The organism is Bartonella sp. AA16NXGY (assembly GCF_042197325.1).
Lineage (GTDB): Bacteria > Pseudomonadota > Alphaproteobacteria > Rhizobiales > Rhizobiaceae > Bartonella.
This window is the reverse complement of the sequence record NZ_JBHIRR010000002.1, coordinates 173014-230684: the sequence shown is the minus strand read 5'-3', so window position 1 is coordinate 230684 and position 57671 is coordinate 173014. Positions and strand designations below refer to the sequence as shown.

Genomic DNA, 57671 nt, shown 5'->3' with positions numbered 1-57671 from the left:
TCTTCAAGACTACGCCCCTTCATCAAGGCTTTTGATTGTGCTAAACCGTTTGCTAGCAACATCTCATACATAGAATGTAATTTTTTCTCATGCCCTTTTATAAATAAAATAAATTCTACAGGAATAATATCTGTTCCTTGATGCAGAAGCTGAAAAAAAGCATGTTGACTATTTGTTCCTGAATCCCCCCAAACAATTGAACCACTTGAAAAACTTAATGGTTTTCCATCCAGCGAGACTTGTTTACCATTTGATTCCATATCAAGCTGTTGTAAATAAGCTGGAAAATGTATTAAACGCTGTGCATAAGGAATGATCGAACGTGATGAATAACCACAAATAACACGATGCCAGAATCCTAAAAGAGCAAAACGAATAGGAATATTTTTATGCAAAGGCATAGTTTTAAAATGTTGATCCATTTGCAAAGCACCATTGAGAAATTGGCGAAAATTTCCACCACCTATTGCAAACATAACAACAAGTCCAATGGCTGACCAAATTGAATAACGTCCTCCAACCCAATTCCAAAATTTAAAAACTCTTGTGGAATCTATGCCAAATTCTGCCACTTTATCAAGCGCACTTGAAACAGCAACAAAATGCGTACAAACGGCTTCTTCTCCTAAATGTGAACAAATCCACTGACGTGCAACTTGAGCATTGACCATTGTTTCAGCCGTTGTAAAAGTTTTAGAAGCAATGACAAACAGCGTTGTTGCTGGATTCAAAATAGAGAGAGTATCAGAAATATGGGCACTGTCAGCATTCGAAACAAAATGACACTGTGGACCATCATGATAAGGTTTTAAAGCATATGTGACCATTGCAGGACCAAGATCAGAACCACCAATACCAATATTGACAATATCACTTATTCTCTCGCCACTGCTTCCCTTATAGCTTCCATCACGCACCTTTTCAGAAAATCTTTCCATATCTTCAAGGACGTCTTGAATATCGCGAATAAGATTATGACCATCCAACATGAAAATTTCATCAGCAGGTAAACGTAATGCAATATGAAGAACTGAGCGTTTTTCAGTTGTATTAATCGCCTTACCAGAAAACATTGCATCACGCCGGCCTAACACATCTGCTGCGACCGCTAAATCATCTAGAAGTTGCAATGTTTTAAATGTCACACCACATTTTGAAAAATCGAAAAGAAGATCATCAAGTCTGAGGGAAAAATGGGAAAAACGCTGTTCATCTTCTACAAAATGCCGACGAATATCATAGACCCCATCCTTTGCGGCATGGTTTCTTAAAGCTTTTAATGTGGCTTCAAAAGCCATTTCATTTCGAATCGAAAAGCTATCTCCCATAAGCTTATCCTATACGGTTATTGATAATGAAATCTATGCCCAAACAATAACAAAGCAGAAAACACCTCCTTTATTGCTCGCTATTTTCACTGCTCACATAAAAATGAAGGAATATACAAAATAAAAGGATAAGATCCGAAAATGATATTTTTACAAGAATAAACTTTCAAATCTTTTCTATCATATACATCATTTAACTTGATTGAGTTCTTTTGTTAAACGTAAATCTTCTTCTGCTTTTGGTCTTATAAAACGCCCTAAAAAAAGATAAACAACCGGTGTGACATAAAGCGTAAAAATAGTTGCTAAACCTAAGCCACCAACGATAACCCAACCTAAGGCTATACGAGCTTCTGCGCCAGCACCTTTGGCCAAAACCAAAGGAATACCTCCTAAAATGGCACAAATCATTGTCATACAAACTGGACGAAGGCGAATGTTTGCTGCTTCTTCTACGGCTTCACGCACGCTTCTTCCCTGATCGCGTAATTGATCTGCAAATTCAACAATGAGAATACCATTTTTTGCCATAACACCAATTAACAAAATTAATCCAATTTGGCTGTAAATATTAAGACTTACACCACTTAATAGCATAGCAATTACAGCACAACCAATCCCTAATGGGACAGTGGCCATAATAATGAATCCTGAAATAAAGCTTTCAAACTGAGCAGCCAAAATCAATAAAATAATCAAAAAGGCAATGCCAAAAACAATCATAAAATTGGAAGATGTTTCATTAAGCGTTTCGGCTTCCCCTAAGGGAACCAAATAGGTTCCTTTTGATAACAAAGGAGAAGCAATTTTCTGTACAGTTTGGTAAGCTTCCCCTAAAGCGATATCTGGAGTAAGATTTGCGCTTAAAATAACAGCACTCATGCGTTTTTCCCGTTTTAATTGAGGAGCAATAGCTTTTTCATGTAAACGCGCAATAACCGATAAAGGAACATATCGATTGTCTTTGGTTTTTAAAAAAATATTTTCTAAATCGCTAGGACTCTTCATAGAATTTGTACGCGATATCAATTTAACATCGTAAGAATGATCATCCACGTTAATGGAACCAATCTTTTTACCATCCAACATTGTTTGTAATGTATCGCCCAAATTGGTGATATCAATCCCTAAATCGGAGGCTTTTTTTCGATTGATTTCAATAAAAAATTGCGGTTGTGTTGCATCAACAGTAAGGCGTGGGCGAATAAAACGCGGATCATCTTGTAAAGCACTTACCAGCTTATCAGCAATGGGTTGTAATATTGCATAATCATTGCCAAGAATTGCAAATTGCAACCCTTGCCCAGTTCCGCTCACACCTAGAGAATTTCCCTGCGCAGCAAACACAAAAACTGCGGGAAACTGTTTAACCTTTGCATTAATATCTTTCACGATTTCTTGCTGACTCCGTAAACGTTTATCCCAAGATGAAAGCAATAAAATCAAAAAAGCAGTATTGGGTGAACCGCCAGCACCCGCAATAGAGTAACTGTTAGCAATCTCCCCTGCATCACGTAATGGCTGTAGACTTGCTTCAATTTGCTCTATTTGCTCGTTCAAATATTGTGTTGAAATACCTTGTGGTCCATTAATAACCAAAAAGATCACAGCTCTGTCTTCTGCTGGCGTTAATTCCTGTTGTAGCTTCGTATAGCCTCCAACACAAAGACCCGCAAAAATAAGTGAAGCAAAAACAACAGCCCAAGGCTTTTCTAAACACTTATGCAAACTGTAAGTATATGCCTTATGAAAAAAATTACCTAATTTATATAAAAAAGCAAAATGATGGGACTTTTCCTCTTTTTCCTCAATATGTTCTTTGAGAAAACGCGAAGCCAACATTGGACAAAGCGTTAAGGCAACAACTGAAGAAAGCAAAATAGAAATTGCCAAAACAAAACCAAATTCTCTAAAAAGACCTCCAACTTGCCCAGGAAGAAAGGAAATAGGAACAAACACAGCCACTAATGTCAATGTTGTTGCTAAAACAGCAAAAAACACTTCACGTGTTCCTATCACCGCTGCTGCTCTGGAACCTAATCCCATATTGCGCCACCGAACAATATTCTCAAGAACAACAATGGCATCATCCACAACAAGCCCTGTTGCTAAAACAAGTCCTAAAAATGTGAGAATATTCAATGAAAACCCTACAAGATAAATAGCCGCAATGGTACCAATCAAAGCGACAGGAAGAGATAAAGCAGGTATCAGCGTTACACGAATGTCTCTGAGAAAAAGAAAAATGACCAAGATAACGCTCAAAATAGCAATGACCAACGCAACTTCAACCTCATGAAGAGCGCTTTTAATAAAAATTGCATCGTCATTAATAACGTCTATATTTACAGAAGAAGGAACAATACTTTTGAGATTATCAACAACGGCTCTCACACCTTCAGAAATATTAAGAGTGTTGGATTGTGCTTTACGCACGATACCTAATCCAATACCTGTCTTTCCATTGATACGAAGAATAACTGTTTCTATATCCGGCGATAAAGTAACATGCGCAACATCACCAAGATGCACATGAGGCTTTAAAACAACTTGTTCAAAAGATTCTGGTGTTGTTAAACGTGCAGTAGCACGTACAACTAAAGTTTGCTTAGAATTGCGTAATGACCCTACTGGCACATCTGTTGTCATATCAGCAAGAACACGTGAAATATCTGCTACAGTTAATCCATAACTTGCAAGTTTTGCTTGATCTATATCAATCTGAAAAATCTTTGTGCGAGCACTATCGACCTGTACATCACCAACACCATCAACAGCAGAAATAGCATCAACAATCTGATCGTTTACAATCGTGGTTAAATCATCAACACTCATTGTTGGTGACGTCACAACCAAATACATCATGGCAGCAGCATTCGAATCTGCTTTAATAATCAAAGGCGAATCCGCATCTTTCGGTAAAGAATAGGTAACACGAGAGAGAGCATCACGAATATCAGATGCTGCAACATTCAAATCAACACCGACATTAAAGTTAATCTTCACACGGGAGCGTCCAAAAGAAGACGTTGAAGAAATCGTCTTAACACCTGAAACACGAGAAACAGCATCTTCTATAACTTTTGTAACTTCACGATCAATTGTTTCTGCCGATGCACCAGAAAACATCGTCACAATCGTTGTTACAGGAGTATCAACATCGGGTAATTCTCTTACATCAACATTTAACCATGCTGCAAATCCTGCAATGATGATCATAGCATTCAAAACAAGAGTAAAAACCGGTCTGCGAATAAATAAGGTAATGAGACCACCTTGCTCCACCTTTGACATAGGCTGTTTTGTGCTCAATTCTTGGCTCATTGTATATCCGTTCCATAACCTACTGATAATTGCTGTTGATGAGACTTTGGATCATCAATAGTTACCTTACTTCCTGGATAAAGCATTTGCACCCCTTGAATGACAACTTGATCACCATTTTCTAGGGGAGCTTTCACGAAAACATGATCGGCTTTATGCTGAATAATTGATACGGGTATAGCCTCTACTTTTCCTTCTCTCACACGCCAAACGAATGACCCTTTACTATTCCATTGAACTGCAAGAGGATTAACGACAGGAAAAGAACCACCATGAAACTGCAAGGAAACAGAAAAGGACATACCAGACATGAGCGTATCTTTTTCATTATTGATTTCAACCTGAACATGAAGTGTGCGACTTTCTGGATCAACGATATTATCAATCGCATAAATATGACCAACAAAAGATCTATCTGGCTGCGCGATTAACGTTGCCGTTACCTCATCTCCTTTATGGATGCGCGACACATATCGTTCAGGGGCCCATATATCGACCAAAATACGTTCTCTATTCTCAATACGGCCTATTACAGTATTAAGGGTCACGTTATTCCCCGCATCAACGGGCAAAATACCAACAACTCCAGGAATCGGTGCTCGAATTGTTCGCCGATCGAGATCTAATTCAGCATTACGCAAAACTAAATTTGCGTTATCCAACTCTAAGCGTGCCATAATTTCTTGAACTTCCGTTGCCGTATTGCTGGCGCGTAATTTAAGAATACGCGAAAGCGTCAACGCATTGTTATCACGTTGCACTTTTGCTTTTGCAGCCGCTATTTCTTCTTTTTTAGAATCAAGCTTTGCAATCACATCATCAGCTTGTACTTTTGTACCCGCTGATACAAAAAGCTTATCAATAACACCTGAGGATAAAGGGGTAAGCTCGACTTCTGCAAGAGCTTTTCCACTCCCAAGAACGTTAAGTTGTTCATAAAGATCTTGAACTTTTACAAGATCAACGACAACATTTACCGGTGGCCTTCCCATTTTTTCATTTGAAGCTTTATCCGATACTCTTGTTTTATCCACCATAGAAATGGGTTGGTCTGCACTCTTTTTTCCAGCCCAATAAGTAACCGTTAAAACAACGATTAAAAACACTAATGGAAAGCTCTTTTTTAATAACGCCATACATCCGCCCTTGCTGTGTCATGTTCATCTGAAATAGTTTTCAACAGTAATATCGGCGTTTTACACAAAAACCCAACAGCGGGTGTATATATCTTACCCCCACCGCAAAAAACACATCTCATCTCTGCTTGACTATCTTTCATAGATTAAAACGTCAAGTTAACTATCGTTCATATTGCTTTGTATAGTCATGACAAAAAAATGTTCATATCAAAACCAACTGAAGCCATAATATATTATATCCTTTTTTAAAATATATCATAAAAAAAGAGAGATTTTTTTTATGACGACTCAAGTTTCACTTGCATTTCTTTAATGAAACGATTAGGAACCCTTTTGTCTTAGACAATGTAAAAAATTGAAATGTATGCACCCGTAGCTCAGCTGGATAGAGCACCAGACTACGAATCTGGGGGTCAGGAGTTCGAATCTCTTCGGGTGCGCCATCTATCAATATCTTACTTATAAAGTCAGACTTTTTAAATTCTTTATTTTGTGATTTATTTTTACCTATCTTTGTATTTTGTTATTTCATTCTGTTGTGAGTCGTTTCTTTAGCCATTTTGCTAGAATAAGATGTTACGAGTCCTTCAATTCAGCTCTAAGTTGCTTTTATTAGCTTATAATCGTAGCGATTGCATGAGTAGCGTATGTTGTTGTTTTCTTTTTTCAATCTATGCGCTTGTTTTTGGTCTCTTCCGGATTATACTCTCTACTCAGTTAGGTAATTTTTTACGTGCTTATTTCTAATTGTTCCATAACTGGATGTTTCTGGATATTTTATTCCTAGCAGTCCCATCTTAAGAGGGACTTCAGATGTGTCGCCATAAATTCCGGTTTACCACCATGTGAAACTTTTTCAGTGTGTTGTTAGAAAGAATAAATAAACTACTTCTCAAACGTACTACTATGAAACACTTATGGTATCCATTAATGTCATCAGCATTTGTTGCAAACCAAAGCTTCTTTTCGCAATATTTTTAATTGAATTAAACGTATTTTTACTGCTTAAAAGCAAAAAGATTCTTTTTCCTAAAAAACAATAAAACTCTTCTTGTGCTTCTTTAGCATTATCTCTTGCATGGCATATCATCGATTTCTATGATATCTTAATATTTTTCTGTTCTCTATGAATTTTTCTAATTAATCCATGGAGTACAGATCTCAAACATTAATAAAAGCTGAATTTAAAGAATTTTTCCATGCCTAAAACTGATATTGAAATTGCTCGCACTGCTAAAAAGCAACATATTATTGAAATTGCACAAAAAATTGGTATTTCACATGAAAATCTCATTCCCTATGGTCATGATAAAGCTAAAATTTCTTCTGAATACATAAAATCGCTTAATAAAAATCCAGATGGTAAACTTATCCTTGTCACAGCTATCAATCCCACACCTGCCGGAGAAGGCAAAACAACAACAACAGTTGGACTAAGTGATGCTCTTAATCTTATTGGTAAAAAAACAATAGCTACCTTGAGAGAACCATCTTTAGGTCCCTGTTTTGGTGTAAAAGGTGGTGCTGCTGGTGGTGGTTATGCGCAAGTCATTCCAATGGATGACCTTAATTTACATTTTACCGGTGATTTTCATGCTATTACATCTGCTCATAATCTTCTTGCCGCAATGATAGATAATCATCTTTATTGGGGAAATACTCTAAACATTGATCCACGTCGCATTGTTTGGAAGCGCGTTCTTGATATGAATGACCGTGTATTGCGCGATATTGTCATTTCATTGGGGGGCATAACAAATGGTTTTCCACGTCAAACAGGTTTTGATATTACTGTTGCATCAGAAATTATGGCGCTTCTTTGTCTCTCTGAAAATTTAGAAAACCTTACACAAAGACTCAAAAAAATTATTGTTGCTTATCGTTATGATAAAACGCCCATCACCGTTGCTGATCTCAATGCGGAAGGTGCAATGGCAGTTCTTCTCAAAGATGCTATACAACCCAATCTCGTACAGACAATTGAAAATAATCCTGTTCTCGTTCATGGAGGACCTTTTGCCAACATTGCTCATGGTTGCAATTCAGTTATAGCAACAAAAACTGCTTTAAAACTTGCTGATTATGTTGTCACAGAAGCAGGGTTTGGAGCAGATCTTGGAGCAGAAAAGTTCTTCAATATCAAATGTAGGCAAGCAGGTATTGTACCAAATGCTACAGTGATCGTCGCAACTATTCGTGCATTAAAAATGAATGGTGGTCTGGATAAAAATAACCTGACAGAAGAAAATATCACCGCTTTAGAAAAAGGAGCTGCCAATCTTTTACGACACATAAAAAATATGAAGCACTACGGTATTCCTTGTGTTGTGGCTATCAATCATTTTGACAGCGATAGCGATGCTGAAATAAAAACATTACAAAAAATAGTTGCAACAACTGGACACAAAGCTATTATCTGTAAGCATTGGGAACAAGGTGGAAAAGGCGCTATAGAACTTGCACAAGAACTCGTTACCTTGATTGAAAAGCACGATTCTGATTTTAAAGTTCTCTATCAAGATGATATTCCACTCGTTCAAAAAATTAATTGTATTATAACAAAGCTATACGGTGGACGTGGCGCCATCATCTCAGCCCCTATTCTCAAACAACTTGAAACTTGGGAAAAAGAAGGTTTTGGCGTCTACCCTATTTGTATGGCAAAAACACCTTATTCTTTTTCTTCTGATCCCACGCAATACGGAGCTCCTGTTGATTTTGAAATTCCCATACGAGAAGTTCGTCTCTGTGCGGGAGCCGGCTTTATTGTTGTCATTTGTGGAGATGTTATGACCATGCCGGGACTACCCCATTATCCCACGGCTGAAAAAATTCATCTTGACGAAAATGATCAAATACAAGGACTTTCATAAATTTATAACCGTAAATTCTATCATTCATTATAAAAAGCGTTTTTATTGTAAAAAAAATAGAATTTTAAAAAGCGATATAGACAAATGTCTCATTTATATGATATAAGTGCTTGTCCTTTTGGATATGCCTTTAAAAGGACGTAGGTTTTTTCCTATCATTTATGACACTGAAAAAAGCAGGATAGATAGTGCAAGTACTCGTTCGTGATAATAATGTTGACCAAGCGCTCCGTGCGTTGAAAAAAAAGATGCAGCGTGAAGGTATCTTCCGTGAAATGAAAATGCGTAGTTATTATGAGAAGCCATCTGAGAAGCGTGCTCGTGAAAAAGCTGAAGCTATTCGTCGTACACGCAAGCTTGCTCGTAAGCGTGCACAAAGAGAAGGTTTTGTTAGTAACGGACGAACTGTTGCGGTAAAGTAATATACTTTATGATATTATATAATTGCATAAGCAATAGATAGTAAGCTACTAGAAAATTTTATCTTCATAGGCAATTGCGATGAATTGCTTGGGTAGGTTTTTATGTACAATGTTATCTAATATGTTAGTTATTTGAAAATAATAAGGTTTCTATCATAGAGGTGGTTTTTATTTCACTCTTATATTTTAAAAATAGATAACAAACTACACTTGAGATATTTAAGCGACTTTTTCCTATGTAAATTGAGTGCGGGGTGTTTTATTATCACTTTTCGCTATAATTTTCTCCTTCTGGATATCTCTTACATCACTGCTTCTTATGTACAAATTTCATGATGAACTTCTTTTTTGTCATTAAATATTCTACATCTTTCGATCATCCTAGGTCTGATTACAAAACAAAAATAACTATCGCAATATGCGATTGTGTGTAAAATATAATATCAAATTCATAATCCTCTTTCCCTTCAGTTATGTAACGAAACGATATAATTCCATAACTTTTTATATCTCTTGATTCTATCTCTCTAAAGGATGACGAATTTCAACCACTGCACTATAGATTCTTTTTTCTTGATAAATTTCTTCTATTCATCACTTATGTAATTACCCTCATCAGTGTATCGAATAAGCCTTTCTATTTCATTCAACTTTCTTCTATACTGAGTTAGAGAAAAAGAAAATTGACAATAAACAGAGAAAACACTGTATTTTAATATGGATGAATGTGCCTTTTATTACCATTTTTGATGGAAATGTTTTTAAAATTTAAATAACGAGTTAAAGTTTTTAACGCGGAGATTTATTATTATAAGTAATCGTTTTTCATATTAAGTAATAATTCTGAATAACGTAAAGTTTCTCAACACTTTCTCATATTGAATCAATCAAGATTATTTTCTTGTACATCATAAGCGGGATTCGTATGCAAATAGAATAAAAGCTATTTAAGAAAAAACAAAAATGCTTCTTATAAACACTATAAATAATAGGAACTGCATAACATTGAAAGCTGGTAAATAGAACGATGGAGCCAGCTTATCTACCATACGGATAAGCATTATCATGGCATAAGATTAGAGTGTAGAAAATTTTATAAATGAATTATCACGAAAAAGTGTCCTGTTAAAATTAGCCCTTCATATATCAATCTACTCTATAATGTTGCTCATATTTTTACGCTTAAATGTTTTATTTATCGTATTATTTTGTTCATTCAAAACTTCTTTTCAAGCCACACAATAATCCCTTTCTGAACAGCTCTTTGTTCATAGTATGCATACATGCACTTTTACTTTGAGAAACAAACTCAAAAAAGAGATGCAATACTTTAGCCCTAATTTCCTGTACAAAAACTGCCTATGGCTCCAATATACTTTACTGTTTTATCACGCTTACAGCTACATAAAAATCTAATGTTTATTTATATCTACCCCCTCATAAACAAGATAAGCACTAAGAAATACAAACCTTTTGTTTTCCTTATTTTGATATTTTTGTAGCAATTTTTTCATCGTTTAGATCTCTTTAACGAGCAATGTGTCATACTTTTTATCAGTTTCCAGTCTTATCTTTCAGATTTTAAATTTCCAATATATGACGAAATAAAGGAGTTCGGTGTGCAAAATTCTCGTTGGTTTCGCGTTTCAATACTCATATCATGTATCTTAATAGCAATAGTCATTGTATTGGGTTCATCTCATTTGTTGCATGCACAAACATTTAATCAAAATTTAGGGCCCAGTGGTTTACCACTTCCGCGATTTGCTTCGATTAAACCCACCAGCGTTAATGTACGCGTCGGACCAGGAAGCAACTATTCAATCATTTTCACCTACAAAAAGAAGGGCTTACCTATTGAAATCATTCAAGAATATGATCAATGGCGCAAAATTCGTGATGCAGAAGGCGATGAGGGATGGGTGTATCAATCGCTTTTATCGGGAAAGCGAACTGCTATAACTATTCCATGGCAAAAAGATAAAACAAAAAGGCTGATGCTACGAAAAAACCCCACCGACAACGCAGAACTTGTGGCGGAAGTAGAACCTAACGTCATTGGTAACATCCGCCAATGTGATGGACAATGGTGCGAACTAAACATTAATAATACGCGCGGATGGCTTCAGCAACCCCAGTTATGGGGAATCTATCCTGATGAAAAAGTAAAAGGTTGGTGAATACTCAAACTCAACAAGTTTAATTTTTATTCCTCATTGAATATCCTCACTGCCTATCACAAGATTGATTTTTTGGTTTCAATCGCACGATTAAATCAACATGTGAAATTTCCATACCTTCTGGTGGCTTAGGCAAATTTCTAATAATGGGAGCTTCTTCCAAATTATAAGGAATATCAAGAATACGATTTTCGCCTTCTATATAAAAATGGTAGTGATCAGAGGTATTGGTATCAAACCAAGTTTTTGAGCCTTCTACGGCAATAATCCGTAATAATCCCGCTTCCGTAAATTGATGAAGCGTATTATAAACCGTTGCTAAAGATACAGGTACACCTGCCCTCACCGCTTCCTCATAGAGCTCTTCAGCAGTAATATGACGATTTCCTTGAGAAAAAATCATATGTGCAAGTTCCAACCGCTGACGTGTTGGACGCAGACCATTTTGACGCAAATGTTTTTCTAACATAGAAATGGAATAATATTGCACAATTTTTCCACACTCTTTTGTGAACTGCTGCTCTTCATTCATATCTAAATTGTCTGCACTCACTGACATAATTACAAACCCAAATATATTCCTGCTAAATAAGATCAAAATACAAAAAAATGGGAATAGTATGGTGTAATCTTGTATTCCATTTTTAAATAATTACCTATGTAGAATACATAAAAAAAGGCTTTTGTCATTAAAAATGATATAAAATCATTTCCCTCTCTTTAAAATTTGCTCTAAAAGTAGGTTGGGAAAAGCGCAGAAATAAAGATATATGCAAATAAATGGAGTAACAATGGCTGAACAAAAGTCTCGCTACACATATGAAGAGCTTCTAAGCTGCGCTCGCGGCGAAATGTTTGGTAGAGGTAATGCGCAATTGCCAGCACCGCCAATGTTAATGATTCATCGAATCACTCAAATTAGTGAAACTGATGGTAAATACGATAAAGGAATGGTTCGCGCCGAATTTGACATTACACCAGACATGTGGTTCTTTAATTGTCACTTTATAGGCGATCCCGTCATGCCAGGATGTCTCGGACTGGATGGTATGTGGCAATTAACAGGTTTTTTTCTTGGTTGGCTAGGCGAACCAGGCAAAGGAAGAGCAATATCAACAGGTGAAGTAAAGTTATCAGGGATGGTAACTCCACAAACCAAAATTCTTGAATATGAAATAGATTTTAAGCGTATTCGACGTGGAAATTTAGTCTTAGGAATAGCTGATGGGTGGCTAAAAGCAGATGGAGAGACTATTTATAAGGCGAACGATTTACGCGTTGCTTTATTCAAAGAAGATTGAACGTTATTTCCGTCAGAAAGAACTTTTCACTATTCTGTATGGAACGAGGAGGTATGAATGCGTCGAGTTGTTGTAACCGGAATGGGAATTGTCTCCGCAATTGGAAATAATCCTAGAGCTGTTTTAACCAGTTTACGTGAAGCAAAATCCGGAATTTCTTACGCACCTCAATATGCTGAATTAGGCTTTCGTAGCAGAGTTTATGGCAAGCCCGATATTAATATAGAAGAACTCGTAGATCGACGTGCTCTACGTTTTCATGGGCGTGGAACAGCATGGAATCACATCGCCATGGATCAAGCAATTGCTGATGCGGGTCTAGAACCGCATGAAGTATCGAACGAACACACGGGTATTATTATGGGTTCTGGAGGTGCTTCAACACATTCAATCGTAGAAGCTGCTGACATTACACGCCAAAAAGGTCCAAAACGTGTTGGACCTTTTGTTGTCCCTAAAGCGATGAGTTCCACAGCATCTGCAACATTAGCAACTTTCTTTAAAATAAAGGGGATCAATTATTCAATCTCTTCAGCTTGTGCTACCTCCAATCATTGTATTGGTAATGCTTACGAAATGATACAATATGGTAAACAGAAGCGCATCTTTGCCGGTGGCTGCGAAGATTTGGATTGGACACTATCTGTTTTATTCGATGCCATGGGCGCTATGTCCAGCAGATATAATGACATTCCTCACAAAGCTTCACGTGCTTATGATGTTAATCGTGATGGTTTTGTCATTGCTGGAGGTGCTGGCGTTTTAGTCCTTGAAGATTTAGAACTTGCTAAAGCACGTGGTGCAAAAATCTACGGAGAAATCGTTGGATACGGTGCGACATCCGATGGACATGATATGGTTGCCCCATCAGGAGAGGGAGCAGAACGATGCATGCGCATGGCCCTTGCAACAGTCGATAATAAAATTGATTATATCAATCCCCATGCGACAGCAACTCCTGTTGGTGATCCTCCTGAGATAGAAGCTATCCGTCGTGTCTTTGGAGCAGGTGATCAATGCCCCCCCATTTCCGCTACCAAGTCTCTAACAGGACATTCCTTGGGAGCAGCAGGTGTTCACGAAGCAATCTATACATTGTTAATGATGAATCATAATTTTATTTGTGAAAGTGCCCATATTGAAGAACTTGATCCAGCTTTTGCTGATATGCCAATCGTTCGTGAACGACGTGATCATCAACAACTGAATACCGTATTGTCGAATACTTTTGGCTTTGGCGGTACCAATGCAACGCTTGTTTTCCAACGTTATGTATAAACAAAAGCTCTTAGTAATTGAAAAAAGTACGGTCTTACGGAGAATAATATGAAAGGTTTGATGGAGGGCAAACGCGGCCTTATTATGGGAATTGCGAATGACCATTCAATTGCTTGGGGCATTGCCTGTCAGCTCGCACAAGCAGGAGCGGAATTAGCGTTGACTTATCAAGGAAATGCTTTTGGAAAACGTGTTCATCCCCTAGCAGATAAACTTGGCTGCAAATTAGTGCTAGAGTGTGACGTTGAAAAAAGTGAAAATATTGATTACGTCTTTGAGCAACTTGAAAAAGAATGGAAAACAATTGATTTTATTGTCCATGCCATTGGTTTTTCAGATAAAACTCAGCTAAAAGGGCGTTACGTTGATGTTACAACACGTGAAAACTTTCAACGCACGATGGTTATTTCAGCTTATTCCTTTACTGAAATTGCCCAGCGCGCGGGTAAGCTTATGCCCAATGGAGGAACACTTTTAACTCTTACCTACGGTGCTTCACAGCAAGTTGTGCCTAATTATAACATCATGGGTGTTGCTAAAGCAGCTTTAGAAGCTATGGTACGTTATTTAGCAGCGGACTTTGGTCCTCAAAATATTCGTGTCAATGCGATTTCCGCTGGTCCTGTTAGAACTTTAGCAGGTAATGGTATTGCAGCTGCACGGGCAATATTTTCACATCAACGCCGTAATGCCCCATTACGGCGTACCGTAGATATTCATGAAATTGGAAAATCTGCTCTTTATCTACTCTCTGACTTATCATCAGGTGTTACAGGTGAAATCCATTATGTTGATTCAGGCTATAACATCATGTCTATGCCAATACTTGAAGAACTGAAAAAAAGTGACGATTCCCAAGAAGAATAAAATTTATTTCATTGCACTAAAAAAGAAAATCAATCATGTACATAGTGCTTTAATCGGGTATTGAGTACTTTCTCAGCTATATAATAGTGTATTGACTTATAATAATATGACGTAAGGAATATGTGCAAATGTTTGTAAGAATAAGTCAATACAAAACCAGATGTACGATGCCTTGTTTCGCAAAATATTTTATAAAAGCCGGAATATTTCTTCAATCCATGGTTGATAAAGTGTGTATTTTATGACGTTATTTACCTTACTAAAGCATACGCTTTTGCCATTGCTTATAAATCAATATCCAACCCTCATGCCACCGCAGTTTGAAACAGAGATTAGAGAATTATTAAAACCCTTAGTTTCAGCTTTTGTGTAGCAAATTGAAAAAAATATTCCTACCGTTTGATTTATTCTTGAAACGCAAATACAATCTAATTTAGGATGAATATGAAGGCGTAAAGAAATCAATCATTAATCTTACTATTGTTCTTTAATGAAAGCATTGCTCTGATGTGTCAGGTAAAATAGAACACCCAAAAACACTATAGCTGTTTCTCCTTCATGCATTTTTTAAAGATATCTCTCAATGCACGCCATTCCATTTCACAATGGTACCTGTAGAACATATAAAAAATCCTTGTGAAGTACATAAAATCCTTTTTTTACCACCATTTTAATGTTTATACAGATGACAAACCGACACCGTCATTTTACTTGCCATGTTCTAATATTGAAACAACCCTTGACACTTGAGATGATTCATTAGAAGTATCTTTAATAATTTTTATCCACATACTAACCCGCTTGTGACAAGCAAACATATATTTTTAATTAACTCAATACAAAAATAAAATGAATTATTTATATAAATCAATTTTTTATCTTTATAATCACATTATTTTTCAGTTTAAATGACAGCCACAAACAAGTACAATAACATTTTTTCAATCTTAGACTTTCAAAGTTATAATTCCAAAAATCATTTCTTGCATATAAAAAACAGAATTGACATGTGAGAAAATAAAAGGCTTAAATATCTCTACTGAACAGCTTCAAGTGCCAAGAGCTGTCTCACAACATTTGGGGGTGTAATGATGCTCGTCTTCCTCCTTCATAAACATAAAGATGGGGATGTGCACAATAGCTTTATCGGTTACACTATTCACAGTCACCGTCGCAAATTGGACTTAGGATTTTTAAGAGAGGTCTCTTTAAAACAAGCACGTGAATATATAACAGCAATCGTGTTTTTTTGGACGTTCTATTTTACCTGACACATCAGAAAAATGCTTTCATTAGAAAATGAGAAAAATAAAGGTGTGAGATAATCTCCATTATTTAAAAGATATTGCTTTAGATAGCGTAAAACTGAATTTAAAAATGATTGTAGAAATGGGAACAGATTTTCAGCTTTAAAATTTCATCTTCTTCCCAAATTAGATTGTCTTCTTGTTTTAAAGAATTACAAAAACAGAGATTCACAATATCCCTGCCCCGATATTCTTAGCTTATACGTTACATAAATAAGATGCTTCTACCTAATGAGTCTTGTATTATTCTGTTTGCAAATATCATTGTGAGATGAATTTAAGAGACAATAAAAATATCTTGTTCATTACATTACATAAACACGTATAAGTGGAAACGACAATTTATCTTCAAAGAGATAGCTCTTAGACAAAAGCCAAAACTTTTATATTTCAGCCATGTTTCATAAAGAATCGAATGATATGAATCTATAATTTTCTGGAATATGACTGCCTTATACAACCATCAATAAAATCTATTTTATATGTCTATCATAGCATGTTTCTATTTTTTACGATTAGAATTATTAAAAAACAGGATATCATTGAATTTCGTCCTTGAGAGCGCGGCTTAGTAATGTGTTTGCCGCTTCAGTTATATTTTTACCACAATAGAGAATTTGATAAATTTGTTCTACAATGGGCATTTCTACCCCAATACGCTGCGCCAACGTATATACTTCCTTGGTATTTAAGTATCCTTCCACAACCTGACCAATTTGTTTTTCTGCTTCTTTTATATCTATTCCTTTACCAAGAAGTATTCCAAAACGGCGATTACGCGACTGATTATCAGTACATGTCAAAACCAGATCACCTAAGCCTGTCATTCCCATAAATGTGGAAAGCTCAGCACCCATAGCCTCCCCTAAACGACTGATTTCAGCTAGTCCTCGTGTGATAAGAGCTATTCGTGCATTTGCCCCAAAACCTATGCCATCTGATATTCCTGCACCAATAGCAATAACATTTTTGACTGCCCCCCCTAATTGAACACCAATCATATCTGAACTTTTATAAACTCTAAAACTTTTGTCACAATGAAAAAGTTGCTGCAATTCTTTACCAAACTCAACATCAGAAGCTGCTATCGTCATTGCAGTAGGCCAACCAATAGCTAGTTCTTGAGCAAAAGTTGGTCCAGAAAAAACAGCTAAAGGAATTTTTTCACCTAAAATCTCACGAGCAACCTCTTGTAAGAAACGTCCAGTACCATGTTCTAAACCTTTTGTAGCCCAAATAACGCGTGAATGCTGATCTAAATAAGGCTGAATATTATACAAAACTTGATGAAATACATGGCTTGGAACAGCGATTAATATATTGTGACTTGCCGTTATTGCAGTTTCAAGGGAAGCTTCAAGTAATAAATTTTCAGGAAATCGAACATCGGGTAAATATACTTGATTACAACGTTGTTCCTGTAATTCTTTGATATGTTGAGGACTATATCCCCAAAGTAAAACATTATGACCATTACGGGCAAGAGCTATCGCTAATGCAGTACCAAAAGAACCAGCACCTATAACTGTCATTGCAACGGTTTTCATTAAATTTTCTGATTATTCTCTAAATTTTTGATTTCAATTGCATATTATTATTACAAATAATTTTAATGCTATCTTTAATATAAATTCTTTAAATCTAAAAATATTACTGCTTCGTAGCTTTTTTATCTCACACAATATAAAAATTTGTTTCGCACATTCTCTTTCTTTGTAGTAAATTTTACAAACATCACTTTTTGTATATTCTACAAATAGCTATTTGTCTCAAAAATTAAAGATTGGCTAAATACCCCACGGACTTTCTCTTTTAAATTAAAAGTATATTCAAAATAATGATACTCATTCCACTGATATCTTGTACTTATCTCCTGCTTTATATCCTACAAATTTCTTCTACGAAGCTGATACATGCCGCATTAGCTCCGTAGATATTTCTAACAACTACTCCACAGGAAACTGCGTATTTGGACCTTGCTCCATGGGCATTTCTGAACCAGGTGCTTGATCTACAGGAGTTTGCGTACTTAGACCCTGCCCCATAGGCATTTCTGAACCAGGTGCTTGATCTACAGGAGTTTGTGTACCTAGACCCTGCCCCATAGGCATTTCTGAAACAGGTGCTTGATCTACAGGAGTTTGCGTACCTAGACCCTGCCCCATAGGCATTTCTGAACCAGGTGCTTGATCTACAGGAGTTTGCGTACCTAGACCCTGCCCCATGGGCATTTCTGAACCAGGTGCTTGATCTACAGGAGTTTGCGTACTTAGACCCTGCCCCATAGGCATTTCTGAACCAGGTGCTTGATCTACAGGAGTTTGCGTACTTAGACCCTGCCCCATAGGCATTTCTGAACTAGGTGCTTGATCTACAGGAGTTTGCGTACTTAGACCCTGCCCCATAGGCATTTCTGAACCAGGTGCTTGATCTACAGGAGTTTGCGTACTTAGACCCTGCCCCATAGGCATTTCTGAACCAAGTGCTTGATCTACAGGAGTTTGCGTACTTGCACCTTGCTCCATCGAAACCTCTGAGCCCTGTATCTTTTCTGGCTGTTTTCTTACGGATATATCTTTGTTTGATAACTGCTCAGACACTGAAGAATCATCTCTACTTGATATTTCCGGTTCAATAACACGTCCTGAACCACCCATCATATTATAATTCAAATGAGAAATAGCCCACCAAGTTCCCCCAATAATAACAAAAACGCAAATAGCAGCAAACCACAACGCGCTTAAATTCCACTTGGCGTCTGGACCAGAATTCAAGTGCAAAAAGAAAACAATTTGTACTATAATCTGAATAATCGCCATCCCAATAAGATACGCAACCTTTGTACTAACTGCCCAACTTTCCATCATTCCATACATCACAGGAATAAAAGAACCCAAAGTGAAAAATACAGCCAGAATAAAACCAACCAAATAGGAACCAGTACTGGGACCATGTGTTTCATTTTGCACGCTCATCACAACGCTCCTAATAGATAAACCATGGTGAAAACACCAATCCATACAATATCAAGTAAATGCCAAAAAATGGAAAGACATGCTAAACGTGTTTTATTGTTCTGATCCAAGCCATTACGACGAAGATGAAAAAACATCACAACCATCCAAAGAAGGCCAACACTTACGTGAAGTCCATGGGTGCCAACCAAAGCAAAAAATGCTGACCAATAAGCAGAGAGAATTTCCCGTCCAAAAAGCTGTAAACCTGTTGCAGGATCAATACCCGCATAAGCATTTGGATCAAAATAAAAAACCTCACTCAAAAGTTCATGAAATTCGTAAAGTTCCATACCAATGAAGCAACACCCCAATCCAAAGGTAATAGCCATCCATAAACGCACACCACTGATGTTATTTTTATGTGCTTGTACCATTGCAAAGCCATAAGTGACGGACGAAAACAACAAGAAAGCAGTCTCAACCAAAACAAACTTTAAATCTATAAACTCACTGCCCGCTTTACCACCACCATAAGAAGCAGAAAATACAGCAAAACTTGAAAACAGTGTCGAAAACAGGATTAAGTCTGAAAGAATATAGACCCAAAAACCAAACGTCATTACCGAGCTACTATCGTGGTGAAGTTCATCTATAGTACTCGCGTTATTCATTGTTACAGCACTCATACTGTCACTCCTTGCTCTTTAAGAACAGCCGTAAAGGCATCTTCAGTTTTTTGCACTTCTTCAGCTGGAATATAGTAACCATGATGATCACCTGTTAATGAATGACACACAAGCGTTGCAATAAAACCAACCAGTCCAACCGCAACAAGCCACCAAATATGCCAAACAAGCGCAAAACCAACAACTAATGAGAAGAAGCCAGCAATAATTCCAGCCGATGTATTCGATGGCATATGAATTTTTGTAAATCCACTTGTCGGCCGTTGATAACCACTTTTCTTCATATTCCAATAAGCATCATCAGACTGTATCTTTGGAAGGAGGGCAAAATTATAAGAAGGAGGCGGTGAAGAGGTAAACCATTCAAGTGTACGTGCATCACCCCAAGAATCATTTAATGTTACCGGTAAGTGCCCTTTATGCTTAATACCGTACCAAATCGCCAAAACAACCTGTAGCACAAAACAAAGGATACCAAGTAAGATAATACAAGCACCCAATGCAGCAATAATAAACATCGGCTGCCAACTAGGTTCCATGTAATGCTGAAGACGACGCGTCGCCCCCATTAAACCAAGCGCATAAACGGGGAAAAAGGCAAGGTAAAAACCAATAAACCAACACCAAAAAGATGTAATACCTAGTATGCGATTTGGTTTATAACCAAAAACTTTTGGAAACCAAAATGCAATCCCCGCTAAGTACGCAAAAACCACACCTCCAATAATTGTATGATGGAAATGTGCTATCAAAAAGAGCGAATTATGAAACTGCCAATCAGCAGGAACAATAGATAATAAAACACCTGTTAATCCACCACCAACAAATGTAAAGATCATACCCATGCACCAAAGCATAGGAGGCTCAAAGCGAATCCGACCTCTATACATCGTAAGCAGCCAATTAAAAACTTTTACACCGGTTGGAACTGCAATAATCATCGTAGCAATACTAAAGAAGGTATTTACAGCTTCACCCCCACCCATTGTGAAGAAATGATGGCCCCAAACAAGAAGCGAAAGAATCAAAATAACCAACATGGCCCATATCATTGAAGTATAACCAAAGAGGCGTTTTGAAGAAAAAGTTGATACAACTTCAGAAACAATTCCAAAAGCAGGAACAACCAAAACATAAACCTCAGGATGACCAAAAACCCAAACATAGTTAATCCATACCATCGGATTTCCGCCACCAACATTGGTAAAGAAATTCATGTTCAAATAACGATCACATGCCAAGAGTGCAAATGCTACAGCCAAAACAGGATAAATGACTACAATAAGAACATTGCTGACAAAAGCACTCCAACAAAAAATAGGCATTCTCATCATTGTCATTCCAGGAGCACGCATTTTAATCATCGTTGCAATAAAATTCACTGATCCCATTGTTGTTGCAATACCAGAAAGCTGAAGTGACCATAAATAATAATCTACCCCTGTATCTGGACTCGTTTGCAATTCTGTAAAAGGTGGATACATCAACCAACCACCACGACCAAAATTCCCAACACCTAGGGATATGTTAATCAATATCGCCCCTGCAGCCGTAATCCAAAAACCTAGATTATTTGCAAAGGGAAAAGCAACATCACGCGCACCAATTTGAAGTGGTATAAGATAATTAAAAAGACCAAATAAAATAGGCGTGGCCATGAAAAAAATCATGATCGTACCATGCGCCGAAAAAATTTGATCAAAATGCTCAGGGGGCAAATAACCTGCTGTTTCACTCCCAAGAGCTAAAGCTTGATGCGTTCGCATCATAAGTGCGTCCGCAAAACCGCGAACAAGCATAATAATTCCAAGAACGATGTACATAATACCTATGCGTTTATGGTCAACCGTTGTAATCCAATTTCGCCATAGAATCCCCCACCACCCAAGTACTGTTAGAGCAATAACAGCAATTAAACCAACCAAAACAATCGCAATACATGTATACAAAACGATCGGTTCATGTGCAAGCGCATGAAAAGCACCTGCCGTAGGATCTGTAAGTCTTCCAAACATTTCTCAACCCATTTCAAATGAAATTCAAGTTTAAAAGAAACCTTTGTTAAAAGGGCTCTTTACTTTATTGACTCTGTTAAATAACATCAGGATCAAATACTGAACATAGTGCACCCCATAGCGTCTGAGCAGCAGCACGTTTCATTAAATCTTCATTACATACCGTCTTTTCATCGACACATCGATTCACAACACGATAGTAAAGCCGCTTCTCAACAGGTGCAAAATAACGAACTTCAGCATCTTTTTCCTTCGCAGCAATATCACCCATACGAGGCGCAATAGAAAGTTGACGATAAGATGAACGATCAAGTACTCGACCATTAGCCCGAGCTTTTACAATCCAATCCTCAAAATCCTGCAAAGACACAGAATGCCACTTAAACCGCATACCCGAAAAACCATCACCACTATAATTTGCTGAGGCTCCTTTGAATACTCCTTGCTCTTCAGCGACCAAATGCAACTTAGCATTCATCTGCGGCATAGCGTAAAGAACTGTACCCAATTTGGGAACCCAAAAAGCATTGACAGAATTCTCTGACGTCAATTGCAATAAAACTTGACGTCCTTCAGGCGCATAAATCTCATTAATCGATGCAACACCGTATTCAGGATAAATAAAAAGCCATTTCCAATCAAGAGCAACAGCATCAATCTGTAATGGCTTTCCTTCACCTACAACTTCCACTGGAAGAGGATTTGTAGGTTCAAGCTTATAGGTATAATAAGCTGTTAATGAACCTAAAACCATTACAATTACAACTGGAATACCCCACATCAATGCTTCAATTTTATTTGAATGTGCCCAATCAGGAGAATAGTCCGCTTTCATATTCGATGCACGATATTTTATAGCTAAAAATACCACACTCACCATAACTGGGATAACAATACAAAGCATCACCACCACACAAACAACGATCAAAATGAGCTGTTGACGTGCAACATAACCTGATGGCTGCATAACATCAATTTTACAACCAGACAAAAGCAGTGCTCCCCCTAAAATCACAAGCATTTCTAATTGTCTAACAAAGCTTTTCATCTCTATTTACCCCCGTCATACGCACTAAAAACTGTCATAAATATATACCTCACATTGTACAGATTTGAAAATAATTATCAAGAGAATTAAATGCCTATATTACTCTTATTAAACGCTTACTCTTTACCTATCACAATTTAATTGTTTTGCTTAATTGTTTTGCAATATACTCAAGTGCAAACCGATATCCATCACCTCCACACCCAGTTATGATAGCGTCTACACCTGCAGATGTATAAGAATGGTGACGAAAAGCTTCACGCTGATAAATATGAGATAAATGAACTTCTACTTTCGGCCCTGAAAACATTTTTAGAGCATCAAGAAGTGCAACAGATGTATGACTGTAAGCCGCTGGGTTAATGATCAATCCAGAACTTGCCTCTATTGCTTCTTGTATCCATGCCACTAATTGCCCTTCATAGTTACTTTGATAAAAATTTATTATAATATCATTTTTTTTTGCCCATTCTCTGCATCTTTTTTCAATATCTTCTAGAGTTTCAGTTCCATAAATTTCTGGCTCACGTTGACCTAGAAAATTTAAATTAGGACCATTTAAAATCGTTATTATCTCTGACATAGCAAGCCTTTTCTTTCAGACCTATCACTTATTAAAAAAATATTTAGCATGTTTTTACGGCAATAAAGCTCCATCCTTAATCTCAAAGAATTCTGCGCGTCCTTTTAAGTCATCAAATAAAAGACGATCTGTTCCTGTCATAAATGTTTGTACAGCTAAATCATCAAGAATATCAAATAGAGCAGCACGTCGATGCGAATCAAGATGGGCAGCCATTTCATCAAGAAGAAGAATAGGAGATCTTTCCGACATCATACCTGTTAGACGTGCATGACACAAAACTAAACCTGTTAGCAGCGCTTTTTGTTCACCTGTTGAACAAGATGTTGCTGCTCTATTTTTATCAGCATAAAAAACCTGCAAATCTGCACGATGTGGTCCTTCTAACGTCCGACCAGCAGCACGATCCATTGCGCGATTATGCCGCAATCGATCACAAAATTGTTCTTCAACTTCAGTTGCTGATATTTCACTAAGAGCTGTTTCTAAAAAACCATCAATTTGCAAAAAAGCTCGTGGAAAAGGTATCTGTGAGGGCATTTGTGTAAACATGTCATTTAAAAGACGAATAACATCAACACGCGCCGCAGAAATAGCTGTCGCCAATTCTGCCATTTGCTTTTCTAAAGCATCAAACCAAGCACAATCTTCATTTCCATCTAAAAACAAACGATTACGTGCGCGCATAGCTCTATCATAATCGGCTATGCGGCGCCTATGCAAGGGATCAATCGCCAAAACCATACGGTCCAAAAAACTACGGCGCTCAAGTGAAGGACCTGTAAAAAGACCATCCATAGACGGTGTTAGGACACTAATATGACAATAATCTGTTAGGCAATCACTCGACTCATTCACACCATTAATATGGACCTTTCGACTGTTATCGCTAACCTCAAAAGCTGTACCAATCTTTACTTCACCATAAAGAGCGCATTCAAGACGCGCAAATACAACAAATCCTCCACCACCACCATCTACAAAACTAACGTCAGAATAAACAGCACGCCGCAAACCACGACCAGGAGAAAGAAAAGATAACGCCTCTAAAAGATTCGTCTTACCAGCACCATTATGGCCAGTAAAAACCACATGCTGACCAGAAAAATGAATATTGAAAAAAGAATAATTGCGATAACGTAAAAGCTTCAGCTGCCTCACTGCCACTTTGTGCACATGACTGGCCATGCATTGCAAAACAACTGCCCCTAAACGCGAATAGGCATCAGTACATAGAGCACATCCGCATCATCATTATCACGAATCAGAGCTGGTGCTCCAGCCTCAGCCAACATAAAAACCATCTCATCACTTGAAAGCTGCCCAGCAATATCCAAAAGATAACGTGAATTAAATCCTATCTCAAGCGGTTCAGATGCATAAGTTACTGATAATTGATCTTCTGCACTGCCCGAATCTGGGCTATTAACAACAAGCCTTAACTGTCCATGCTCAATCGTTAATTTAACTGCACGCCCCCGATCACTTGAAATCGTTGAAACACGATCAACTGCAGAAGAAAAGTCCTGCCTATTAACAATTAATTCTTTATCATTTCCAAGAGGGATAACACGTTGATAATCTGGAAATGTTCCATCAATTAATTTTGATGTAAAAATCACAGAGCCTATAGAAAAACGAATTTTTGTCTCCGAAAGCTCTATACATACATCGCTATCATTTTCTTCTGAAAGAAGTTTTTGCAATTCTCCTACAGCTTTACGGGGAACAATAACACTAGGCATTCCCTCAACTCCCGAAGGAGCTTCCATCTCAACTTGTGCCAAACGATGACCATCAGTTGCAACCAAACGCAATTTCAAAACACCATCATTAATAATATGGAAATAAATACCATTAAGATAATAACGGGTTTCTTCAGTAGAAATGGCAAATTGTGTACAATCAAGTAAATGTTTTAAGCCTGATGCCGATAAAGAAAAACGATAACCAAATTGCCCAGGAAGCGACTCTGGAAAGTCTGCCTTCGGAAGACATTGAAGCTGAAAATGTGCACAACCCGAAACAACGGACATTGTACCTGCTTGATTCTCATCGAGGGATAATACAACTTCATTGCTATCAGGAAGTTTTCGAATGATATCATAGAGCAAATGTGCCGGAACAGTTGTTGCTCCAGCTTGTTTAACATTAACTGCAAAAGATTCCATAACCTCTAAATCAAGGTCTGTTGCTTTTAACTGTACACGGCCATTTTCTGCATCAATCAACACATTCGATAAAATAGGAACAGTATTACGGCGCTCTACCACACGGTGAACCCGACCAAGAGACTTGAGAAATTGACTGCGATCAACTGTAATCCGCATAAAAGCCCCGTATGATTTACTAAAAACTATAAGAATTCTTTAGACTTAAAGAATAGACCCTCTTTAAGAATCGCCTGCTAGAGTTTATTAAACCTCTCTTAAAATGGCAAGTCACTCCTGCATAAGAAAAAATAAATCTTTTCATTAAATTCTTTAAAGTCTCTCCAAAGAAAGAAACGATAAACACTATACAGCCTGTTCTCCAATCAACCGCTTAAGCAACTCAAGTTCCTTAGCCAAGGTCTGATCACCACAAACCAAATCTTCAATTTTACGCACAGCGTGTAAAACTGTTGTATGATCACGCCCACCAAAACGGCGCCCAATTTCTGGTAATGAGCGAGGAGTTAATACTTTTGCTAAATACATTGCAACTTGCCGTGGCTTCACAACCGTACGTGTTCGACGATTAGATAACAAGTCCTGTTTAGAAACATTATAATGGCGTGCTACCGTACGCTGAATTTCTTCAATCCGAATACGCTTAGGTTCACTAGGACGTGTCAAATGACCTAATAACTCATCAATCCGCTCTAAAGATAAATCAGACTCAAAAGATTGACGAAACAAGAGCTGATTAAACGCACCTTCAATATCACGCCCCGACCCTAAAACCGTTTTCGCAATATATTCCAAGATATCATCAGAAATTGATACCATGCCATCATCTTGTTGTGCCACCTTCAACCGCTGGCGCAACATTTGCAAACGCATTTCATAATCTGGTGCTTCAATTTCAAGAGCTACCCCTCCCTGAAGACGAGAGCGAACGCGAAGATCAAGCGATTCTAATTCTGCTGGTGGACGATCTGCAGCGACAACAACCTGTTTTGCACTATCAAGCAACATATTAAGCAAATGGCAAAACTCATGTTGTATCGACTTACCCTGCAAAAACTGCATATCATCAATAATCAAAAGGTCGATATCACGAAGCTGTTCTTTAAAAGAAAGAGCATCATTATCACGAATAGCTGTTGCAAAACGCCACATAAAATATTCAGCAGTTAAATAAATAACGCGCGCAGACGTTAAACGCTTCAATGCAGAAGCAGCAATCGCTTGAAGCAAATGTGTTTTTCCTAAGCCAACAGATGCGTGAATAAAAAGAGGATTAAAACGTAAGGCACTTTTATGCCCCTCTGCAATGGAACGCGCAGCTGCTAAAGCAACACGATTAGAAGCCCCCTCAACAAAACTTTCAAAAGTATAGCGAGAATCAAGTGGAGATCCAAAAACTCCCGTTTGAGAATTCTTAACTGAATGCTCTGCGCAACTTTCAACAAAAGATGAAGTCGCCTGCTCCTCTAGCACAACAGGAGGAACACTTCTTTTACAAACGACATCTCTTGAAACGCGTTCCATACCACGAACAATAACTTCAACACGAAGAATTGCTGAATTCTCTTGTTTCCATAAATGAGTCAAAAGAGAACCATAGTGATTATTAATCCATGAACGTAAAAAAGCAGTAGGAACAGAAAGCTTTACAAGAGTATGACTATATTCAGCAAGCTTCACACGTCCAAACCAACTGGTATAAGCCTCAACACCAACCTGCACCTTTAATTGCGCCATAACACGTATAAAAGCCGCCGCACTTTCCTCCTCTGAAACAATAGAATGCCCTATAGAAGCATTTCTACAAACGTTCTCATCACTTTCCGTCATCCTATTCTTTATTATGTTCTCTGCCGACAGGATATTTACCGAAACCCTTTTAAAGGAACTAGCTTTAGAGTTCAATTTATCCACCATCTTCCATCCTGATAAAAATAAAATTTTGTCCTGCCAAACAACTAAAATAAATCTAGCGAAGGCAAAACGCCCTACCCCAAATAAGATTACTCACCCTCCCCTAGGATAGCCTCATCACAACCCTACTAACAAAGATGACCAATAAGATTTACTTGCACTCATGATATGACCCACCCTTCTAAAATGGTAAACATATCCATTAAGAAAACTAAAAAACCGTCAGAAAACCTCTCCAACACAAAAGTTTCGAAAAGCCTAAATCAAAACATCTTGTATTCAACAAAATACAGAATAATGCGCTGATGTGACCCCTTCATGCTTCTTAGTCTTCATAAGAACCATACAAAACAGCAGAGGTAAAATGCAAGAGGTCAAAATAAAATCAAAAAACCCGAAAAAAATGCTTATATTAATGAGGACTGAAAAAAATATTGATTCAATTCATTTTTTTTCTCTAAATTTACCAATAATTAAAGAATCTCTTCAGATTTAAAAAAAAAAATAAAATGCTTGACAAAAAAGACTCTGTACAAATCCACAAAGCTTGTGGATAACCATACCTCCCTCTATAAACTTTCTCTCCTTTTTCAAGTGGAGAATCATTATCGATTCTTATTTTCAATAGAAACTTTTGAAATAATAAACAAAAAGCCAGCATCCTCATGGATACTGGCTTTGTTCTCAATTAAAGGAGAAAAAGCTTAAACGCTGAGAGCCTTCAAACGTTTAGCTAAACGCGATACTTTCCTCGCAGCAGCATTTTTATGAAAAACCCCTTTAGAAACTGCACGCATAATTTCAGGCTCAAAATTCTTAAATGCAATCTCTGCAGATGCCTTATCGCCACCCGCTAAAGCATCATCAAACTTACGTATAAAAGTACGAACGCGTGAACGGCGGGCCTTATTAACCTGTGTGCGCGCCGCAACCTTGCGCACCGCTTTTCGAGCAGAAGGTGTATTCGCCATAAATATAATCTCTCTTTCAACACCTTGGTAAAATGAGTCTCAATAACAACTCTACCAATATAAATAAATCCAACCCAAGCAAAACTATAAAGCTGCCTATAACCGTGTGGATTATAGCGCAATCCTAAAGCTAACGTCAATTAGATTTTCAAAGATAGCCATAAAAAAACGAAGCCAAACTCTTTGATCCGCAACTTTATAGCTTAATAATAGATATTCCTTAACAAACAAAAGAATTTAAACGGCTAACTTACGCAAGACATATTGCAAAATTCCACCATGATGCAAATAATCTAGCTCATCTTCAGTATCAACACGGCATAATAATGGAACGGTTTTTACCGTACCATCAGAAAAAGTAATTTTCGCTACAGTCTTTTGACGAGGTTTCAAGTTATGAATCCCTTCAATTGTCACCTTTTCATCTCCCTTTAAGCCTAAAGATTTCCAACTTAGCCCCTCCTCAAAAACAAAAGGGACAATGCCCATACCAACAAGATTAGAGCGATGAATCCTTTCAAAAGACTGCACAATCACTGCTTTGACACCAAGAAGATTGGTCCCCTTGGCAGCCCAATCGCGGGATGATCCATTACCATATTCAATACCTGCAAAAACAACGAGTGGAATACCTTCTTGTTTATACGCCATTGCTGCATCGTAAATGGTTTGTTCTACCGCTGACGGATAATGAACCGTATAACCTCCTTCTCGACCATTTTCCCCTAACATGAAATTACGAATGCGAATATTGGCAAAGGTCCCACGCACCATAACTTCATGATTCCCACGACGCGTTCCATACTGATTAAAATCAGCCACTTTAACACCATGATCCATTAAATATTTTCCGGCAGGAGAAGCTGCTTTAATAGAACCAGCAGGAGAAATATGATCCGTCGTGATTTTATCACCAAATAAACCTAAAATCCGTGCATCTTTAATATCTGGTAAGATATCAGGTGTTTTCTGCATATCATCGAAATAAGGTGGATTGCGTACATAGGTGGATTGCTCATCCCAAGAATAGGTAGAACCCGTAGGAATCTGAACTTTTTGCCAATTTTCATCTCCCTTAAAAACATCTGCATACTTTTCGGCAAAAACCTTCCGCGTGACATTTTTTTCGATAAACTCCTGTATTTCTTGAGAAGTTGGCCAAATATCTCTCAAATAAATGGGGTGGCCATTTGAATCTTCACCTAGAGGCTCCTTGGTTAAATCTTTACACACCGTCCCGATGAGCGCATGTGCAACAACTAATGGTGGTGAAGCTAAATAATTCGCTTGCACATCAGGGGAAACACGCCCTTCAAAATTACGATTTCCTGAAAGAACCGCAGATGCAATTATACCATTGTCATTAATCGTTTTGGAAATAGCTGGATGCAAAGGACCAGAATTCCCAATACATGTTGTGCACCCAAATCCTACTAAGTTAAATCCTAATGCATCTAAATCTTTTTGCAGACCCGAATTTTGAAGGTAAGCTTCAACGACTTGTGAACCAGGTGCAAGAGAAGTTTTTACCCATGGTTTACTCTTAAGACCCTTTGCCACAGCATTTCGTGCCAAAAGACCCGCTGCAATAAGAACACTTGGATTCGATGTATTCGTACACGACGTAATCGCAGCGATCACCACATCACCGTGACCAAGCGTATATTCTTCACCCTCAACCTGATAACGCTTATCTTGTCCAGAAGTCTTCTTATAGTCTTCGACCAATGCCTTCTCAAAACCCTGCCCAACATTTTCCAATGCAATACGTCCTTCAGGACGTTTAGGACCAGCCATAGAAGGGACAACGGTTCCCATATCTAATTCAATTGTATCACTAAAAATGGGATGAGCCACCATTTCATCATGCCACATCCCTTGTGCTTTGGTGTAAGCCTCCACTAAGGCAATCCGACTTTCATCACGCCCTGTCATATTGAGATAACGCACTGTCTCCTTATCAATTGGAAAAAAACCACACGTTGCTCCATATTCAGGTGCCATATTTCCAATCGTTGCCCGATCAGCAAGCGTCATATGCTCCAAACCAGGACCAAAAAACTCAACAAATTTACCGACAACACCCTTCCGACGTAGCATTTGGGTCACCGTTAATACGAGATCGGTGGCTGTTACACCTTCCTTAAGTTTACCTGTTAGACGAAAACCAATCACTTCAGGTAACAACATAGAAACAGGTTGGCCTAACATTGCTGCTTCTGCTTCAATACCACCCACACCCCAACCTAAAACCCCTAAACCATTTACCATAGTCGTATGCGAATCAGTTCCCACACAGGTGTCAGGATAAATCGTCTCACAGCCCTCTTCATTCTTCATCCATACACATTGTGCTAAATATTCTAAGTTAACCTGATGACAAATCCCTGTTCCTGGAGGAACAACGCGAAAATTTTGAAAGGCTTGTTGCCCCCATTTAAGGAAACGATAGCGTTCACCATTGCGTTCATATTCATGCTCAACGTTTTCCTTAAAAGCCATGGAATTGCCAAAAGCATCAACAATAACTGAGTGATCAATGATGAGATCAACGGGAATGAGAGGATTAATTTTTTCAGCGTTACCGCCAAGTTTAACCATAGCATCACGCATTGCAGAAAGATCAACAACTGCTGGAACACCTGTAAAATCCTGCATAAGAACACGTGCAGGACGGTAAGCAATTTCTGCCCCAGCGCTCCCTTTGTCGTTTAACCACTTAGCAACATTGAAGATATCCTCTTTTTTAACTGTGCGACCATCTTCGAATCGCAATAAATTTTCGAGAATAACTTTCATCGAAAACGGTAAACGAGAAACACCTTCAAGTCCGTTCTTCTCCGCTTCAATCAAGCTATAATAAGTATATTCTTTGCCACCAACATTTAATACTCTACGACAATTAAAGCTATCAATTTGAGTCATGACTGTCCACCCTCATACTATAACCACCCAATTTCCAGGAATGAACAACACAAACTACGAGTCAAGGTCGCAGCTTGAGCGCAGACGCAATTACCTCCGCCATCCATTTCCCCCTCCACCCTCTAGGCATAATGCGGAAATCAGCGCCAGAAACCATTTTACACCAGATATTGATGTAAGGTATCCCTTATAGAACTATTTCTAGAACTATTCTAGGTACAATTGCATAAAAAATGTGTTTTTTATTCTATAATGCAATAAAGAATATGAAAATAAAAACAAAATAGGCAATCACATGGTGTTATCAGGCAAAGATTTAGCCGCTTACAGAAACGAGGAAATTCTGTTTCAAGGTCTTTCTTTTTGTTTATTTTCACAGCAACTTATGACAATCACCGGTCCTAATGGTATCGGAAAGTCTACATTACTCCGAATCATTGTCGGTCTTCTTGAGGCTGCTGAAGGTCATATAATACTTAAAGACCATGATCAAATATACCCTGTTGCAACTGCTTGTCATTATCTTGGTCCTCAAAATGCTATGAAACCTCTCTTATCTGTCATTGATAATTTGCAATTTTGGGCAGATTTTTACGGTCAACATTTACGTTTTGCGCATGAAGCTCTTGCCGATATTGGTCTTTCTAACCTTGAACATTTACCCTTTAACGCCCTGTCAACTGGACAACAAAGACGCGTAGCTATTGCGCGCCTTTTGCTCTCCTATCGTCCTCTTTGGATTTTAGATGAACCAATATCTGGGCTTGATAACCATGCTCAAAAACTCCTTGCTCGTATTTTCCAACGTCATCTCAATCAAGGAGGTATGATTATCGCTGCAACTCATAATTCCATAGGCATTCCAGAAAACCATAAAATCGCTCTGGAAAAATTTTTACCTCTCTAGGAGAGAATAAAATGAAAGCACTGTTCTGGCGTGATCTTAAACTATTATTAGCGCTACAAGCCACTTCACTAACAGGATTATTGTTTTTTATCGCTGTTGTTGTCATAACCCCCTTTGCCATTGGACCAGATCCCAAAACTCTTGCACAAATAGGACCAGGTATATTGTGGTTTGGAGCCCTTCTTGCAGGACTCCTCAATCTGAACAAACTTTTCCAAATCGATCGCGATGATGGTAATCTCGACCAATTTATCCTTTCAGGAAAAAGACAAAGTTTTACACTAATTGTCTTTACAAAATGTCTTGCCCATTGGGTAGGAACAATGCTTCCTCTTATTTTTGCCACACCTATTTTAGCCCTCATGCTCCATTTAGATGTAGTAATAACTTTTACAACAATACTTACCCTTTTATGCGGAACACCAGCTATTATTTTTATTGGTGCTATAGGCGCTGCACTCGCAACCTCATTGTTGCACAGTACTTTGCTTATTTTTATCATTATCTTGCCGTGGATCATTCCAATTATGATTTTTGGTGTTTCCGCTGCTACAGCCCCAATAAACCCAAATACCTCTTTTCTCACTTCTCTAGCTCTTCTCAGCGCTTTTTCACTTCTTTTGAGTCTCTTTAGCTCTTTTGTTGCTGCGATAACGCTTAAACTTTTATCAGAATAATAAAAGATGATTGCCGCATAGCAAAACTCTGCCTATTATGAATTTTATGAATAAACTATCTCGTACATATAAAATCAGGTTACTCCCTGCAAGTTTCACCCTTTTCATGAAAATAAGCAGAGTCGTCTTACCTTGGTTGGCCGGCATAACATTGTGTTTCCTTATCTTAGGGCTTATTCTAGTGATGCATTCCCCTGATGACTATCAACAAGGCATTACTGTTAAGATTATGTACCTTCATGTACCCTTTGCGTGGTTGTCTACATTCTGCTATGTAACGATGAGTGCAGCGGCATTAGGAAATCTGATTTGGAAATATCATCTTGCTGACGTGGCACTTAAATGTGGAGCGCCTATTGGGGCAATTTTTACCGCCTTGGCTCTCATGACAGGAGCACTTTGGGGGCGACCTACATGGGGAACATGGTGGGTCTGGGATGCACGGTTAACATCAGTTTTAATTCTGCTTTTTATCTATCTCTCCATTATCCTGCTTGGGCGTGCTTTTGACAACCAAGTAAAAGCCGCTCGTGCGACTGCAATTCTTACACTTGTTGGATTTGTTAATATCCCTGTTATTAAATTTTCCGTTAATTGGTGGAATACATTGCATCAACCAGCATCATTGTTACGTGCTGGAGGATCAACAATCGACAATGCTATGTTATGGCCCCTTATAACAATGCTCTTTTGTTTTATCTTTATGTTTATTGTGCTTTATTTGATGGCTATGCGAAATGAAATCAATCGTCATTATATCCGAATACTTCAGATTAAAAAATCCCGTCGTGCACAACAACAGGACGCTTCATCATGCTCGACCTAAATGGCATCCACAGCGGACTTTTAGGAAATCTATCTCAGAAAATTGATTTTTTCCTTAGCACCCTTAAACACGAGCAAATTGTTGTTTTAAGCTATGTGCTTTCTGCAATATCCCTCTTATGTCTTATTGGATATATTCTTTGCAAAGCTCTATACCAAAAAAAAATTCTCCAACAACTAAACAAAAAAGAGCTGTCACAAAAAGAAAAGTATAATGAAAAACATCCCTCCAAACTTAAAAAAAATATATCTTTGCCTGTTCTGCTTGTTTTTTTTGGACCATTTGTTCTTTTTCTTCTTCTCATGGTGCTTTTTTTCAACTTTATGGATAAAAAACACCTTCAAGATTCTTCTCTTCTCCCAAACGCATTGGCTGAAAAACCTGCTCCCAATATTCATCTTCCTCTTCTTGATAAAGAAAGTTATCTCAATTCAAAACAGTTTAAAGGACGTGTCACATTGGTCAATTTTTGGGGCTCTTGGTGTCTGCCCTGTCGCGAAGAACATCCTATTCTTATGCAAATTGCACAAGATAAACGTTTTGATCTGATTGGTATTAATTATAAAGATAATAAAACAAACGCTCTGCGTTTTTTAAACAGTTTTGGTAATCCTTTTAAATTTATTGGCTTTGATGTTTCAGGATATACAGCCATTGATTGGGGAATATATGGCCCCCCAGAAACCTTTCTCTTGAATAAAGAGAGCATCATTATTGCCAAACATGTTGGTCCCTTAACATGGCAAATTTATCAAAAAAAAATTCTACCAAAAATTGAACAAGCGATTATGACAGAAGAAAAATAAAATAATGCAGGTTTGTAAAAACATAACGTTTTATCATGCTATGTATGCTATTTTATTTATACGGACCCGCATTCTTCTTAGAAAAATTTTACAAGAGTATTACCATTGTTGATTCAAAAACATGTGTAAAGAAATATCTGTGTAGGAGCTTTATTTTTGATTACTTGGACAAAAACAATATTGCTATAGAACCATCGTTAGATTAGTGACAGCAACCAACTATTATTTTCAAAGTCATATAGGTCTTCGCTTTTTATCTAAAATGCACATTGTTATGAGGGGACTTCACCACTATTCTCATCTTTTTTATAAAATAACAAACCCGTTCCTTCGCAGCGTCATTGTTATATTTATTCCCATTACACTATCTGTTCGTAATAGACTCTATAAAGTCCATATTGAGTCTATACATTCTTATTCTATCGATAATTTCTCTTATGATTATAACTAATGAGCTTTTTTGACTCTTAATAAGATAAATTCGAGTAAGAAAATATGACTACAATCAAAAAATCTCATTTAACAGAGAAGATAAGTTATGAATACATAATCAATCTATCAATGAACATTATAAAAGAATTCATTGTAAGAAATAAACTTTTGAGATGTAAAAAGTACAAAAGAAGCTTTTTCGAGAGGAGAAAATATATTTTACAGAGAACTCTTTTTTAAGCACTCTATGACGTAATTACCGATCTCAACAGAACGATCACTCGTATACACTAAAAAAACTCTAAGACAAGAAATATTCTAGAAGTTCATATGAGCTTATGCGTAAACTTTTATGACGCAAATAAAATAGGCTTTTGTTGCAATCATCATTTTTTATGAAAAATATTTGATTATGTTTTTTCTTCTAAAAATTCTTGCGGTGTAAAACAATATGTTTTTGAGCAAAATTCACATGTGACTGAAATATATTTATTTTTAACCATTTTATTGCGTTCATCAATAGAAAAGCCTTCTAGGATTCCTTTAATTTTTTCGTGTGAACAAGAACATTGATCGACAAGAGAAAAAGGGTTAAAAACTCTAATACCTTGTTCATGAAAAAGACGGAACAAGAGCTGTTTACTACCGACTTGGGGATCTGTTAATTCTGAACTTTCAATCGTTGCCATGAGTATTTTAGCTTCCTGCCATTGGTTATCCAATTGGGTATGAGTTTTCGTTTCTTCTCGCTTTTGATGAGGGGCATCTATTTTATGATGAGACGATTCTTGGGGTAAAAGTTGGATCAAAATACCTCCAGCTCGCCAGCTTTTCTGCTGTTTTCCTTGTTGGTCACGATTAATTAATATAGCAACAGCCAGACGGATATCGGTAGGAATTTGTTCTGATTGATCAAAATAAATACGAGAAGCTTCTTGTAAATTTGATCCATCTAATGCAACTATCCCTTGATAGGGTTGCATATGGGGACCTTGATCAATTGTGAAAGCTAAAGTGCCTTTTCCTAAAAGTGTTTCTGAAGAGGTTTGACCATTGTCTATGGCTTGTTTAAGCTGTTCTTTATCAAAACGAGCGTATCCACGTAAACTTGAAGGAGGCAAAAAATCGCACACCAACATATTAACTGGTCCATCGGAATGAGTTTGTAAAATAAATTTTCCCGTAAGTTTTAGAGAAGTTCCAAACAGAACCGTTAAAAGTAAAGCTTCTGCTAGAAGATAAGAAACCGGTTCAGGGTATTGATGTCTGTTAAGAATAGAATTTAAAGTTTCCCCAAGTTGTACGGCACGTCCACGGATATCAAGTTCTTCAACTTGAAAGGGAATAACACTATCATCTTCATGCAAGAAGTTGTTGTTGAGAGAGGCTTCATCTTTAGCTTGTTCACTCATAGCTTTGCCTTTTTTATATAATTTGTTGTAGGGAGGCTATTGTGGAGAGAAAAACGCATCTTGTAAACACCAAGAAAGAATTGCTTTTTGAGCATGAAGACGATTTTCAGCCTCATCGAAAACAACGGAGTGCGGTCCATCAATCACAGAATCAACCACTTCTTCACCACGATGAGCAGGAAGACAATGCATAAAAAGAGCATCAGATTTTGCTAATTTCATGAGAGATTCATTGACTTGATAAGGCTGAAAAATAGAATGACTGCGAGCACGAAATTCTTGTCCCATGGAGACCCATGTATCGGTCATAATACAATCAGCATCTTGAGCCGCTTTTTGAGGATCATGGGTTAGCATAAGATGTGCTCCCCGCTCACGTGCCCAATGTACAAATTGTTCCTGTGGTTCACTGCCCTTTGGTGTGGCAATACGCAAATGAAAACCAAAAAGAGCTGCAGCTTCAATTAAGGAATGAAGCACATTATTACCATCCCCCATCCACGCAAATATTTTGCTAGCAATTGGCCCCCGATGCTCCTCATAGGTTAAGATATCTGCTAGAATTTGGCAAGGATGTGTATCATCTGTAAGGGCATTAATGACAGGAATTTGTGCATATTGTGCCAATTCGAGCATACGTTGGTGTTTCGTTGTTCGCAATATCACGATATCCACAAAACGGGATAAAACGCGCGCCGTATCAGCTATGGTTTCACTATGACCAAGTTGCATCTCTGAACCCGTGAGCATGATTGTATCTCCGCCAAGCTGGCGCATACTGATATCGAATGAAATACGGGTTCGTGTGGATGGTTTTTCAAAAATCATCGCAAGTGTTTTACCTATAAAAGGTTTTGAACCTTTTCCTGCTTTAAAAGATGCTTTAAGGATCTTTGCATAATCGATCAGTGCACGTGCTATTGCTGGCGTTAAAATGGATAAGTCCGTGAAATGACGAAGAGCATTTGTCATGTGTGTGATATTTGTCTTTCTTTGTTTACTTGTGAAAGATACGCTATTGCTTTTTCAATACGATGTAAACTTTCATCTATTTCTTCTTCCCTAATGATAAGAGGAGGCAATAAGCGCACAACGTTGTTGTTGGCTGCAACGCTTAAGAGATATTCATTTTCCAAAGCATTAACGACAAGATTTGAAGGTACAATACACTGAATACCCAACATAAGCCCCATCCCCTGAACTGCGCAGATAATATCAGGATAGATATTGAGAATGTGCAAAAGCCCACTTTTTAGTTTATCACCCATGCGCTGAACATGGATGAGAAAACTTGGCTCTAACAAAACATCAAGAATACTATTTCCTACAGCCATTCCAAGCAAATTTCCTCCAAAGGTTGATCCATGCGTTCCAAGTATCATACTTTTTGCAACTTTATCCGTTGCAAGGCAAGCGCCCAATGGAAATCCACCTCCTAGTCCTTTTGCGAGGGTAAGAATATCAGGCGTGACATCACTCCATTCATAAGCAAAAAGCTTTCCTGTTCGTCCCATGCCCGTTTGCACTTCATCCAAAATCAACAACAGACCATTATCATCGCATATTTTACGCAAAAACCTTAAATATTCATGAGAAACCGTTCGTATTCCTCCTTCTCCTTGAATAGGTTCAATAAGAATAGCGGCGGTATTTTTATTAATAGCGTTACGCAAAGCGATTTCATCACAAAAAGGTACTTGAATAAATCCACCAGCTTTAGGTCCAAAGCCTTCAAGATACTTTTCATGCCCAGTCGCAGCAAGTGCAGCAAGTGTACGTCCATGAAATGCCCCTTCAAAAGTAATTATTTCAATGCGTGCTGAATGACCAGTAGCATAGTAATAATGACGTGCCGTTTTGAATGCGCACTCCAATGCTTCAGTGCCTGAATTGCAGAAAAAAACCTTATCCGCAAAACTATTTGCACAAAGCCGCGTGGCAAAAGATGCTTGTTCAGGAGATTGAAAAATATTAGAAACATGCCAAAGTTTTTCAGCTTGTATCTTGAGCGTATCAACCAATTTTGGATGTGAATATCCTAATGCATTAACAGCAATGCCAGATGTGAAATCAAGATAATGGTCTCCTTTATCGGAAATAAGCCATACACCATGCCCCTGTTCAAAATGCAAATTTCGTCTTGCGAAGCATTCATAAAGTGGTTGTATAGAGACGGCATCCATCATAATTCCCTTTATATTTTAGTCTTTTCAATATATATATATACAAAGCAACACTACAAATAAAACAGCATGGTATATTTCGTTACGGTGCTTTCAACATTTCATTACGATTAGTGATTACACCTATAGAATAGATCATTACACCAATTGAAAAAAAGTCAATGAAGGTTCTACAAATAAGCATTTTGGGAAAAAGCCTTAAACAAAAGTGAAAGTTTAACCTATGATTGATTTGCAAGTTGGGGAAAACATTCTAAATAAACTCTTTAAGAGGTAAAGACTCTTGTCATAGAGTGAGTGCATATTGTAATTTACAATATAATAAGCAAGATGATGTGTTTTGATTTGTAAATCCACAGGTTGGATGATTTTTTTATGCTCACGTAGAGTGTAAAGTTCTTTCATTCAGCGTAATGAAAACATTATTTAAACATTTGAAGATGCAACGGGGGAGAGCATCTTAGTGACGTAATCGGAATGGAGTGCTGGTATGGGTTGGACATGTGAACGCGTTGAGCTTCTTAAAAAGCTTTGGAGTGAAGGGTTAAGTGCAAGTCAAATTGCTGCTCAATTGGGTGGGGTCAGCAGAAATGCAGTCATCGGCAAAGTACATCGATTAAAGTTACCAGGACGTGGTAAGACAGCACAAGGAAGCACCACGCGTGCGCAAAAAACTCCCGTGGGAAGTAGCAGCCCATCATCTCCACGTGTGCGTCGCAACACATCCACGGTATCGCCAATAAACACATCATCTGTAAGTATTGAAGAAACCGCTTTAAAGACAGAATTTGTAGTGGAAGATGTAAAAGAAGTTGATATGTCCACAAAATCCAATGTAGTTGTGCCTATATCACGTCAACTTAATCTTCTACAATTGAGTGAAAATACATGTAGATGGCCGGTTGGCGATCCATTATCAGCAGATTTTCATTTTTGTGGTGCAGATTCTGATGAAAATAGCCCCTATTGTGCCTTTCATGCTAAGCTAGCATTTCAACCAATATCTGAAAGACGTCGGATAAGAGTGTAATATCCTCAATTGAATCTCGTATTCTACGCCTTCTGCGCTTCGCTATTAAATTTTAATTATCGAATTATTATGAGAAAGAAATTTAATGGAGCTTTTAATGAATGAAAAAATTTCTTCATGAAACTATTCAACGAAACTGTATCTTTTGGTGCTATTGCGCAGCTGTGTGTTGTAAAGTTATATTCCTGTTTATTTTCACAATTTTCTTTAATTTAGTTGTACTGCTTTTAACACTATCCATAGCGACATCTTTTGAATAAGCTAGTTTCTCAATTTCTCATGTTTTTATGCTTCGTGTATTTAATAGAGTAATGCTGTGGTTTATAAAAATAATTTATCGCTTTGCAACCTGAATGAGATCCATTTATATCTCTCTCATTTTAAGTCCTCTTATATTGAATCAATCAAAATCTTTTGTTTGGGCGTCACGAGCGAGATGAGAACTGTGGAGAGTTAAAAACACTTAAAGAAAGGCATGCCTCTTATAAATGCTTTCAAGTGCCAAGGACTTAAAGGGTTGTTGCAACATTGGGAGATGGCAAAGTGTACGATGATGCCAGATTGCCCTTTTATTAAGTATAAAGATAGGGGGTGCTTCATGGATTTATCATTATACTCTTCACGGATGCCGTCGCAAAATAGGCTTGGGAGCGTTGAGAGATGTTTCTTTAAAACAAGCCTGTGAATACATGCAATTCAATGTCATTCTGTTTTGCGTGAGGGATGTGCCCCGTTAAAGAATGCGATAAACAAAAGCGTGAAGCAATACGTAGAATGTAAAATAATATCTTTATAATTTTTTATAAAAAATTATAAAGAAGGGAATATTGTATTCAAGGCTCTTACGAAATATACAAAAACAATAAATTATAAGTATAAATAAATATAAAATCTAGAGCGACCACAATAACATCACTTTCCTTCTCCCGACACAAAACGGCGCAACCAAACATAAAGCGCACCTTCTCCGCCATGCTGACGCGCTGCTTGCTCAAACGCGTGGACATAATATCGAAAAGCTGGTGTTGATAACCAATACGGAACAAATCTATACAAAGCTCCATCGCTCCCAACGGATCGTCCTTTTCCTGTAATCACAAGGACATAACGCAATCCTCTCTGCTGAGAGGACTGTAGAAATTTTTTTAAGAAAAAATAAGCTTCTTCCTGCATATAACCATGGAGATCAAGACGCGCCTCAAGAGGACAACGACCTTGGGAAATTTTACGATATGCAACATGATCAAAGAAATGAATCTTTTGTGCTTGTGTAACTGACCTCTTTTCTCTTTTAATAATTGTCGAGGGTTGTTGATTTTCCTGAGACAATGAGGAGATTTGAGTTACAGGCTGTTTTTTATCATTAATATTTGCAATAGTTTCTGAAGCAGAAGAGAGCATCTTACCGTGAAGCGGTGTTATCGTACGACAAACCATCTCCCATAAAAGACGATCTTGTGAAGCCAATAAATCTCTTTTTTGTCTCCATTTACTTGAGGACATTTTAATTTCTCATAAATCATTGAATGCTTATGGAAGAAAAACAAAAAGTATTTTAATTTTCATTTTCTGTAGCAAAAAGCTTCCAGTTGGGATCTGACGATAAACTATTGCGAACAAAAGTCCAAATATCCCTGATTTCTACAATAGCATCAGGATCACCGTCTATACGCTCGCCCTGTTCATTATAAGTAACAGAAATCATCTCACTGACAATACGTATCGTTAAAAGTTCATCTTTTTCTTGTATTGCCGCCGCAACAAATTCGGCCTTATTAATTCCAACAAAAGTGAATTCTATTCTTTCTTTATTTTTTTCTCGTTGCTCAATAGCCATACAAAAGCTCTCAAAAACATCCTGACAAAGCAAGCTTTTAAGTTGATTGCGATCACCTTTGGCAAAAGCTGTTACAATCATTTCATACGCAATTTGTGCACCTTTTATAAAAAGTTGAGGAGAAAAATGAGGATCAATTCTATGAAATTCCCGCAAATTTTTATTCAAAACACTCCCCTCCGGTGAAATTTTATCAATTTCACTAAAGTCGTCTTTTTGTGAATTTTTCTGATGAGGGAACGAAACAATATTATCAGCCGTTTCTGCTTCAACTTGTTTTTTAGAACGTCGTGAATAAGGATCAAAGGGTGGCTTTTCAAACCCAATTCGTTTCCCTAATACATTACGGAGTTGCACAAAAATAACAACCATAACAACAAGAGCTATGACAAGTATAACGTCAAATTCCATAGGCGCTATCAATCTCCAAAGCTTAAGTCTCTAATAAACATTGCAGTCAATACCATTTATCAATAAATATGTAAAATAAGGAATCTTATCATTCAAATATTTTTATAGATTTTGTATTTAAACGGAGTTCTCTTAAGAATTTCTTCCCCTACTCATCTAGAAGGAAACTTTCATGTGATAAAACTTTATTCTATAAATCCTCGTTTTTTTGTTGTTATCTTTCTTTGCATTCTTTTAATCGAGATTGCTGGTTTTATCTTTGTTGGTCAAGAAATTGGTATTTTGGCAACCTTGAGCTTGGTTATTCTCACAACCATAGTTGGGGTTGTTTTATTGCGAATTCAAGGGATTAGCCTCTTAAAAAATATACAAAATGAACTTATCCAAGGACGCACATTAGAGAATAATATTATTAATGATGCTTTCATCATGTTTAGTGCAATTTTACTTATTCTTCCCGGCTTTGTAACTGACCTCTTGGGAATATTACTTCTTATTAAACCAATTCGCTCTGTTGCTTGGCATTTCTTTGCATCATTAAAAAACAAAATGAATCCCAATACTAAAAGAAAAAATGACTCTGAAAAAATAATTGATCTAAAAGCAGAAGATTACACAATTCATGATACGACAGAATCTCCATGGCGCAAAAATGATGATAACCATTGAAATACCTAAAAAATCTGTAACAAACTAAAAAAATATTCAAGATAAAGAGCGCATTTCTTGCAACCTTTTGCAAGGCGTGATAACCAATCTGGTCTTTAGATCTAAAATAAATATACATATTATAATGGAAGAGGTTTGTCGTATGGCCGAAGATGAAATGAATAACAGTGGTGGAGAGCCGGTTTTTGCTGTATTAACTCAATATTTAAAAGATTTATCATTCGAAAACCCTGGTGCTCCTCGTTCATTACGTGCACGTGAAAAATCACCACAAATTGATATCAATATTAACGTCAATGCTAACCCAATTGGTGATGACAATTATGATGTCGTTTTGTCTCTCTCCGTCAAAGCCAATGATGAAACTGAAACCTTATTTCATGTAGAACTTATTTACGGTGGTGTTTTCCACCTTAAAAACATTCCACAAGAACATGTTATGCCACTGGTCTTTATTGAATGTCCCCGTCTTTTATTTCCATTTGCTCGCCAAATTATATCTGATGCTACTCAAAGTGGTGGTTTTCCACCTTTGTGGATTGATCCTATTGATTTTGCAGCACTCTTCCAAAAGCGTCTTTCTGAAGAGCAAAAAGACAATCAAATACAGCCCTCTTAAAAAATTTATTTTTTTGCTATCAAAAAGCCCCTTGATATATTATTGGTATATTAGGGGCTTTTTTCCTTTAGACGACTTTTGCGGCATGATAAGCCGCAAGCATTGCAATATTGACAACATCTGTATCGCTCCCACTAAACGGTACAATTTGGACAGATTTTTCCAATCCAATTAAAATAGGACCAATGATAGTTGCTTCACCGAGTTCTTGTAACATTTTGCTTGCAATGGAAGATGCGTGATATCCAGGCATAACCAAAATGTTAGCAGGCTCCGTTAATCCCATAAATGGATATTGCTGCATCAATTTGGAATTGAGCGCCACATCAGCGCTTATTTCTCCATCAAACTCAAAATCAACCTTGCGTTCGTGCAAAATATTAATTGCATCCTGAATTTGCTGCGTCGTCTGCCCTTTCATGTAGCCAAACGTAGAAAATGCTAAAAATGCTACCCGTGGTTGATACCCAAATCCACGTACAAACGAAGCTGTTTGTTCCGCTATATCAGCAAATTCTTCAGCATTAGGATTTTCATAAACAGCTGTATCGGCAATAAACACAGTTCGGCCACGGCAAATGGCCATTGAAATACCAATCAATCGTTCTTTTGGTTTTTCATCAATTGCCCGACGTATATCGATCAACGCTGTTTCATAATTGCGTGTCACCCCTGTAACCATTGCATCAGCATCTCCTAGTGCCACCATACACGCAGCAAAATAATTGCGATCATTATTGATACGACGATGACAGTCACGCAACAGCCAGCCTTGACGCTGCATCTTTTTATAAAGATAATTCGCATAAGCATCTGTACGGCAAGAAAGCTTGGCATTTATAATAGAAATACCTTCACGCTCCAAATCAATTCCAGCGATAACAGCTGCTTCTCTTATTTGCTCTTCCCGACCAACCAAAATCGCTTGTCCTAATTTTTGATGAACATAAGAAACGGCTGCCCGCATAACTTGTTCTTCTTCACCTTCTGCAAAAACAATTTGTTTTGGCGCTTGACGAACGTGGTTATAAACCCCACGCATTATCGAAGAAGTAGGATCACGCCTCGCATTTAAATCACGCTCATAGGCCTCTAAATCATCTATGTTCTTTTGTGCAACACCGCTTTCCATTGCTGCTTTTGCTACCGCTATTGAAACAACTGTGAACAAACGCGGATCAAAAGGAACGGGAATGATATAATTAGGACCAAATTTTAATCGCTTTCCACGATAAGCTTCTGCAACGCTGTCAGGTACTTCCTCATGCGCTAAATCGGCAAGAGCCCTTGCCGCAGCAATCTTCATGTCTTCATTAATAACTGTTGCACGCACATCAAGCGCACCACGAAATATATAAGGAAAACAGAGAACATTATTAATCTGATTTGGATAATCGGAACGCCCTGTTGCAACAATAGCATCATGACGCACTTGCATAACCTCTTCCGGTGTAATTTCTGGATCGGGATTGGCCATAGCAAAAATGATCGGCTGCGGCGCCATGGATTTTACCATTTCAGGGGTAAGAGCACCTTTAGCAGAAACCCCGAAAAATATATCTGCTCCTTCCATTGCTTCCATAAGCGTACGTTTATCCGTTTGAATAGCATGCGCAGATTTCCACTGATTCATTCCCTCTTTACGACCTTCATAGACCACACCCTTTGTATCACATAATATGATATTTTCAGAACGAAAGCCCATTGCTTTAATCAGTTCAATACAAGCAATCCCAGCAGAACCAGCACCATTACAGACTAACCGCGTATTTTGCATATCGCGCCCTGTTAAAGTCAAAGCATTGAGAACACCCGCAGCAACAATAATCGCTGTACCATGTTGATCATCGTGAAAAACAGGAATATTCATCACCTCGCGTAGGCGGCTTTCAATCATAAAGCACTCAGGTGCCTTAATGTCTTCAAGATTGATTCCACCAAAAGAAGGTTCTAAATGACGCACCAAATTGATAAAACTTTCCGTATCATTTATATCAATTTCTAAATCAATGGAATCAATATCCGCAAAACGCTTAAACAGCACTGCTTTGCCTTCCATGACCGGCTTAGAGGCAAGTGCACCTAAATTGCCTAACCCTAAAATAGCGGTTCCATTTGAAATAACAGCAACAAGATTACCTTTTGCTGTATAATCATAAGCTAGCGCTGGATTTTGAGCAATTGCCTTAACTGGAACGGCAACACCTGGTGAATAAGCAAGTGCTAAATCATGCTGTGTTGCCATAGACTTTGTTGCAATAATCTCAAGCTTTCCTGGTCGACCACGACTATGAAAATCTAGAGCTTCTCTTTCGCTCGCACTGTAAACAGTTTGAGACATTTTCTGATCCTGCTCGCTCTTTTTCATCTCACTTTATTTTCTCCAAAAACAGTGTAAATTTTGCTTGATAATGCGTATAGTCATTAAATTTGATTCATATATTAGAAATCGCTATTCTTGCCTTAGCAAATCTGATGATGCGTTGCAATTTAGAGATAAATAGATATTGAAGTAAACAAAAAAGAGTAAAAACTTCACTTAAAGGAAACAGGCCTCGTACAAATGGATAAAAAAAACAATCATAAAAATAATTTAATTCCACAGCCTGCCTCCCCATCTGCTTCCTCTCAAGAACGTCTTACACCTATGATGGAGCAGTACATAGAAATCAAAGCCGTCCATCATGATTCCCTTCTCTTTTACCGAATGGGGGATTTTTATGAATTATTTTTTAATGATGCGATTGAAGCTGCTCAGGCTTTAGGAATCACACTCACAGCACGCGGAAAACATTTAGGACAAGATATTCCTATGTGTGGTGTTCCCGTTCATGCTGCAGATGATTATTTACAAAAACTGATTGCTTGTGGTTACCGAGTTGCTGTTTGTGAACAAATAGAAGATCCTGCTGAAGCAAAAAAACGTGGCTCAAAATCTGTTGTTCGGCGTGATGTTGTTCGTCTTGTAACACCTGGAACAATAACAGAAGAAAAACTCCTTGATCCAACACGCGCAAATTATTTGATGACACTTTCCCGTATAAAAACTAGCGATGGAGAGGAATTTGCTCTTTCTTGGATTGATATCTCAACAGGCATATTTCGTGTAACAGAGAGCCGCCAAGAAAAACTTTTAGCAGATATTATGCGTGTGGATCCACAAGAAATCATTGTTTCTGATTCATTTTTTCATGATAAATCTCACAAGTCACTTTTTAGTGTTCTTGATCGTATCGTTTCACCTCAACCTGCTTGTCTCTTTGATGCACTCACCGCTGAACGCGATATTTGCAATTATTTTAAACTCTCAACTCTTGAAGGCGTTGCCGATTATTCACGCTGTGAACTCTCTGCAATTGTAGCTGCTATTCGTTATATCGAAAAAACACAAATCACGCATCGCCCTCCCCTCATGCAGCCTGAACGCCAAAATGAAAGTGCAACTCTTTTTATTGATGCCGCAACCAGACTAAGCCTTGAACTTATTCGAACGACATCAGGTCAACGGGATGGAAGTTTATTAAAAGCTATTGATCGCACTGTAACAGGAGGAGGATCACGCCTTCTTATTGACCGCCTTATTGCTCCCCTCACCACTCCTTCAGCTATTGATACGCGTTTGGATTCTATCGATTTTTTTCTACGTAATCCTTCTCTTGCAGAAGCGATAAAGCTTATTTTAAAGGGGGGACCAGATATGCCCCGCGCCGTTTCACGTTTGGCTCTTGGACGAGGAGGTCCCCGTGATATGGCGACAATCCAGCGTGGCTTTGAAATCATTCGTGAATTGCATCAACTTCTTGATAATGAGCTTCTGCCTCAAGAAATAAGTGATGTACAACAGGTGTTCTCAAACTTACCCACAGCGTTATACTTTCATTTAGAACAAGCATTAGCTGATGATCTCCCACTCCTTAAACGTGATGGTGGTTTTATTCGTTCCAATTATCATAAAGAGCTCGATGAAATGCGTGCTTTACGTGATGAATCTCGCCGTGTCATTGCTGAACTTCAAGCGCAATATGCCCAAAAAACAGATATTAAGACGCTTAAAATAAAGCATAATAATATTCTAGGTTATTTCATTGAAGTAACCAGTACACAAGCATCTGCTCTTACAAATAATCCAGAAGCTAAAGCAAGTTTTATTCATCGGCAAACAATGGCAAACGCTATGCGTTTTACGACAACAGAGCTTGCTGACCTTGAAAGCCGTATTGCCCATGCTGCCAATCACGCATTGACACTTGAACTAGAGATTTTTGATATTCTCGTTCATGAAATTACCGAACAAGTTGATTTTATTCGTAAAGCCTCTGAAGCACTTGCTATTTTAGATGTCTCTGTCGCTTTAGCATATCTTGCTGAAGAACAAGGATATTGCCGCCCTAAAATTGATCTTTCACTTACCTTTCGCATTACAGCAGGACGCCATCCTGTCGTCGAGCAAGCACTCCGCAAACAAGCAGCAGAACCTTTTATTGCCAATAATTGTGATCTCTCTGTGCAAGAAAATCAGCAATATGCAGCAATCTGGCTGTTGACAGGGCCTAATATGGGAGGAAAATCAACTTTTTTGCGGCAAAATGCTCTTATTGCTATTATGGCGCAAATGGGGTCCTTCGTTCCAGCAACTTCAGCACATATTGGTGTCGTTGATCGCCTATTTAGTCGCGTTGGGGCTTCCGATGATCTTGCACGAGGGCGCTCAACCTTTATGATGGAAATGGTTGAAACAGCAACGATTCTCAATCATGCTAGCCACCATTCCCTTGTTATTCTTGATGAAATAGGACGTGGAACATCAACCTTTGATGGACTTTCTATTGCTTGGGCTGCTGTTGAATATCTCCATGAAGTTAACCATTGTCGTGCTATTCTTGCTACCCATTTTCATGAAATGACTGCACTTACCGAAAAACTTGACAGACTGCATAATGTAACCATGAAAGTCAAAAATTGGGATGGTGATGTAGTTTTTCTTCATGAGGTCACACCAGGAGCCGCTGACCGTTCCTATGGTGTACAAGTCGCAAAGCTTGCTGGACTTCCCCCAGCCGTTATTACACGAGCAACAGATGTACTCCATCAATTAGAACAAGGCGAAATGGCTGGAAAAGGACATAAACTCATTGATGATTTACCTCTCTTTTCTCTTAAAGCAACATCTCCCGTCAATGAAGAAAGAAACAAACATTGTGTTCTTCACGAAGCTTTAAAAAATATCCATCCCGATGAACTCTCTCCTAAACAAGCTTTAGAAGCAATTTACCACCTCAAACAGCTTGAAAAGAGTAACCCTTTATAGAAAACAGATGTTATTTTTTATTAAAAAACCTTCTTAATAGGAGATAACGTAACCATTTTTGATATACCACAGCATAAACAGTTATTTATCGTATTCCCATCGCTTTTCTACATAATATATTTTGATAAGTGTAATTGCCTATAGGCAAAACCCTATGCATTATATTTCATATTTCCTTAGATCAATATTGGCCCGTATACACAAAATTGGTCAATATCGACTATTTTTACAAGATAGTCGTTTTTTGTAAAGATTGTCATGAAATCTCCTCCACCTTGCAAATACGCCATATTTAGTGAATTATGCTTTTTCATGATCGATATTATTGTTATCATAGCAACATTTCTAGTTTAAAGCTGTTGGTGTTGAAATACCATCCCATTTTGCATAATAAATTCATGGATAATGGGTCTCGCATTTTCTTCACATTTTAAGTTATAAAGAGCTCTTTTACTGTTTTCATATGAAACATATAATCAGATATATCACAGCTGTACTTTATTTTCATAAACATCCTTCAACTCCTTCCCACACCTTAATGGATAAGGATTTTCATTCGAATCAAGTCTGCAAATAGTCCAGCTTCTAACGGATTTTCCTTGACTTCCTAATCATGTGCTTCTCTTAAACTCAAAGCTTTACAAACAAGTCTAAGAATATTCACCACACACTAAAAACACACTTAATATTTAAGGAAGATGCCGTATATCACAGCTCTAAATGACAGTGTTTTTACGGTACAACAAGATAATGCCACCAGTACAATAAATATCTTTCATAAATTATGAGTAATAAGAAATCATAATCTCATATAAGATTGGAATATGATATGAAAAGTAATTATACTGTATCTGTCTTACATAGCTGCTAAAATAAGCAATCTACCGCAGTTTTTAGTTGTATTGATAGCTTTTTAATCATACTCATCATGACTCGAAATATTCTGATAAGTTCATAAACTCATAAAATAATTAGCTTAGAATATCGTGCAAAAGATGCAAAAAATCAGAGCACTATCTCTATTCAACTCATCAAATATTACGTACTGCACCCTTTGCAGCAGATGTGGTCATCGCTGCATAGGCTTTGAGAGCCTTTGAAACTTTACGCTGACGCTTCTCAATCGGTTGCCAAGCGCCTTTTCCTTTTGCTTCCATCTTAGAACGGCGCTGGTTCATCTCAACGTCATCCACCAACATATGAATTCTACGATTTGGAATATCAATTTCTATGATATCCCCCTCTTCCACCAACGCAATTTCTCCTCCTTCAGCAGCTTCTGGTGAAATATGTCCTATTGAGAGCCCTGAACTTCCACCTGAAAAACGTCCATCTGTAACAAGTGCACAAACCTTGCCTAATCCTTTAGATTTGAGATAACTCGTTGGATAAAGCATTTCTTGCATTCCAGGTCCACCACGTGGGCCTTCATAACGGATTAAAACAATTTCACCTATTTTAATCTTATCAGTTAATATAGCTGAAACAGCTGAATCTTGGCTTTCAAAAATTCTTGCCGGACCTTTAAAAGTTAAAATTGATTGATCAACGCCTGCTGTTTTTACAATGCAGCCATCTTTTGCAAGATTCCCATAAAGAACTGCCAATCCTCCATCTTGTGAATATGCGTGTTCCCTATCGCGAATCACACCTTTTTCACGATCAAGGTCAAGGGTCTCATAGCGACAAGATTGACTAAAAGCTGTCTGTGTTGGAATACCACCTGGAGCGGCACGATAAAATGCATGAACTGTTGGCTCATTAGTTTGCTTTACATCCCAGCGGTAAAGAGCTTCTTTCATTGTTTTTGCGTGAACCGTATAAGTTGATGTATCAATGAGTCCTGCCGCATCCAGTTCACCTAAAAGCCCCATAATACCACCAGCGCGATGAACATCTTCCATATGTACATTTGCAACAGCAGGAGCAACCTTACATAAAACAGGAACACAACGTGAAAGATGATCAATATCCGTCATGGTAAAATCCACCTCACCTTCTTGCGCTGCAGCTAAAAGATGCAGTACTGTATTGGTTGATCCCCCCATGGCAATATCAACGGTCATTGCATTTTCAAAAGCCTTGCGTGAAGCAATAGAGCGCGGCAAAACTGTTTCATCATCTTCTTCATAATAACGTTTAACCAATGCAACAATCTGTTTTCCAGCTTCTTCAAAAAGCATTCGTCGATCTGCATGTGTTGCTAACATTGATCCATTTCCGGGAAGAGAAAGCCCCAATGCTTCCGTTAAGCAATTCATAGAATTGGCCGTAAACATTCCTGAACAAGAACCACATGTAGGACAAGCAGCACGCTCCATTTCAGCAACTTCTTCTTCTGAATTTTGTTCTGAAGCTGCTGCAACCATGGCATCGACCAAATCAACCGTTAGATCTTGATCCTTCCATTTAATCTTACCTGCTTCCATAGGACCGCCTGAAACAAAGATTGTCGGAATATTCAACCGTAAAGCAGCCATTAACATACCAGGTGTAATTTTGTCACAATTAGAAATACAAACAAGTGCATCTGCACAGTGTGCATTAACCATATACTCTACAGAATCAGCAATGATTTCACGTGAGGGCAACGAATAGAGCATTCCATCGTGCCCCATCGCAATTCCATCATCTACAGCAATGGTATTAAATTCTTTCGCAACACCACCGGCAACTGCTATCTGTTGTGCGACTAATTGCCCAAGATCTTTTAAATGAACATGCCCTGGTACAAATTGTGTAAAAGAATTCGCAATCGCAATAATGGGTTTACCAAAATCAGTATCTTTCATCCCTGTTGCACGCCAAAGTCCGCGGGCTCCTGCCATATTACGCCCGTGGGTTGATATTCTTGAACGGTAAGAAGGCATTATTTTTTTCCCCTCAAATAATTCCATTTTGCTTGTTGTGCTGTAACTTCATTATAAAAACAAGAGCTTTAATATTCAAAAGAGAAAAATACCTTGTACTGCGGCATTTGAAGCACAAAATTAAAAGCTCTGCATAAACTTTTTCATAAAGCCTTTGTTTTTTATTACCTGTTAATCAACATCTAATCCCTGTGCAAGTCCACGTTTGAGACAAATATCAAAACGCTTCAGTATGACACGAACTGTTCCAGATTTTTGTATGCCAGATTTGGTTAGCATATTGCATCTATCTGTTTGCGTAATTTCTGGAATTGGAAAGAATATAAAGAAATCGTGATAAAAATCTATCATCTCCTTATAATTCAGCTTTACACCTTTCAAACGCATTCATAAAAATATCTTTTAAATAATGATGACGCATTATCTCATGCTTTTGTTTTTACACTCTTCAATAGAGCTACTCCCCTCAGGAAGAACAAAACACACCAAACAAAATACACTTGTATAGCCTCTATACTCATTTTAAAGAGACATCTTTCAATGCACTCGAGCCCATTTCACGATAGCGCCTATGAATGGTATAACAGCCCCCGTGAATAATATAAATCTATAAGGGACATCTTCACACTTATGAAGAAGAAAACTGACACCATCATACATTTTTTTATCCCCATATCGTGAACGTCCTTGGTAATTGAGACAATTAAAAAGAGATATTTTTATTCCTTTCTTCAAGTGTTTTTATCCACATGGCTCTCCCTGCTTATGACATCAAGCAAGTGACTTTAATTGTTTCAATATAAGAAGATCTCAAATGAGAGAACCTTATGATATTCGGGACTCTCATTCCAGTTGTAAAAAATTAATTATGAATATAAATCAATACTTAATCTCATTATAACTCACATTACACCCTTTACGAAAAAACAGATAGAATTTATAAAGAGTACAGCTTTTTCTCGTAAGGTAATCTAGTGCAGAGTTACAATTTGTAGTTCATGCTCATTGGCTCCAGCAAGGGCGATAGAACGCTCATCGGATAAAATGATAGGATAACCTGTTTCACCAAAGAGAGCCCATATCGTAATGCCTGGGGTCATCGGTGGAAGATCTGGAAAGTTTTTAGCCAGATCATCTGTACAAACTTTTTTTAAATAGGCAATCTGTCCCGCATCAGAGTAGGATGTGTTCTGAAACGACAAGTTTTGTTTGTGTTCTCCCATTTCACTGTTCCTTTACGCCTTAACTTTTATGACTCACCACTACTGACTTTAATTGGAATCTGTTTTATTTCTTTTTTTAATTTTGGTTGATACAGATTAATTGATAAAAGACCATTTTTCAACTCTGCATTTGTAACATGCATCCCTTCCGCGAGAACAAAGGTTCGCTGGAATTGTCGCGCAGCTATACCGCGATATAAATATTGATGATTTTGGTTGTCTGTTTGTTTACCATGAATAACCAATTGATTATCATCGAGTAAAATATTAAGATGGTTAATCTTAAATCCAGCAACAGCCAAAGTTATCCGGATATGATTTGCATCATCACTTTTATGCAAACGTTCAATATTATAGGCTGGGTAAGCCTCATCAGCTTTACCGATACGTTGCAATATTTTTTCTACGGTTTCAAACCCTAAAAGAAAAGGATTGGAGAAAGGCGTCACATGTGTCATTCATGAGTATCCTCTTTAAAACGGCTTTACTTGACCAAACTCTATAAAAGTGTTCGCTGCACTCCTCTCATATGGCGAGCGTGAATGATAACTTCAAGAGAGAAGATTTAAGAGAGTTCAATGCCTCAAAGTAACATAAAATTATCAAAGGTGCGAAATTTATCTAGTATATTGTATAATAAAGATGAAATTGCGGAAATATTTCGCCGTTTTTCTGTGCAACGCCCAACACCTAAGAGTGATCTTAACTACATAAATACTTTTACACTTTTAGTTGCCGTTGTGCTTTCGGCTCAAGCGACAGATGTAAGCGTTAATAAAGCGACAAAAGAATTATTTTGCCTTGCTGATCAACCGGAAAAAATGGTTGCATTAGGGGAAGAAGAAATAGCAAATCATATCCGTTCAATTGGCCTTTGGCGTGCAAAAGCACGTAATGTTTATGCGCTTTGCAACTGTTTAATTGATTATTATGGCGGTCAAGTACCCGATACGCGTGAAGCACTCATGGCCCTTCCTGGAGTGGGGCGCAAAACGGCTAATGTGGTCTTGAATGTTGCTTTTGGTCAGCCTACATTGGCAGTAGATACACATATTTTTCGCTTAAGCAATCGTCTTGGTTTGGCGCCTGGAAAAACACCAGAAATTGTTGAGAAAAAATTATTAAAGATTATACCGGTTCATTATATTCGCCATGCGCATCATTGGCTGATTTTACATGGTCGCTATATTTGTCAAGCCCGTAAACCACAATGTACGCAATGCATTATTGCCGATTTATGTAAAGCAGCCATCAAAACAAATGCAATTCCAGCACCTTTGGTTGAGCTTCAAGGCAATGGAGCGCCGATTTTTTTGTAATACGGTCTTGCTATTTTGTGTATACTAGCTTATGAAAACGTCTTTAAGAGCCGCCCGGCAGGGCATGCCGTGGCTGTTTAAATGCTTGTTCAAGCGTTGGTCCGCTTGAGTGAATAAAATGTTTGATTGAATAAATTAATGTACGGAGTAGCAAAATGCCCAAGATGAAGACCAAATCATCCGCTAAAAAGCGGTTTAAAATCACTGCGTCAGGCAAAATTAAAGTAGCAGCTGCCGGTAAGCGCCACGGCATGATTAAGCGTTCGAATAAATTTATTCGCGATGCACGTGGAACAATGGTTTTGTGTGAACAAGATGCTAAAAAAGTCATTCAGCATTATTTGCCGAATGGTATTTAAACCTTACGCTTTTGATTTTGAGGAGATTATAATATGGCTCGTGTGAAAAGAGGTGTGACAGCACACGCTAAGCACAAAAAAGTTCTTAAACAGGCTGAAGGTTTTTACGGTCGTCGTAAAAATACCATTCGTGCAGCTAAAGCAGCGGTTGATCGTTCAAAGCAATACGCTTATCGTGACCGCAAAAATAGGAAACGTACTTTCCGTGCTTTGTGGATTCAGAGAATTAATGCGGCTGTTCGCGCAGAAGGTTTAACTTATGGACGTTTTATTGATGGCTTATCAAAAGCCGGTATTGAGGTTGATCGTAAGGTTCTTTCAGATATAGCAATCCATGAGGCAGAAGCATTTTCTGCTTTAGTTGCTTCGGCAAAAAAAGCTTTAGAATATTTAAAAGATACGACACCTAATGCTTTCGAAGGCGCTGTCAAATAAGCCAGTCGTGTTCTCTTAAAGCATTCATTTATTCGAGGTCCCGTGCTGGCTATTGCGAGTGCGGGTTTTTCTTTATTAAAAAATAGGCAAAAATATGAATGATATTGAGCGTCTAGAACAAGAAATTTGTTTAGCCTTAGAGGCAGCAGGTGATGAACAAGCACTTGAAGAAGTGCGTATTGCAGCATTGGGTAAAAAAGGTAGTATCTCTGAAAAATTAAAAGAATTAGGAAAAATGGATGCTGGCGAGCGCCATAAAGTTGGACCAGTTCTTAATGGATTAAAAAATCGCATTTTAGAATTATGGGCACAAAAGCGTGATCTTCTGAAAAGACAGGCAATGGATGTCCGTCTTTCTCGTGAAACAGTTGATGTTACCTTGCCTGTTCGCTCTTCACCTATAGAACGGGGACGCATTCATCCTATTTCACAAGTGATTGAGGAAATTATTGCCATTTATACAAAGTTGGGTTTTTCTCTTGCAGAGGGACCTGATATTGAAACAGATTATTATAATTTTACAGCATTGAATTTTCCTGAAGGGCATCCAGCGCGTGAAATGCATGATACCTTCTTTTTTGATGTTGATAAAATGGGAGAACGAAAATTATTGCGAACCCATACATCACCCGTACAAATTCGCACACTAGAAAAACAAAAAGCACCGATACGAATCATTATTCCTGGAAAAACTTACCGCATGGATTCGGATGCAACACATTCTCCCATGTTCCATCAGGTCGAGGGTCTTGTCATTGATAAAACCTCCACCATTGCACATATGATGTGGCTGCATGAAACTTTTTGTAAAGCATTTTTTGAAGTTCCCTCTGTAAAAATGCGTTTTCGTCCCTCTTTTTTCCCTTTTACCGAACCATCTATGGAGGTAGATATTCAATGTGATCGTTCTGGTTCAGAAGTAAAGTTCGGAGAAGGGCAGGATTGGTTGGAAATTTTAGGATGCGGAATGGTGCATCCCCAGGTGTTGAAAAATGTTGGTTTAGATCCAGATGAATATCAAGGTTTTGCATGGGGCATGGGCATTGATCGTATTGCCATGTTGAAATACGGTATGCCTGATTTGCGGGCTTTTTTTGACGCTGACCTGCGTTGGTTAGACCATTATGGCTTTCGTTGCTTTGATATGCCTGCTTTTTTTCCTAATAGAAATGTGTGATCTTAGTCATCGCTTTCATGTGAGGTTTTAAAATGAAGTTTACATTGTCCTGGTTAAAAGATCACTTAGAAACAAATGCATCTTTGAATGAAATTTGTGAAAAATTAACCGCTATAGGTCTTGAGGTTGATTACGTTGATGATCGGTCTTCTTTAAAAGGTTTTGTGATTGCAAAAGTTTTAACAGCAATAAAGCATCCTGATGCAGATAAACTTCAAATTTTATCAGTCGATACAGGGACTTCCACACCTGTTCAAGTTGTCTGTGGAGCACCAAATGCACGCGCAGGTCTTGTTGGTGTTCTGGCACTACCAGGCACTTATATTCTAGGACTTGATGTAACATTATCTGTAGGAAAAATCCGAGGTGTTGAAAGTTTTGGGATGATGTGTTCACAAGCGGAGCTTGAATTATCAAATGAGCATGATGGGATTATTGAACTTCCAGAAGATGCACCTATTGGAGGTTCATTTGCAGCTTATGCTGGTTTAGATGATCCGGTTATTGATATTGGTTTGACCCCTAATCGTTCCGATTGCACAGGTGTTCGTGGTATTGCACGTGATCTTGCTGCCGCTGGAATGGGAAAATTAAAAGAATTATCCTTGTCAAAATTTGATCCTTCCTTTGAAACACCTCTCGATGTTTCATTAGATTTTTCGCAAGATTCATCATTATGTTTAGGTTTTGCTTGGCGTGAAGTGCGCAATGTTCAAAATGGTGCATCACCACAGTGGATGCAACAGCGTTTGAATGCAATTGGTCTGAGACCGATTAATGCGCTTGTTGATATGACCAATTACATCAGTTTTGACCTTGGTCGTCCGCTCCATGTTTTTGATGCAGATAAAATTAAAGGTAATTTGTGTGTACGTTGCGCGCGTGAAGGAGAGCAGCTTCAAGCACTGAACGGAAAAATCTATCATCTGGGCCCTAAGAATTGTGTCATTGCAGATGACGAGGGGGTTGTTTCGATTGCCGGTATCATGGGCGGTGAAAGAACGAGTTGTGATGAAACAACACATCGCATTATTATTGAATCGGCGCTTTGGGATGCGCGAAGCATTGCACAAACAGGAAGAGCATTAGGTCTTATTAGTGATGCACGTTATCGATTTGAACGAGGTGTTGACCCGGCTTTTATAGAAACAGGACTTGAGATTGCAACAGAATTGGTCTTACGTCTTTGTGGTGGTGAAGTATCTAAAAAGAAGATCGTTGGCTATCAGCAACAAGAAATCAAACAGATCGCTTTTCCTTTTTCTGAAATTAAACGTTTAACAAATTTGGAAATAGAACCTGAAAAAGTCATCTCTATTTTAACAAAACTTGGATTTTTTGTTGAAGGAAAAGGAGAAGTCGTTACGGTAAAAGTACCATCATGGCGCCCTGATATTATGGGTAAAGCCGATTTGGTGGAAGAGGTTATGAGAATTTATGGGTTAGATAAAATTAAACCTATTCCTTTGGAAAACTTTGCAGAAGGAAAAGATCAAATTTTAACATGCGCACAAATTCGTTCACGTGCTACACGTTTGGCTCTAGTGCAACGTGGTATGAAAGAAGCGGTGACATGGTCTTTTATTTCTGAAAATCAAGCTCTTGCTTTTGGAGGAGGTCAAGAAGAGCTTAAATTAGTTAATCCTATTGCTGCTGATATGTCAATGATGCGTCCTTCCCTTTTACCTGGCTTGATTATGGCGGCACAAAGAAATGCTGATCGTGGTTTTTCCGATCTTGCTTTGTTTGAAGTTTCAAGTATTTATGAGGGCGACACCCCTGATAAACAACACCGTGTTGTTAGTGGAATTCGTCGCGGAACAGAGCAATTTAAAGGGGCTGGGCGTTTTTGGAATGGAAATGCAACCGTCGTTGATGTTTT

Annotated in this window: 43 protein-coding genes, 1 tRNA gene and 1 pseudogene (2 of these 45 only partly in view); 21 read left to right on the top strand and 24 right to left on the bottom strand. The window is 37.9% G+C overall.

The annotated features are described in order from the left end of the window. From pgi to ACFINK_RS02290, 3 genes are all read right to left on the bottom strand, one after another. On the bottom strand, nucleotides 1-1328 hold the 5' portion of the coding sequence (gene pgi / locus ACFINK_RS02300) for a glucose-6-phosphate isomerase (RefSeq protein ID WP_375628411.1). The gene continues 337 nt to the left of window position 1, outside the view; 1328 of the gene's 1665 nt are visible here — the first part of the coding sequence; it begins with the start codon at nucleotides 1326-1328; the stop codon falls past the left edge of the window. Nucleotides 1329-1517: 189 nt separating this feature from the next. Continuing rightward, on the bottom strand, nucleotides 1518-4652 hold the full coding sequence (locus tag ACFINK_RS02295) for an efflux RND transporter permease subunit (protein WP_375628413.1): 3135 nt from the start codon (nucleotides 4650-4652) through the stop codon (nucleotides 1518-1520). Continuing rightward, a complete protein-coding gene (locus ACFINK_RS02290) occupies nucleotides 4649-5788 on the bottom strand; it encodes an efflux RND transporter periplasmic adaptor subunit (RefSeq protein WP_375628415.1) in 1140 nt (379 codons plus the stop codon). Before ACFINK_RS02290 ends, ACFINK_RS02295 begins: the two co-directional genes overlap by 4 nt. Before the next feature lie 369 nt (nucleotides 5789-6157). Between ACFINK_RS02290 and ACFINK_RS02285 the strand changes: the two genes are divergently transcribed. The 4 genes from ACFINK_RS02285 (at nucleotide 6158) to ACFINK_RS02270 (ending at nucleotide 11266) form a co-directional block, all read left to right on the top strand. Beyond that, nucleotides 6158-6234: transfer RNA gene (locus ACFINK_RS02285), tRNA-Arg, on the top strand. A 756-nt stretch (nucleotides 6235-6990) separates the two neighbouring features. Then, nucleotides 6991-8664, top strand: a complete 1674-nt coding sequence (locus ACFINK_RS02280) for a formate--tetrahydrofolate ligase (RefSeq protein WP_375638168.1) — start codon at nucleotides 6991-6993, stop codon at nucleotides 8662-8664. Nucleotides 8665-8852: 188 nt separating this feature from the next. Next, nucleotides 8853-9086, top strand: coding sequence for a 30S ribosomal protein S21 (rpsU, locus tag ACFINK_RS02275; RefSeq protein WP_012754552.1), 234 nt, complete (start codon nucleotides 8853-8855; stop codon nucleotides 9084-9086). A gap of 1619 nt (nucleotides 9087-10705) precedes the next feature. Next, nucleotides 10706-11266 (top strand): SH3 domain-containing protein, encoded by a 561-nt coding sequence (locus ACFINK_RS02270; RefSeq protein ID WP_375612838.1) that lies wholly within the window; start codon nucleotides 10706-10708, stop codon nucleotides 11264-11266. A 46-nt stretch (nucleotides 11267-11312) separates the two neighbouring features. Here ACFINK_RS02270 and irrA read toward each other — a convergent pair whose 3' ends face one another. Continuing rightward, on the bottom strand, nucleotides 11313-11825 hold the full coding sequence (gene irrA / locus ACFINK_RS02265) for an iron response transcriptional regulator IrrA (RefSeq protein WP_375612837.1): 513 nt from the start codon (nucleotides 11823-11825) through the stop codon (nucleotides 11313-11315). A gap of 232 nt (nucleotides 11826-12057) precedes the next feature. On the opposite strand from irrA, the gene fabA reads away from it, so the two are divergent. Genes fabA through fabI form a run of 3 tightly spaced genes read left to right on the top strand, consistent with a single transcriptional unit; the run spans nucleotide 12058 to nucleotide 14712 of the window. Next, nucleotides 12058-12567 (top strand): 3-hydroxyacyl-[acyl-carrier-protein] dehydratase FabA, encoded by a 510-nt coding sequence (gene fabA / locus ACFINK_RS02260; protein WP_273722474.1) that lies wholly within the window; start codon nucleotides 12058-12060, stop codon nucleotides 12565-12567. Between the two features lie 57 nt (nucleotides 12568-12624). Then, on the top strand, nucleotides 12625-13845 hold the full coding sequence (gene fabB, locus ACFINK_RS02255; RefSeq protein ID WP_375638167.1) for a beta-ketoacyl-ACP synthase I: 1221 nt from the start codon (nucleotides 12625-12627) through the stop codon (nucleotides 13843-13845). Nucleotides 13846-13893: 48 nt separating this feature from the next. Beyond that, nucleotides 13894-14712: an enoyl-ACP reductase FabI gene (gene fabI / locus ACFINK_RS02250; protein ID WP_375610038.1), complete on the top strand. Its 819-nt coding sequence runs from the start codon at nucleotides 13894-13896 to the stop codon at nucleotides 14710-14712. 1846 nt (nucleotides 14713-16558) lie between these two features. Here the strand turns inward: fabI and gpsA are convergent. The 11 genes from gpsA to acnA all read right to left on the bottom strand — a co-directional run bounded on the left by gpsA (nucleotide 16559) and on the right by acnA (nucleotide 31289). Further along, the gene (gpsA, locus tag ACFINK_RS02245; RefSeq protein ID WP_375612834.1) at nucleotides 16559-17566 is read right to left on the bottom strand and encodes an NAD(P)H-dependent glycerol-3-phosphate dehydrogenase; all 1008 of its coding nucleotides are present in this window, start codon (nucleotides 17564-17566) and stop codon (nucleotides 16559-16561) included. A gap of 399 nt (nucleotides 17567-17965) precedes the next feature. Next, nucleotides 17966-18994, bottom strand: a complete 1029-nt coding sequence (cyoD, locus tag ACFINK_RS02240) for a cytochrome o ubiquinol oxidase subunit IV (protein WP_375638166.1) — start codon at nucleotides 18992-18994, stop codon at nucleotides 17966-17968. Beyond that, the gene (locus ACFINK_RS02235; RefSeq protein ID WP_375628427.1) at nucleotides 18994-19662 is read right to left on the bottom strand and encodes a cytochrome (ubi)quinol oxidase subunit III; all 669 of its coding nucleotides are present in this window, start codon (nucleotides 19660-19662) and stop codon (nucleotides 18994-18996) included. Before ACFINK_RS02235 ends, cyoD begins: the two co-directional genes overlap by 1 nt. Continuing rightward, entirely contained in the window at nucleotides 19659-21677 is a 2019-nt protein-coding gene (cyoB, locus tag ACFINK_RS02230; protein ID WP_375611433.1) for a cytochrome o ubiquinol oxidase subunit I, read from the bottom strand. The genes ACFINK_RS02235 and cyoB overlap by 4 nt, the downstream gene beginning before the upstream one ends. Nucleotides 21678-21753: 76 nt before the next feature. Next, nucleotides 21754-22725 carry a ubiquinol oxidase subunit II gene (cyoA, locus tag ACFINK_RS02225; protein WP_375611432.1) on the bottom strand — a complete coding sequence of 324 codons (972 nt, stop codon included), beginning with the start codon at nucleotides 22723-22725 and terminating at the stop codon, nucleotides 21754-21756. A 130-nt stretch (nucleotides 22726-22855) separates the two neighbouring features. Next, complete coding sequence (gene aroQ, locus ACFINK_RS02220) at nucleotides 22856-23308, bottom strand: type II 3-dehydroquinate dehydratase (protein ID WP_375611431.1); 453 nt, start codon at nucleotides 23306-23308, stop codon at nucleotides 22856-22858. Nucleotides 23309-23362: 54 nt separating this feature from the next. Beyond that, nucleotides 23363-24496 carry a DNA replication/repair protein RecF gene (gene recF, locus ACFINK_RS02215; RefSeq protein WP_375611469.1) on the bottom strand — a complete coding sequence of 378 codons (1134 nt, stop codon included), beginning with the start codon at nucleotides 24494-24496 and terminating at the stop codon, nucleotides 23363-23365. 20 nt (nucleotides 24497-24516) lie between these two features. Beyond that, nucleotides 24517-25638 (bottom strand): DNA polymerase III subunit beta, encoded by a 1122-nt coding sequence (gene dnaN, locus ACFINK_RS02210; protein WP_375638165.1) that lies wholly within the window; start codon nucleotides 25636-25638, stop codon nucleotides 24517-24519. Between the two features lie 186 nt (nucleotides 25639-25824). Beyond that, nucleotides 25825-27396, bottom strand: coding sequence for a chromosomal replication initiator protein DnaA (dnaA, locus tag ACFINK_RS02205; protein ID WP_375638164.1), 1572 nt, complete (start codon nucleotides 27394-27396; stop codon nucleotides 25825-25827). Between the two features lie 701 nt (nucleotides 27397-28097). Continuing rightward, nucleotides 28098-28364: a 30S ribosomal protein S20 gene (gene rpsT / locus ACFINK_RS02200; RefSeq protein ID WP_273790272.1), complete on the bottom strand. Its 267-nt coding sequence runs from the start codon at nucleotides 28362-28364 to the stop codon at nucleotides 28098-28100. A gap of 237 nt (nucleotides 28365-28601) precedes the next feature. After that, nucleotides 28602-31289 carry an aconitate hydratase AcnA gene (gene acnA / locus ACFINK_RS02195; RefSeq protein ID WP_375612829.1) on the bottom strand — a complete coding sequence of 896 codons (2688 nt, stop codon included), beginning with the start codon at nucleotides 31287-31289 and terminating at the stop codon, nucleotides 28602-28604. Nucleotides 31290-31584: 295 nt separating this feature from the next. Between acnA and ccmA the strand changes: the two genes are divergently transcribed. The 4 genes from ccmA to ACFINK_RS02175 all read left to right on the top strand — a co-directional run bounded on the left by ccmA (nucleotide 31585) and on the right by ACFINK_RS02175 (nucleotide 34505). After that, nucleotides 31585-32196, top strand: a complete 612-nt coding sequence (ccmA, locus tag ACFINK_RS02190) for a heme ABC exporter ATP-binding protein CcmA (protein WP_375611428.1) — start codon at nucleotides 31585-31587, stop codon at nucleotides 32194-32196. Between the two features lie 11 nt (nucleotides 32197-32207). After that, a complete protein-coding gene (gene ccmB / locus ACFINK_RS02185; RefSeq protein WP_375611427.1) occupies nucleotides 32208-32873 on the top strand; it encodes a heme exporter protein CcmB in 666 nt (221 codons plus the stop codon). Nucleotides 32874-32919: 46 nt separating this feature from the next. Next, on the top strand, nucleotides 32920-33699 hold the full coding sequence (locus ACFINK_RS02180) for a heme ABC transporter permease (RefSeq protein WP_375638163.1): 780 nt from the start codon (nucleotides 32920-32922) through the stop codon (nucleotides 33697-33699). A 191-nt stretch (nucleotides 33700-33890) separates the two neighbouring features. Beyond that, nucleotides 33891-34505: a DsbE family thiol:disulfide interchange protein gene (locus ACFINK_RS02175; protein ID WP_375630725.1), complete on the top strand. Its 615-nt coding sequence runs from the start codon at nucleotides 33891-33893 to the stop codon at nucleotides 34503-34505. An 842-nt stretch (nucleotides 34506-35347) separates the two neighbouring features. Here the strand turns inward: ACFINK_RS02175 and ACFINK_RS02170 are convergent. From ACFINK_RS02170 to ACFINK_RS02160, 3 genes are read right to left on the bottom strand one after another with little or no spacing between them, the layout of a single operon-like run. After that, entirely contained in the window at nucleotides 35348-36349 is a 1002-nt protein-coding gene (locus tag ACFINK_RS02170; protein ID WP_375611423.1) for an Hsp33 family molecular chaperone, read from the bottom strand. A 36-nt stretch (nucleotides 36350-36385) separates the two neighbouring features. After that, a complete protein-coding gene (argF, locus tag ACFINK_RS02165) occupies nucleotides 36386-37321 on the bottom strand; it encodes an ornithine carbamoyltransferase (RefSeq protein WP_375611422.1) in 936 nt (311 codons plus the stop codon). Then, complete coding sequence (locus ACFINK_RS02160) at nucleotides 37318-38532, bottom strand: aspartate aminotransferase family protein (protein WP_375638179.1); 1215 nt, start codon at nucleotides 38530-38532, stop codon at nucleotides 37318-37320. The genes argF and ACFINK_RS02160 overlap by 4 nt, the downstream gene beginning before the upstream one ends. Nucleotides 38533-39022: 490 nt before the next feature. Here ACFINK_RS02160 and ACFINK_RS02155 point away from each other — a divergent pair, with 490 nt between their 5' ends. Together ACFINK_RS02155 and ACFINK_RS02150 are read left to right on the top strand one after the other, a co-directional pair. Then, nucleotides 39023-39562, top strand: coding sequence for a GcrA family cell cycle regulator (locus ACFINK_RS02155; RefSeq protein ID WP_375612825.1), 540 nt, complete (start codon nucleotides 39023-39025; stop codon nucleotides 39560-39562). Nucleotides 39563-40090: 528 nt separating this feature from the next. Continuing rightward, nucleotides 40091-40339, top strand: a pseudogene (locus ACFINK_RS02150) (Arm DNA-binding domain-containing protein); the annotation flags it as partial. 135 nt (nucleotides 40340-40474) lie between these two features. On the opposite strand, the gene ACFINK_RS02145 reads toward ACFINK_RS02150, so the two are convergent. Both ACFINK_RS02145 and ACFINK_RS02140 read right to left on the bottom strand, forming a co-directional pair. Next, the gene (locus tag ACFINK_RS02145; RefSeq protein WP_375611420.1) at nucleotides 40475-41065 is read right to left on the bottom strand and encodes a Smr/MutS family protein; all 591 of its coding nucleotides are present in this window, start codon (nucleotides 41063-41065) and stop codon (nucleotides 40475-40477) included. A gap of 52 nt (nucleotides 41066-41117) precedes the next feature. Next, nucleotides 41118-41810: a Tim44/TimA family putative adaptor protein gene (locus ACFINK_RS02140; protein WP_375612823.1), complete on the bottom strand. Its 693-nt coding sequence runs from the start codon at nucleotides 41808-41810 to the stop codon at nucleotides 41118-41120. Nucleotides 41811-41984: 174 nt separating this feature from the next. Here ACFINK_RS02140 and ACFINK_RS02135 point away from each other — a divergent pair, with 174 nt between their 5' ends. Together ACFINK_RS02135 and secB are read left to right on the top strand one after the other, a co-directional pair. Beyond that, a complete protein-coding gene (locus ACFINK_RS02135; protein WP_375612822.1) occupies nucleotides 41985-42479 on the top strand; it encodes an FxsA family protein in 495 nt (164 codons plus the stop codon). Nucleotides 42480-42621: 142 nt separating this feature from the next. Next, nucleotides 42622-43098, top strand: coding sequence for a protein-export chaperone SecB (gene secB / locus ACFINK_RS02130; protein ID WP_375611417.1), 477 nt, complete (start codon nucleotides 42622-42624; stop codon nucleotides 43096-43098). A 67-nt stretch (nucleotides 43099-43165) separates the two neighbouring features. Here the strand turns inward: secB and ACFINK_RS02125 are convergent, their stop codons facing one another. Then, nucleotides 43166-45466 carry an NADP-dependent malic enzyme gene (locus ACFINK_RS02125; protein ID WP_375611416.1) on the bottom strand — a complete coding sequence of 767 codons (2301 nt, stop codon included), beginning with the start codon at nucleotides 45464-45466 and terminating at the stop codon, nucleotides 43166-43168. 195 nt (nucleotides 45467-45661) lie between these two features. Between ACFINK_RS02125 and mutS the strand changes: the two genes are divergently transcribed. Continuing rightward, on the top strand, nucleotides 45662-48406 hold the full coding sequence (mutS, locus tag ACFINK_RS02120; RefSeq protein WP_375611415.1) for a DNA mismatch repair protein MutS: 2745 nt from the start codon (nucleotides 45662-45664) through the stop codon (nucleotides 48404-48406). A gap of 1031 nt (nucleotides 48407-49437) precedes the next feature. On the opposite strand, the gene ilvD is transcribed toward mutS, so the two are convergent. The 3 genes from ilvD to ACFINK_RS02105 form a co-directional block, all read right to left on the bottom strand. After that, the gene (gene ilvD, locus ACFINK_RS02115; RefSeq protein WP_375638162.1) at nucleotides 49438-51276 is read right to left on the bottom strand and encodes a dihydroxy-acid dehydratase; all 1839 of its coding nucleotides are present in this window, start codon (nucleotides 51274-51276) and stop codon (nucleotides 49438-49440) included. A 971-nt stretch (nucleotides 51277-52247) separates the two neighbouring features. Then, entirely contained in the window at nucleotides 52248-52499 is a 252-nt protein-coding gene (locus ACFINK_RS02110; RefSeq protein WP_012754519.1) for a BQ00720 family protein, read from the bottom strand. 26 nt (nucleotides 52500-52525) lie between these two features. Beyond that, complete coding sequence (locus ACFINK_RS02105) at nucleotides 52526-52957, bottom strand: Hsp20 family protein (protein WP_375612819.1); 432 nt, start codon at nucleotides 52955-52957, stop codon at nucleotides 52526-52528. Nucleotides 52958-53077: 120 nt separating this feature from the next. Here ACFINK_RS02105 and nth point away from each other — a divergent pair, with 120 nt between their 5' ends. From nth to pheT, 5 genes are all read left to right on the top strand, one after another. Beyond that, nucleotides 53078-53818, top strand: a complete 741-nt coding sequence (gene nth, locus ACFINK_RS02100) for an endonuclease III (protein WP_375612818.1) — start codon at nucleotides 53078-53080, stop codon at nucleotides 53816-53818. A 155-nt stretch (nucleotides 53819-53973) separates the two neighbouring features. Next, entirely contained in the window at nucleotides 53974-54177 is a 204-nt protein-coding gene (rpmI, locus tag ACFINK_RS02095) for a 50S ribosomal protein L35 (RefSeq protein ID WP_183193590.1), read from the top strand. 33 nt (nucleotides 54178-54210) lie between these two features. Then, the gene (rplT, locus tag ACFINK_RS02090; protein WP_012754515.1) at nucleotides 54211-54612 is read left to right on the top strand and encodes a 50S ribosomal protein L20; all 402 of its coding nucleotides are present in this window, start codon (nucleotides 54211-54213) and stop codon (nucleotides 54610-54612) included. Nucleotides 54613-54706: 94 nt separating this feature from the next. Then, a complete protein-coding gene (pheS, locus tag ACFINK_RS02085) occupies nucleotides 54707-55789 on the top strand; it encodes a phenylalanine--tRNA ligase subunit alpha (protein ID WP_375611410.1) in 1083 nt (360 codons plus the stop codon). Nucleotides 55790-55821: 32 nt separating this feature from the next. Next, nucleotides 55822-57671, top strand: partial view of a phenylalanine--tRNA ligase subunit beta gene (gene pheT, locus ACFINK_RS02080; protein WP_375611409.1) — the 5' portion only. 565 nt of this gene lie beyond the right edge of the window; only the first 1850 of its 2415 coding nucleotides appear in the window; the start codon lies at nucleotides 55822-55824; its stop codon lies off the right edge, out of view.

Excerpts from the sequence above, each read along its gene's own strand:
- ACFINK_RS02290 (WP_375628415.1), bottom strand. The coding sequence starts at position 5,788 with ATGGCGTTATTAAAAAAGAGCTTTCCATTAGTGTTTTTAATCGTTGTT.
- ACFINK_RS02110 (WP_012754519.1), bottom strand. The coding sequence starts at position 52,499 with ATGGGAGAACACAAACAAAACTTGTCGTTTCAGAACACATCCTACTCT.
- cyoB (WP_375611433.1), bottom strand. The coding sequence starts at position 21,677 with ATGTTTGGAAGACTTACAGATCCTACGGCAGGTGCTTTTCATGCGCTT.
- rplT (WP_012754515.1), top strand. The coding sequence starts at position 54,211 with ATGGCTCGTGTGAAAAGAGGTGTGACAGCACACGCTAAGCACAAAAAA.
- gpsA (WP_375612834.1), bottom strand. The coding sequence starts at position 17,566 with ATGAAAACCGTTGCAATGACAGTTATAGGTGCTGGTTCTTTTGGTACT.
- ACFINK_RS02105 (WP_375612819.1), bottom strand. The coding sequence starts at position 52,957 with ATGACACATGTGACGCCTTTCTCCAATCCTTTTCTTTTAGGGTTTGAA.
- ACFINK_RS02145 (WP_375611420.1), bottom strand. The coding sequence starts at position 41,065 with ATGTCCTCAAGTAAATGGAGACAAAAAAGAGATTTATTGGCTTCACAA.
- ACFINK_RS02180 (WP_375638163.1), top strand. The coding sequence starts at position 32,920 with ATGAATAAACTATCTCGTACATATAAAATCAGGTTACTCCCTGCAAGT.
- ACFINK_RS02295 (WP_375628413.1), bottom strand. The coding sequence starts at position 4,652 with ATGAGCCAAGAATTGAGCACAAAACAGCCTATGTCAAAGGTGGAGCAA.
- acnA (WP_375612829.1), bottom strand. The coding sequence starts at position 31,289 with ATGACTCAAATTGATAGCTTTAATTGTCGTAGAGTATTAAATGTTGGT.
- irrA (WP_375612837.1), bottom strand. The coding sequence starts at position 11,825 with ATGTCAGTGAGTGCAGACAATTTAGATATGAATGAAGAGCAGCAGTTC.
- nth (WP_375612818.1), top strand. The coding sequence starts at position 53,078 with ATGCCTCAAAGTAACATAAAATTATCAAAGGTGCGAAATTTATCTAGT.
- ACFINK_RS02140 (WP_375612823.1), bottom strand. The coding sequence starts at position 41,810 with ATGGAATTTGACGTTATACTTGTCATAGCTCTTGTTGTTATGGTTGTT.
- rpsT (WP_273790272.1), bottom strand. The coding sequence starts at position 28,364 with ATGGCGAATACACCTTCTGCTCGAAAAGCGGTGCGCAAGGTTGCGGCG.
- pheS (WP_375611410.1), top strand. The coding sequence starts at position 54,707 with ATGAATGATATTGAGCGTCTAGAACAAGAAATTTGTTTAGCCTTAGAG.
- dnaN (WP_375638165.1), bottom strand. The coding sequence starts at position 25,638 with ATGCGGATTACAGTTGATCGCAGTCAATTTCTCAAGTCTCTTGGTCGG.
- fabA (WP_273722474.1), top strand. The coding sequence starts at position 12,058 with ATGGCTGAACAAAAGTCTCGCTACACATATGAAGAGCTTCTAAGCTGC.
- ilvD (WP_375638162.1), bottom strand. The coding sequence starts at position 51,276 with ATGCCTTCTTACCGTTCAAGAATATCAACCCACGGGCGTAATATGGCA.
- aroQ (WP_375611431.1), bottom strand. The coding sequence starts at position 23,308 with ATGTCAGAGATAATAACGATTTTAAATGGTCCTAATTTAAATTTTCTA.
- cyoD (WP_375638166.1), bottom strand. The coding sequence starts at position 18,994 with ATGAGCGTGCAAAATGAAACACATGGTCCCAGTACTGGTTCCTATTTG.
- rpmI (WP_183193590.1), top strand. The coding sequence starts at position 53,974 with ATGCCCAAGATGAAGACCAAATCATCCGCTAAAAAGCGGTTTAAAATC.
- ccmA (WP_375611428.1), top strand. The coding sequence starts at position 31,585 with ATGGTGTTATCAGGCAAAGATTTAGCCGCTTACAGAAACGAGGAAATT.
- argF (WP_375611422.1), bottom strand. The coding sequence starts at position 37,321 with ATGACAAATGCTCTTCGTCATTTCACGGACTTATCCATTTTAACGCCA.
- ccmB (WP_375611427.1), top strand. The coding sequence starts at position 32,208 with ATGAAAGCACTGTTCTGGCGTGATCTTAAACTATTATTAGCGCTACAA.
- ACFINK_RS02160 (WP_375638179.1), bottom strand. The coding sequence starts at position 38,532 with ATGGATGCCGTCTCTATACAACCACTTTATGAATGCTTCGCAAGACGA.
- fabI (WP_375610038.1), top strand. The coding sequence starts at position 13,894 with ATGAAAGGTTTGATGGAGGGCAAACGCGGCCTTATTATGGGAATTGCG.
- fabB (WP_375638167.1), top strand. The coding sequence starts at position 12,625 with ATGCGTCGAGTTGTTGTAACCGGAATGGGAATTGTCTCCGCAATTGGA.
- ACFINK_RS02170 (WP_375611423.1), bottom strand. The coding sequence starts at position 36,349 with ATGAGTGAACAAGCTAAAGATGAAGCCTCTCTCAACAACAACTTCTTG.
- ACFINK_RS02125 (WP_375611416.1), bottom strand. The coding sequence starts at position 45,466 with ATGAAAAAGAGCGAGCAGGATCAGAAAATGTCTCAAACTGTTTACAGT.
- ACFINK_RS02280 (WP_375638168.1), top strand. The coding sequence starts at position 6,991 with ATGCCTAAAACTGATATTGAAATTGCTCGCACTGCTAAAAAGCAACAT.
- dnaA (WP_375638164.1), bottom strand. The coding sequence starts at position 27,396 with ATGGTGGATAAATTGAACTCTAAAGCTAGTTCCTTTAAAAGGGTTTCG.
- cyoA (WP_375611432.1), bottom strand. The coding sequence starts at position 22,725 with ATGAAAAGCTTTGTTAGACAATTAGAAATGCTTGTGATTTTAGGGGGA.
- secB (WP_375611417.1), top strand. The coding sequence starts at position 42,622 with ATGGCCGAAGATGAAATGAATAACAGTGGTGGAGAGCCGGTTTTTGCT.
- ACFINK_RS02155 (WP_375612825.1), top strand. The coding sequence starts at position 39,023 with ATGGGTTGGACATGTGAACGCGTTGAGCTTCTTAAAAAGCTTTGGAGT.
- recF (WP_375611469.1), bottom strand. The coding sequence starts at position 24,496 with ATGGCCAGTCATGTGCACAAAGTGGCAGTGAGGCAGCTGAAGCTTTTA.
- mutS (WP_375611415.1), top strand. The coding sequence starts at position 45,662 with ATGGATAAAAAAAACAATCATAAAAATAATTTAATTCCACAGCCTGCC.
- ACFINK_RS02235 (WP_375628427.1), bottom strand. The coding sequence starts at position 19,662 with ATGAGTGCTGTAACAATGAATAACGCGAGTACTATAGATGAACTTCAC.